Origin of the sequence: Micromonospora halophytica, from assembly GCF_900090245.1 — a bacterium.
GTDB classification, from domain to species: domain Bacteria; phylum Actinomycetota; class Actinomycetes; order Mycobacteriales; family Micromonosporaceae; genus Micromonospora; species Micromonospora halophytica.
In genome coordinates, this window is record NZ_FMDN01000004.1 from 304659 (window position 1) to 361828 (window position 57170).

The following is a 57170-nucleotide window of genomic DNA, read 5'->3' on the forward strand; positions in this document are numbered from 1 at the left end:
AGACGTACGGGATGGTGGTCACCGAGGCCCTCGCCCGCGGCCTGCCGGTGCTCGCCACGGCGGTGGGCGGGGTGCCGGAGGCGCTGGGCCGGGCCCCCGACGGCGACCTGCCCGGCCTGCTGGTGCCGCCCGACGACCCGGCCGCCCTGGCCGACGCGCTGCGCCGCTGGCTCGGTGAGCCGCGGCTGCGTGACCGGTTGCGCCGGGCCGCCCTGGCCCGGCGCGGCACGCTGGCCGGCTGGCCGGCCACCGCGACGCTGATCGCCCACGTCCTGGACGGAGTGACGACATGACCCTGCCCGCCACCGATCCCTTCGCCGACTGGCTCGCGCTGCGCGAGCCCGCCGACGCCGCCGCCCGCACCGAGGACCTGGTCGACCGGGTCCGTGCCCGGCTGGCCCCCGACCGGCCGCTGGTGGTGCACGACCTCGGCAGCGGCACCGGTTCGATGGCCCGCTGGCTGGCCCCGCGGCTGCCCGGCCCGCAGCACTGGACCCTGTACGACCGCGACCCCGGCCTGCTCGACCGGGCCCGCGCGCAGCCGCCGGTGGCGGCCGACGGCAGCCCGGTGACGGTGCGGACCCGGCAGACGGACATCACCCGGCTCACCGCCGCCGACCTGTCCGGGGCCGGACTGGTCACCGCGTCCGCGCTGCTGGACATGCTGACCGGCGAGGAGATCGACCGGATCGTCGCCGCCTGCGCCGGGGCCGGCTGCCCGTCGCTGTTCGTGTTGTCGGTCGTCGGGCGGGTGACGTTCGACCCGGCCGATCCGCTGGACGCCGAGGTGGCCGCCGCGTTCGACGACCACCAGCGCCGTACCGTCGACGGCCGGACGCTGCTCGGGCCGGACGCCGCCGCGGCGACCGTCGCCGCGTTCGCCCGGCACGGCGTGCCCACCGAGGTCCGGTCCACCCCGTGGCGGCTCGGCCCGGCGCAGGCCGCGCTGACCGCCGAGTGGTTCACCGGCTGGTTGGAGGCCGCCGTCGAGCAGCGCCCCGAGCTGGCCGACCGGACGGTGCAGTACGCCCGCCGCCGGCTGACCGCGGCCGCCGCGGGTGAGCTGACGGTTACCGTCGGGCACGACGACCTGCTCGCCGGGGCGGAATGAACCGGCCGGCGGACTGATACGTGCAAGCAGGTGACGATCTTCGCGCTAGGAGGCTCCGCGTGCCACAGGCTGCCGGCGACACATCCCCCGCGCCCGCCCGCGCGGTCTGGGCGTGGGTGAGCAACCTGGGCGGCGTGGCGCTGGTGGCGGTGCTGCTGTGGGGGTTGGGCACCGGGCCGGTGCTGGCGGCGCTGCGGCGCATCGACGCCCCGACGGTGGGGACGGCGCTGCTGCTCGGCGCGGTGGCCACGATCTGCTGCGCCTGGCGGTGGCGGCTGGTCGCCGAAGGGCTCGGCGTGCGGCTGCCGCTGGGCGCGGCCGTCGCGGACTGCTACCGGTCGGTCTTCCTCAACGCCACGCTGCCCGGCGGGGTGCTCGGCGACGTGCACCGGGCGGTCCGGCACGGGCGCGACGCCGGGGACGTCGGCCGGGCGGTGCGGGCCGTGGTCTGGGAGCGCAGCGCCGGGCAGGTGGTGCAGGTGGCCCTCGCGGCGGTGATCCTGCTGGCGCTGCCCTCACCGGTGCGACCGTACCTACCGGCCGCCGTCGGGCTGGCCGTGGCCGCCGCCCTCGGCCTGGTGCTGCTGGCCCGGGCGCTGCCCCGCTCCGGGCCGTCGCGCCGGGCCCGCGCGCTGCGCGCCGCGGCGGCCGACGTCCGCGCCGGCCTGCTCGGTCGCCGGAGAGCGCCGGGCGTGCTGCTGGCCTCGGTCGTGGTGGTGCTGTGCCACCTGGCCACGTTCGTGCTCGCGGCCCGGGTGGCCGGGGTCACCGCCCCGGTGGCCCACCTGGTGCCGCTGACCCTGCTCGCGCTGCTGGCGATGGGACTGCCGGCGAACATGGCCGGTTTCGGCCCGCGTGAGGGCACGGCCGCCTGGGCGTTCGGGGCCGCCGGCCTCGGCGCGGCCCAGGGGGTGTCCACCGCACTGGTGTACGGGGCGCTGGTGCTCCTCGCCGCCCTCCCCGGCGCCGCCGTGCTGCTGCTGTTCCGCCGCCCGTCCAGGCAGCGGGAACGATCCACGGCTCGTACGGTGAACCAGGGTGGTTCTGCCGCGGTACCCGCTGCCGGGCTGGCCGGCGGCGTCTGACGGAGGAGACACATGTACGAAGCACTGCCGGTCGCGACGGTCCGCACACAGGTCACGGTCCCCCTCCGCTTCCCCGACGGGTACGCCACGACGGCCCGGGTCTTCTCGTTCGACGGGTTGGTGGACGGGCGGGAGCACCTGGCGTTCGGGCTGGGCGACTGGGCGGGCTCACTACGGCGGTACGCGGCGGGCGGAGTCGCGCCCCTGGTCCGCCCGCACAGCGAATGCCTCACCGGGGACGTCTTCGGCAGCCAGCGCTGTGACTGCGGCCCCCAGTTGCGCGAGGCGGTGGAGCGCATCAGCGAGGCCGGCGGGTTCCTGCTCTACCTGCGGCAGGAGGGTCGCGGCATCGGCCTCTACCCGAAGCTCGACGCGTACGCGCTGCAGGACGCCGGCCTGGACACGTACGAGGCGAACGTGGCGCTCGGGCACGGCGAGGACGAGCGCGACTACCGGGCCGCCGCGCAGATGCTCGCGGTGCTGGGGGTGGAGCAGTTCGCCCTGCTCAGCAACAACCCGGAGAAGGCCGAGCAGCTCGGCCGCCTCGGGGTGACGGTGACCGAGGTGGTGCCGACGGGGGTGTTCCTCTCCCCCGCCAATGCCGACTACCTGGCGGCGAAGGCGAGCCGGGCCGCCGCCCGGACCGTCGACGCGCCGTCGCTGACCTGACATGGACACGGCACCGACCGCGGCGGCGGTCACCGCGGCCCCGGCGTCGACCGGACGGCCGTACGTGCTGCTCAGCTGCGCCACGTCGATCGACGGCTACATCGACGACACCACCGAGCAGCGGCTGCTGCTGTCGAACGACGAGGACCTGGCGCGGATCGACGCGGTCCGGGCCGGCTGCGACGCCATCCTGGTCGGTGCCGGCACCGTCCGCTGCGACGACCCGCGCCTGGTGATCCGCTCCGAAGGGCTGCGCCGGGCGCGGGTGGCGCGAGGCCTGCCGCCGTCGCCGATGAAGGTCACCCTGACCGCCCGTGGCGATCTCGACCCGCAGGCCCGGTTCTTCACCGTCGGCGACGCCGACAAGCTGGTCTACTGCGCGTCGCCGGCGGTGGACAAGACGACCGAACTGCTGGACGGTCTGGCCACCGTGATCGACGCGGGAGAGCCGCTGGCACACGACCGGGTGCTGGCCGACCTGGCCGCCCGGGGGGTGCGGCGGCTGATGGTGGAGGGCGGCGGCACGGTGCACGCCCAGTTCCTCGGCGCCGGGCTCGCCGACGAACTCCATCTGGTCGTCGCCCCGTTCTTCGTCGGGGACTGCCGGGCGCCGCGCTTCGTCGGCGACGGTCGGTTCCCCTGGCACCCGGGGCGGCGGGCCCGGGTGGCCGAGGTCCGCCAGATCGGCGACGTGGTGCTGGTGCGGTACGCCCTCTCGGAGCGCTGCACCGCCGAGTGACGCCGGTTACTGCGGGTGACCGCTCGTCGTGGTTGAACCACTCGGCGTGTCCACCCGTACCATCGGACGCGGCCGACCGACGATCTACTACTGTCCGTCGTACGGTCGAGGCGTCGGAGGACGGACTGCCGGTGGACGGAGGTCAGGGTGATCACGGAGGAGGACGACGGCCAGGTGACCGCCTGGGCGCTGGCCGCCGGTCAGGGTGACCGCCAGGCCCTGGCGGCGTTCGTCCGGGCGACGCAGGCGCAGACCTGGCGTTTCCTGCGGCACCTGCTCGCCTCGGCGGAGACCGACGACCTGGTGCAGGAGACCTATCTGCGGGCGATGCGCTCGCTGCCCCGCTTCGCCGGCCGCTCCTCCGCCCGGACCTGGCTGTTCAGCATCGCCCGGCGGGTCGCCGCCGACCACCTGCGCGCGGCCCGCGCCCGGCCGGAGGTCACCGCCCTCGACGGCCGGGAGCTGCCGGCGGACGGGCGGTTCGAGAACGGGGTCGTCCTCGACCAGTTGCTCCGGGAGCTGCCGGCGGAACGGCGGGAGGCGTTCGTCGCCACCCAGGTCCTCGGCCTGTCCTACGCCGAGGCGGCCGAGGTGTGCGGCTGCCCGGTGGGCACGATCCGGTCCCGGGTCGCCCGCGCCCGGGAGGACCTGGTCGCGGCGCTCGATGGCCGTACCGGCCGGCGCGCGGGACGCGTCGGCTGACGGCGGGACCGATGAACGACCTCCGGTACGTACGGTGCGCGAGCTGGCGGGAGATCCTGTCGGCCCGGCTGGACGGGGAGGAGAGCGCCGAGGAGGCCGCCGCCGCGCAGCGACACCTCGACGGCTGCGCGGACTGCCGCGACTGGCTGGACGGGGCCGCAGCGGTCAACCGGCGGGTGCGTACCCGGGCGGCGTCCCCGCTGCCCGACCTGACCGACGCCATCCTCGCCGCCGCGCCGCCCCGCCGGCTGGCCGGGTGGCGGGTCCGGCTGGTGGCCGCGCTGCGGGTGGCGCTCGGCGTGCTCGGCGCGGGGCAGCTGGTTCTCGGGCTGGCGCAGGCCGGCCGGGGCGCGCTCACCGACCACCTGCACCCGGCCGGGCAGCACCTGTGGCACGAGGCCGCCGCGTGGAACGTCGCCGTCGGGGCGGGTTTCGTCTTCGTGGCGCTGCGCCGGACCCCACCGGCGGGTCTGCTGCCGACGCTCAGCGCGTTCGTCGCCACCCTGGTGCTGCTGTCGGTCAACGACGTGCTCACCGCACGGGTGGATGTGTCCCGGCTGGTCAGCCACGCCCTGCTGCTCGGCGGCTGGCTGGTGACGGTGCTGCTGTCCCGCCCGGCGCTGCGCGCGGGCCGGCCGCCGCCGGTCGACGGGCGGGCGGGCCGGTCTCGGTGGCGGCTGCGGCTCGACGAGGCCGAGCAGCCGGCGGTGGGGCCCCGGCCCGCCCCGCCGTACGGTGCGCGGGCCGCCGTTCAGCCGGTCGCCGACCCGGTACAGCGGGCCGACGCCGACCGGTCCGCCGCCTGACGCCGCCACCCGACGGGCGTAAGGAGTTCGCAAGCATCGCGCGTCCCTCCCCACCGGCCGCACGCGGCTACGCTGACCCGGCGGGTGGGGAGGTGGGCGATGACGCAGCGGGTGCTGGTGGTCGACGACGACCGGACGGTCAGCGACGTGGTCTGCCGCTACCTGGAGCACGCGGGCTACCGGGTGGAGCACGTCGCCGACGGCCTCGCCGCGCTGGCCGCCGTGGCGGCCGCCCCGCCGCACCTGGTGGTCCTCGACGTGATGCTGCCCGGGCTGGACGGGCTGGAGGTCTGCCGGCGGCTGCGGGAGCGGCCGGACGGCGTACCCATCGTGATGTTGACCGCGCGCGGCGACGAGGCCGACCGGATCCTCGGCCTGCAACTGGGCGCGGACGACTACCTGAGCAAGCCCTTCTCCCCGCGTGAGCTGGTGCTGCGGGTCCGGTCGGTGCTGCGGCGGGCCGGTGGTGAGCCGGCCGGCGCGGTGCCGGAGGTGCTCTCCGACGGGGGGCTGACCGTGCGGACCGGCCCCCGGGTGGCCCGGCTGCACGGCCGTGAGCTGTCCCTGACGCTGCGGGAGTTCGACCTGCTGGCCCACCTGATGCGGCACCCGGCACGGGCGTTCCGCCGCGCCGAGCTGCTGGAGCGGGTGTGGGGCTGGCAGTTCGGCGACCAGTCCACGGTGACCGTGCACGTACGCCGGCTGCGGGAGAAGGTCGAGGTGGACCCGGCCGATCCCCGCCGGATCGCCACGGTCTGGGGTGTCGGCTACCGGTACGAGCCGGTCGATGGCTGACCTCGCCCTGATCTTCGGCGCGGCGCTCGCGGCGGCCTGCGCCGTCGGGCTGCTCGGGGCGGGCGCGCTGCGGCTGCTGCGCGGCCGGTCGATCACCGTGCACATCACCGTGCTGCTGGCGATGACGGTGAGCGCGGTGGTGGCCGGCGTCGCGGTGATCGCCGAGGCGATGTTCCTCTCCCCACACGACCTGGAGGTCGTGCTGATCACCGTCTCCGCGGCGGCGGTGGTGAGCCTCGGCGTCGGGTGGCTCTTCGGGAGGCGGCTCGCCGCCGCGGCGGTCTGGGCCGACCAGGCGCGGGAGCGGGAGCGGCGGATCGAGAAGGGCCGCCGTGACCTGGTCGCCTGGGTGTCGCACGACCTGCGCACGCCGCTGGCCGGGCTGCGCGCGATGGCCGAGGCGCTGGAGGACCGGGTGGTCGCCGACCGGCGCACGGTCGACGAGTACCACCGCCGGATCCGGGTCGAGACCGACCGGATGACCCGCCTCGTCGACGACCTGTTCGAGCTGTCCCGGATCAACGCGGGGGCGCTGCGGCTGTCGCTGTCCGCCGTGCCGCTGGGAGACGTGGTCTCCGACGCGCTCGCCAGCACCGCGCCGCTGGCCGCGGCCTGCCGGATCCACCTGGTCGCCGCCGACTCCGGCTGGCCCACGGTGACCGCCAGCGAGCCGGAACTGGCCCGGGTGGTCGGCAACCTGCTGCTCAACGCGGTCCGCTACACCCCGGAGGACGGCACCGTGCGGGTCGACGCCGGCCGCGACGGCGACGACGCCTGGTTGGCCGTCGCCGACACCTGCGGCGGCATCCCGGAGGCCGACCTGCCCCGGGTGTTCGACGTGGCGTTCCGGGGCGAGCCGGCGCGCACCCCGCGGCCGGGCAACGGCGGCGTCGAGGGCTCCGGCGGGCTGGGCCTGGCGATCGTGCGCGGGCTGGTCGAGGCGCACGGCGGCCGGGTGGACGTGCAGAACGTCTCCGGCGGCTGCCGCTTCGTGGTCCGGCTGCCGTTGGCGCACGCCTGACCGGCCCAGCTCGTGACCGGCATCTCCAACGGCGGGCTGACCGCGTGGGCCGCGCCGAGGGCTTGGCCCGGCACCACACGCCGGGCCAGGCCCGCTCGCACCGGGCGGTCAGGAACCGACCGGCACCCGGGCGGTGACCGGCCGACCGGTCACCCGGCGCAACGCCAGGTACGTCTCGCAGCCGAGGCAGAGGTCGAAGGCGACGTTGAGGAACGCCGCGGCGAGCGCCGCGCCCGTCGCCGCCAGGGCGGGCACCGACGCGCCGGTCAGCTGTCCCACGATCGCGAGCAGCGTGAAGACCAGCCCGACGAGCTGCGCGAAGCGCACCGGAGCGGCGGGTTCGAGTTCGCTCGGCGGGTCGAGCCGCGGCGCGACGAGGACCCGCCAGACCAGCGAGTACGGGCCGAGACTCGGGTTGACGGCGGCGAGCGCGAAGACGGCCGCCTGGGCGAGCAGCACCGGCACCGCGCCGGTGATCAGCGCGGCGGCGAGGACGACGGTGGTGACGGCCGCGGCGAACCGGGGCGCGCGAGGATCGAGCAGCATACGGGGATTCCGTTCGGCGACGAGGGCGCGGCCCGGACCGGTGGGACCGGCGGGCGCGCGGGGGCGGAGACGTCAGGCGGAGCGGAAGCCCGGACAGAGGCTGGCCGAGAGCCAGCCGTGGTCCACCGTGCGCCGGCGGGTCAACCGCACGCCGGTCATCGCCCGGCCCGCGCCAGCAGCGGCCGCAGGGCGGCGGTCAACTCGTCCCGGGTCGGCACCCCGGCGGCGCGGCGCACCACGCGACCCGCGCCGTCGACCAGCAGCACGGTGGGGGTACGCCAGACGTCCAGCGCCCGCACCGCGTCGAGGTGCCGCTCGGCGTCGACCTCCAGCAGGCGTACGCCGGGGACGTCACCGGTGACCTGTTCGAGCACCCGGCGGGTGGCCCGGCAGGGCGCACAGACCGGGGCGGAGAACTGCACGAGAGTGACCTCGCCGGGGCGTACGCCGAGGGTGTCGAGCGCGGGACGGCCGGTCGCGGCGGCGGGCGCCGCGCGGAGCCGGCCGTCGCGACGCCGACGCCACACGCCGACAGCGGTGGCGGCCATCAGGACGGCCACCACCACGACGACGCCGGTCATCGACACGCGCACCGCCCCAGCGTGCCACATTCGTCGTCGCCCCGCCCCGACCGTCCCGCCGGCCGGGAGCCCCGTCCCGGGGCGGGCCGGCCCGGGGGGCGGGGCGGGCGGCAGAGGTGCGGGCCCGGTCAGCTCATGGTGACGAGCAGGTCCCGGCAGGCCTGCTCGCAGGCGCGGCAGGCGTCGGCGCAGATCCGGCAGTGCTCGTGCATGCCCGCGTGGGCGGCGCACTCGTCGCCGCAGGAGCGGCAGGCCGTGGCACACGCCTCCAACAGGGCGCGGCTCAGATTGGCGTCGTAGCCGGTGTGCCGGGACAGCACCCGGGCGGTGGCGGCGCAGACGTCCGCGCAGTCGAGGTTGGTCCGGACGCACTTCGTCAGCTCGGCGACCATCTCCTCGCTCAGGCAGGCGTCGGCACAGGCGGTGCAGGCCTGCGCGCAGGCGTTGATCGCGTCGATGGTCGCCGCCAGCTTCGCCCGGTCCAGGTTGATGGTCTGCGGGTAGGTCGCCAACATCGGCATGGTCGTGGTCATGGTCGTCCTCCTGCTCGTCTGGTGGTCACTCCTTCCACTGCCGTACCCGGCCGTTCGGGCACCATGCCGGATTGTGGTCGTACGGGTGCCGCGACCGGCCACCCGTCCGGCGGACCGGAGCCGGACGACCGGAGCCCCGGGCCCCGGCCGCCGTAGCGTGGACGGACGCGGGGACGGGGCGAAAGGAGACCGATGCACGGCACGGGAATGGCGGGCTGGATGTGGGTCTGGCCGCTGCTGGTGGTGGCCGCCCTGGTGGTCCTCGCGGTGCTGGTGGTCCGGGCCGTCGGAGGAGGAGGTCCGCAGTCGGGAGTCCGCTCCGCCCGGCAGGTCCTCGACGAACGCTACGCGCGCGGCGAGATCGACGAGGAGGAGTACCGGCGTCGCCGCGACGCCCTCCAGTGAGCGGCCGACATGACCGGGCGCGGGCGTCATCACGGCTGCGAGCTGAGCACTGGCTACCCTCGGACAACGGTGGCAGGTTCTCCAGGGCGAGGAGTCGAGGCGTGACCCGAGGGTGCAGGACGAAATGGCTCGGCGCGGTGCTCGCGGCGGCCCTGGCGCTCACCGGCTGCACCGGCCCGGCGAGCCCGAGCAGCGGCCCGACGCCCCCGAGCAGCGGGGCGTCGCCCTCCAGCAGCGGCCCGACGCCCACCGGGGACGGCGAGGAGTTCGGCCACGTGCACGGCCTGGGTGTCAACCCGCGCGACGGGCAGCTCTACGCGGCCACCCACCACGGCGTGTTCCGGATTACCGGGAGCGGCCCCACCCGCGTCGGCGAGGGCCGGCAGGACACCATGGGGTTCACGGTCACCGGCCCGGACGAGTTCCTCGCCTCCGGCCACCCCGCGCACGGTGAGGCCGGGCCCGCCCACCTCGGGCTCATCGGCTCCACCGACGCCGGTCGTACCTGGCGGACCCTGTCCCTGGCCGGCGAGGCCGACTTCCACCTGCTGCGACAGGCCGGCGACACCGTCTACGGCCTCGACTCCACCAGCGGCGCCCTGATGGCCAGTGCCGACCGCGCCACCTGGGAGAGACGCGCCCGCGTCGAGGCGGACGACCTCGCGGTCGACCCCGCCCGCCCGGACACCCTGCTGGTCACCGGCGAGCAGGGTGTGCGCCGCTCGACCGACGGCGGTCGTACCTGGTCGCCGGTGGGCGGGCCGGCTGTCCTGCTGCTGCACTGGTCGACCCGGGAACTGGTCGGTGTGGCCGCGGACGGGCAGATCCTGCGCTCCACCGACGCCGCGGCGAGCTGGACGCCCACCGGCGGGCGGGCCACCGACGCCCCGGTCGCGTTGACCGCCCACGAGGGGCGGCTCTACCTGGCCACCCGGGACGCGCGGGTGCTACGCAGCGACGACGCGGGCAAGACCTGGCACCCGGTGGCGTCCTGACCGTCCGGTTCCGGCCCTCCGGCGGGGCGGCGACCGGCCGGCGTGACCCGGTGTCGGCCGGGCCGGCACCGGCCGACCTCAGCGCCGCCCGGGGGTGAGCCGGACCCGGCGCAGCAGCTGCGCGTTGAGCGCCACCACGATCGTGGAGGCGGACATCAGCACCGCCCCGACGGCGGGGCTGAGCGCGACGCCGGCCCAGGCGAGCGCCCCGGCCGCGAGCGGGATCGCCACCACGTTGTACCCGGCGGCCCAGGCCAGGTTCTGGACCATTTTCCGGTACGACGCCCGGGACAGCCGGATCACACCGGTGACGCCGCGCGGGTCGGAGGAGGCGAGCACCACCCCGGCGGACTCGATCGCCACGTCGGTGCCGGCGCCGATGGCCACCCCGACGTCGGCGCGGGCCAGGGCGGGCGCGTCGTTGACGCCGTCGCCGACCATCGCCACGGTCAGCCCTCGGGCCTGCAGGTCGGCCACCGCCCGGTCCTTGTCGGCGGGCAGCACCTCGGCGAAGACCTCGTCCACCCCGGGGCGGAAGTCCAGGTCGGCGGCGACCGCCTCGGCGACCGGCCGGGCGTCACCGGTGATCATGACGATCTTCCGTACCCCTTGTCCGCGCAGCTCGGCGATCGCCGCGCGGGCCTCGGGGCGTACCTGGTCCGCCAGGGCGAACGCGCCGACCGCCGTCGGCCGGCCGGCCGGTGGCAGCCGGAGCAGGTGCAGCACCGCCGCGCCCCGACGGGACCATCCCTCGGTCGCCGCGACCAGGGACTGCGGCACGCTCACGTCGAGTTCACGCAGCAGCGCCGGGCCGCCGACGGCGTACGCCTCGCCCCGCACCACGGCGCGGACGCCGCGCCCGGTCATCGAGCGGAAGTCGCGGGCGGCCGGGACGGGGCCACGCGCCTCGGCGGCGGTGACGATCGCCCGGGCCAGCGGATGTTCGCTGTCGGCCTCCACCGCGGCGGCGATCCGCAGCGCGTCGTCCTCGTCGAGGCCGCCGGCCCCGAGGACTGCGGTGACGGTGTGCGCGCCCATGGTCAGGGTGCCGGTCTTGTCGAACAGGACGGCGTCGACGGTGCGCATCCGCTCCAGGGCCAGCCGGTCCTTGACCAGGATGCCGGCCCGGGCCGACACCGCGGTGGAGAGCGCGATCACCAGCGGGATGGCCAGCCCGAGGGCGTGCGGGCAGGCGATCACCAGCACCGTCACGGTACGAATCACCGCCTGGTCGACGTCGCCGAACGCCCACCAGCCGACGAAGGTGACCAGCGCCGCGACGGTCGCGACGTAGAAGAGCATCGCGGCGAACCGGTCGGCGAGCACCTGGGCCCGGCCGCTGGACGCCTGCGCCTGCGCGACGAGCCGGCCGATCCCGGCCAGCGCGGTGTCCTCGCCGACGGCGTCGACCTCGATCCGCAGCCCCGAGTCGGTGGCGACGGTGCCGGCGACCACCCGGTCCCCCACGCCCCGCGGCACCGGGCGGGACTCGCCCGTGATCATCGACTCGTCCAGTTCGGCGGTGCCCGCCACGATCCGGCCGTCGGCGGGGACCCGGCCGCCGGAGCGGACCAGGACCACGTCGCCGATCCCCAGCTCGGCCACCGGCACCGGGCGCACCGCGCCGTCCGGCTCGACCCGCTCGGCGTCGTCGGGGAGCAGGGCGGCCAGCGCGGCCAGCGCCCCCTGGGCCTGGCCGATCGCCTTCATCTCCTGCCAGTGGCCCAACAGCATGATGGTGACCAGGGCGGCCAGCTCCCACCAGAAGTCCAGGTCGAACGCGCCGAGGCTGGTCGCCAGCGAGGCGACGTAGGCGACCGTGATCGCCATCGAGATCAGCAGCATCATGCCCGGGGCCCGGTCACGGACCTCGCGGACGCCGCCGGCCAGGAAGGGCCAGCCGCCGTAGCCGAAGACCACCGTGCCGAGGACCGGGCCGACCCAGGAGATGCCGGGGAAGTCGAGGGTGTAGCCGAACCACCGCATGACCATGTGGCTGGTCGCCACGATCGGCAGGGTCAGGGCCAGGCTCAGCCAGAACTTGCGGCGGAACTGCTCGGGGTCGTGCCCGGCATGCTTGTCGTGCCCGTGGCCGCCGGCGTGGCCGTGGTGTCCGACGTGGCCGTGGTCGCCGGGGCGGCCGTGCCCGTCCGCGTGGCCGTGGCCGCCGGTTCCGGCGTGGGACGCCGCGCCGGGTCCGTGGTGCCCGTCGGACGGGTGGGATCCGGGGGCGTGCGCGTCGTGCGGCGGCGCGGCCACGGCCGGGCCGGGCCTCTCGTGGGCTCCGTGCGGGTGAGTCGTGCGCTCGTCTGTCATGCCGTCCACCTCCGGACCCGACGCTATACCCCCTAGGGGTATGCCGCAAGTACCCCCTGGGGGTACCCGCCTCCGACCCGGGGCCCGCAGCCCGCGACCTGCGCGCCGTCAGGGCCGACCCACCGGCAGGGCGCTCCCCGGTGAGCCGGCTCACGGACCTCCGGCCCTGTCCGACGGGACCTCCCCGGCGAGATGCTCCCGTCGGAACACGAGGAACGACGGGCGGAGTGTCATGCGCGTGGTGTCGGAAGCAGAGTTGGCGGCGGCGTTCGGGCGGCTGCCCGACCGGCCACGGGTGGTGGCCGGCGGCAACCACGCCGCGCCGACGTGGATCCTGAAGGTGCTGGACGCCACCGTCGAGCGGTACCGGCTGTACATGCTCAACGCCCCGCACGGCATCCCCGACCGGGACGGCGTCGACTACGAGACCTCCTTCGTCGGCGCCGGCATGCGCGGGCACCCCCGCCTGTCGTACCTGCCGAGCCGGCTGTCGCTGGTGCCGGCGCTGCTGCGCGACCGGCTGGCGCCCGACGTGGTGCTGCTGCACACCACGGTGCCGCGCGGCGGCACCCTCAGCCTCGGCGTCGAGGTCAACATCCTGCCGGCGGCGATCGAGGCGGCGCGCGCCCGCGGCGCCCTGGTGGTCGCGCAGGCCAACCGGCAGATGCCGGTGACGTACGGCGACGCGGTGCTGCCCCTGGACGCGGTCGACCTGGTGGTGGAGGTCGACGAGCCGCTGCCGGTGCCCGCCGCCGCCGACCACGACCCGGTCAGCGCCGCCATCGGCGCCCGGGTGGCCGCCCTCGTGCCCGAGCGGGCCACGCTCCAACTCGGCATCGGCGGCATCCCCGACGCGACCCTGCTGGCGCTGACCGACCGGCGAGGGCTGCGGATCTGGTCGGAGATGTTCAGCGACGGGGTGCTGGCCCTGGAGAAGGCCGGCGCGCTGGACCCGGACGCCCCGGTCACCGCCTCCTTCTGCTTCGGCTCCGACGAACTGTACGACTGGGTCGACGGCAACCCACGGGTACGGATGCTGCGCACCGAGCAGACCAACGACCCGGGCCGGATCGCCCGCAACCCGCGCCTGGTGTCGGTGAACAGCGCGCTGGAGGTGGACCTGTTCGCCCAGGCCAACGCCAGCCGGATCGGCACCCGGGTCTACTCCGGCTTCGGCGGGCAGACCGACTTCATCGTCGGCGCGCTGCACTCCGAGGGCGGGCAGGCCATCGTCGCGCTGCGGTCCTGGCACCCCAAGGCCGACGTGTCCACCGTGGTCCCGCTGCTCTCCGGGCCGGTGACGTCGTTCCAGCACAGCGCGATCGTCACCGAGCAGGGGTGCGCGGCGGTGTGGGGTCTGGACTCCGTCGCGCAGGCGCAGCAGCTGGTCGACCACGCCGCCCACCCGGACGCGCGGGACGGGTTGCGCGAGGCCGGCCGGCGGATGGGGCTGCCGTTGCGCTGACCGGCCACCTCGGCCCGTCGTCGGACGGCCAGCCACGCCGGGGTGAACGGCCCACCATCATCGCCCCCGCCGGGGCCGCACCGGGTCGTGCCGGCTCAGTCTCGACCGGCACGACCCACGTCCGTCACACACCGTCCCTGGTGTAACGCAGAACACCTAGCGGACGAAGTCGCTGATCGACTCAGCGAGGCTCGCGACGTCCAGGCCGTGCAGCCGGTCGTGGTCGGCAGCCGTGCCGTAGGCACGCACCTCCTCATCCCGCCGTACCCCGTGCGACCGCAGCCGGTGCGGCACGTCGCCGAGCGCCTCGGCCACCTCGTGCGCCGAGGTCCCCCGCAGGTACGGCTCGACCACCACCACGTTCGGCCGGGCCTCGGCCACCGCGGCGCGCAGACCGGCGTGGTCGAACGGCCGGATCGTGGCGGCGTACAGCACCGTCACATCCGCCGTGGACGTCGCGGCGAGCACGTCGTCCAGGACCGGACCGACCGCGACGACCACGCCGGCGCTGCCTCGGCGCAGCACGCTGAAGCCGTCGAGGACCGGCGCCGCCTCGCGGTTCGCCTTGTCGGAGAGCCGCAGGTAGACCCGTTCGGTGCTGGAGAGCGCGTCCCGCATCAGCTTCTCGGCCTCGTCCTCGTGCCCTGGTACGTGCACGGTCCAGCCGGGCACCGTGTCGAACAGCGCGACGTCGCCGGGTGCCTGATGGGTCCGCCCCCGTGCCAGGTCGTCGTACGAGCCGCCGATGCTGACCAGCACGGCGCCGACGTCCTGGTGTCCGAGGTCGAGCTTGATCTGTTCGAAGGGCCGTTCGACCAGGAACGGCGTGTAGGTGTGCACCACCGGCCGGAAGCCGTTCAGCGCCAGGCCACCCGCGATCCCGATCATCGCCTGCTCACGGATCCCGACGTTGATCACCCGGTCCGGGTACGTGGCCCGCGCCTCGTCGAACGACCACGACGAGATGTCGGCGGTCAGCAGGACCAGCTTGGGATGGGTGGCCAGCGACTCGATCACCGTGTCGACGAAGACGGACCGCATCATCTTCCTGTCCACCTGGGTGCTCATGCCGCGCTCCCTTCCCGGGCCTGGCGAATCTCCGCGACCACGGCGTGCGGCCGTCCGTCGGGTTCCTGAGTCAACGCTCGGTACAGCTCGTCGTTGTCGCGTCCGTCCACCGTGGTGGCACGCCAGCCCTCCACCTCGAAGCGCCTGGCGATGCCGTCCGGCCAGCCAAGGCTCGCCGAACGGTTGTCGATCACGATCACGGTGACGCGGTCGAGCGCGAACCGACCGGCGATCGCGATGGCCTCGTGGTTGCTGCCCTCGTCGAGCTCGCCGTCGCCGATCAGCACCACGACGCGAGCGCGCCGGCCCTCGGCACGCAGCCCGAGTGCCGCTCCCACACCGAGCGGCAGCCCGTGGCCGAGCGAGCCGCTGCTGATCTCCACGCCGGGTATCAGCTTTCGGTCGGGGTGGAGACCGAGCGGCGAGCCGAGCTGCGTCCAGGTGTCGAGGGTCTCCGGGGCGATGAACCCCTTCGCGGCGAGCATCGCGTAGTAGGCCATCGGTCCGTGGCCCTTGGACAGGAAGAACCTGTCCCGGTCAGGGTCGTCGATGTTCGCCGGCGAGATGTCCAGCACACGGTCGTAGAGGGTCCAGATGGCGTTCAGCGTCGACGCTGCGGCCCACCCGTGCTTCTCGTCTCCGACCATCCTGCCGAAAAGGCTTCGTAATGTCTCTTCTGTCGTCTGCATGACTCCACCTGCAACGTGTCGATGATGGGGAAGAGCGCCGCGCCCTGGGCGATCAGGCGGGCTTGTGGGCAGTCAGGAGGGCATATCCCAACGCCGGTTCCTCGCTGAATGCGCGGAACCTCGAGAGAGTGAGATCGAACTGCTCCGCCCCGATGTGCGGCAGCGCCTGTTCGCGCAGGGCCGCGAAGCGCTCCGCCGCCCTGCGCCATGACGGCCGGGTGTGCTTGCTGACGTCCTCGGCCGCCCCGGGGACGAGCCCGGCCGCGCGGAGCATGGACTGGTACTCGTCAAGTCCGACGACCGACAGGACACCCTTGCTGGCCTGGTTGACACGGGCGGCACCCGCTTCGTACCCGCCGGCGTCCGGGAGAAGCATGAAGTCAGCTACCGCCAGCCGCCCCCCGGGTCGCAGCACCCTGGCCGCCTGGCGGAGAACGTGAGCGCGATCCGGCATGTGATGCAGGGACTCCAGCGCCCAGACGATGTCGAACGACTCGTCGGGGAACGGCAGGTCCATCGCATCGGCCAACTGGAATGACAAGCGGTCGGCCAACCCGGCGGACGCGACGCGCTCGATCGCCCGCTCCACCTGTCGCCCACTGATCGAGACGCCGACGGCCTCGATCTGATACGTCGTGGCGAGCCTGATGGCCGGCGCGCCGATGCCACAACCGAGATCGAGCAGACGATCGCCGGGTTCGATGGTCAGCAGCCCGGCCAGCTTGTCGGTCAGCCGATTGGCCGCGTCTTCCACCGACACTTCGTCGGATGGGTCGTCCCAATAGCCGTGGTGCAGGTTTTCGCCCCAGAGCTGGTCGAGCAGATCCGCGAAGGCGTCGTAGCCGTGGCCGATCTCCTTCGGCGTCGGTTTATTCACCACAGTCCTTTCATCGTCATTTGTCGTGCCCCTCACTCGTGCCGCCATTCCGCCGAGTTCCAACTGGCCGCCAATTCGACCCGCGAGGCGAGGCTCATCTTCTGGTACACCTTCTTGAGGTGGAAGGCCACCGTGTGTCGAGAGATGAACAGCTGCCTGCCGACCTCATTGTTGGTATGACCCTGACTCACCAGCTCCGCGACCGCGAATTCCGTGTTGGTGAGCCCGTGTGGCAACTCACCTTCACGTTCCGCGGCCCGGATCACGCCGCGGCGCACGCCGAATTCGCGGAGTTTGTTCGCGACGCGGGAGGCATCACGCGCGGCGCCGACCGCGGTGTAGGCGCACAGGGCCGATTCGTAGATGCGAATTGCGTTCTTCCGTTCGGACCTTCGCTTGGCCAACAATCCAGCCAGATCCTCACGCGCAGACGCCCCACACCATCGATCGGGGTAAATGTTAGCCGCCTCTGTCAACTTGCCGGGATCATCTTCCAGGAGTCCGGCGGCATGCAGCGCCGCCCCGCGCATGACGCTGAACCCCGGCTGCTCGGCCGACGCGGCGGAGGCCGCCGTCACCGTTGCGGCCGCGAGGTCGTGGGCGCCCAACTTGCGGGCGGCGCGCACCAGCCACGAAGCCGCCGCCGGCCCCGAGACCAGGAGCTGACGAAGAACGAGCTGGTTGGTGACGATTCCCGCAATGAGACCGGCCGCCCTGTCGACCCCACCACGGGCCTCCGCCGCCTGGGCGGTCACCCACGCCCCCGCAGCCTGCCCGAAGTAGCCCAGCAGGGCTTCACCCGTCAGCTTGTCCACGTACTGCAGGCAGGTTCTCATGTCCGCCCGACGCAGCGCGGCGAGCGCCATCACGACATAGCCGGTGGGCAGCAACGACCGGGCGTCACAACACTCCGCGATCCGCAGCCCCGCGCTCACCTCGGCGAGACCCTCGTCGACCCGACCCATGGTGAACAGCAACTCGCCCCGGATGATGAGCGCCGTCGCCGCACGGGACCGTGACTCGGATTCGCCACTGCCCGTATCGAGCGAGTTGATCGCCCGCCAGGCGGCCTCGAGATCCCTGGCCTTGGTCAGCAGGGCGACGTGCCAAAAAGGCGTCAGTTCGCAGAAATCATGGCGCTCCTTGCACCTGATCCCGACCGCCGCGGTTGCGTACTGCAATCCGGCGTCGAGCCGTCCGCTGTACCACGACAAAGCGGAGCGGCGGAAAAGTTGGCCAGTGTCGCATGAGGTCGAAACAAAATCATCCGCGCATTCGACGAACGGGTGTTGCGGAAATGGCACCCGGGTCAACAAAGACGTCAAGAATCCCCCAGAAATTCCCAGACAATTGCCGTGCCAGCAATTACCTATAGTAGTCAACCCGTCACCGACGATACTACCGGCGCGACTCCGCGTCCAGTGAACTTTGCAAATTTCTTCACGATGGACGTTTTTGCTGGTAGCAGCTTTGTACACTTGCGGATCTGTGAGAACTGCAACATGCCAGTTGACATCACATAGGGGGATTTCTATGATCGCCCGCTTGCTCAGCACGGTTGCCAACGCTCGGGAACAGGTGTGGGCAAGGGGGAAGCGCCCGCGACAATACGGTCATCGACCAAGATCGAAGAGCGCCTGCCAGGAATTTCGCTGCCCGCCACGTCGCAGCGGAACACGCGGCGCAGCGTGGGTGACAGCCACGCCGGGCGGCCGGCGGCGTCCGCGGCGACCTGGGCGTCGTCGCCGCGACATTGGTCTTTACCCGCGCATTTCTGACGGCGGCCGACGTGCTGTCGCACAGCGCCCTATCAGGTCGAGGGATGCCCGCAGCGCCACCTCCGTCCTACTCTCCGAAGCACCGGGCCGGTCACGGCTCCCCAGGACCGCGCACGTCCGTCTCCGGCAAGCCGAACGCGGGCTTGCCGCAACGGAAGGAATTGGCACATGACCGTCGTCGGCGAGGAGCGGTCGACCTGTTCGCACCCGACGCGGTCGCCGACCCGACCGGCTGGTACGCGCAGACGCGCCAGGCGCCGGAAGTGCCCTACCCGGGCCCGGTTCCCGACCCCGGAAAGGAATTCTGGCTGTGCCTGAATCAGCGGAGCACATCGAGAAGTGGGTGCGCCGATTCCATCCGGCACCGGATTGCGCGGCCCGTCTGGTGTGCCTGGCCCACGCCGGGGGCTCGGCGAGCTTCTTCCACCCGGTGTCCAAGGCGCTCGCTCCGGAGGTGGAGGTACTGGCGGTGCAGTACCCGGGCCGCCAGGACCGGCGCCACGAACCCGCGGTCGACAACATCGCGGACCTGGCGGACCACATCTTCGACGCGCTGCGCGACCTTGACGACCGTCCCCTGGCACTGTTCGGGCACAGCATGGGCGCGGTCCTCGGTTACGAGGTGGCGCTGCGGAGGCAGCACGCCGGACTGCCGTCACCGGCGCACCTCTTCGTCTCCGGTCGGCGAGCCCCGTCCCGCTACCGGGACGAACGGGTGCACCACCTGTCGGACGACCGGATCGTGTCCGAGCTGCGGGCCCTGAGCGGCACCCAACCGGCCATGCTGGCCGACCCGGAGGTGCTGGAGATGATCCTGCCGGCCATCCGCAGCGACTACCACGCCATCGAGACGTACCGCCACGACCCCGACCGGCGACTCGACTGCCCCGTCACCGTCTTCACCGGCGCCAGCGACCCCCGGGTGTCCATCGACGAGGCCCGCGCCTGGGAGGAGCACACCACCGGGCCGACGGACCTCAAGGTTCTCCCGGGGGGCCACTTCTTCCTCGTCGACCGGAGCGCCGAGGTGATCGCGACGGTACGGCAGCACCTGATGGACGCGACACCGACCGGCGAGCCACGGACCCGACGAGCGACGGTGACCCCCCAACCGACCGGCACCACGCGGTGAGTCTCTCCTTCAGCCCTACCCAGCGTCGACCTGTGAGGTTTCCGTGACGGACGCGGACGTCGTCATCGTCGGCAACGGGCCGATCGGTGCCACCCTGTCGGTCCTGCTGGCCCAACGGGGCTGGCGGGTGACTGTGCTCGAACGCCGTCCCCGGCCGTACCGGCTTCCCCGGGCGACCAGCTTCGACGGTGAGACCGCCCGCCTGCTGGCCGCCACCGGGATCGGTCCGGACCTCGGCCGGATCACGGCTCCGGCCAACGGGTACCAGTGGCGCACCGCCGCCGGTGAGACGCTGCTGGACATCGCGTTCACCACGGACGGCCCGTACGGCTGGCCGGACGCGAACACGATGCACCAGCCGGCCCTCGAGGAACTCATCGCCGCCAGGGCGACCTCGCTCCCCGGCATCACGGTGCTGCGCGGACACGAGGTCGTGGGCATCACCGAGAGCAACCAACTGGTGGAAGTGCTCGCCGCCGACGGCGAAGGCGGGACGCGGGCGCTATCCGCACGGTGGGTCGTGGGATGCGACGGCGCCAACAGCTTCGTCCGCAACCACCTCGACGTCTCCGTCACCGACCTCGGGTTCTCCTACGAGTGGCTGCTCTGCGACGTCGAACTCCGCGAGCCGCGCGAGTTCGTCCCCACGAACGTGCAGATCTGCGACCCGGCCCGGCCCACGACACAGGTGGGCAGCGGTCCCGGGCGACGACGCTGGGAGTTCATGCGCCTGCCCGGCGAGAGCACGGCCGAGCTGAACAAGGACGAGACGGCGTGGCGCCTGCTGGCGCCGTTCGGCGTCAACCCCGACACCGCCACCCTGCTTCGCAGCACGACGTACATCTTCCAGGCCAGGTGGGCCGAGCAGTGGCGGGTGGGCCACGTCCTGCTGGCCGGCGACGCCGCCCACCTCATGCCCCCCTTCGCCGGGCAGGGCATGTGCTCCGGCATCCGCGACGTCGCCAACCTGGCCTGGAAGCTCGACCTCACCCTCCGCAGCCTGGGCGGGGAGTCCCTCCTGAACTCCTACACCGAGGAGCGCCGCGCGCAGGCCAAGGCGGCGATCCTGGCGTCGGTCCAGCTGGGTCGGGTGATCTGCGTGACCGATCCGGCCGCCGCCGCCGAACGGGACGCGACGGTACTGGCCAATCGCCGCGGGCAGCCGGCCACCCGCCCGGAACCGGCGAAGCCGCTCTCGGTGGGGCTGCTGCACCGGCGGCCCGGAGCGGACGCGGCCGAGGCACCGGCGGGTGCGGTCGTACCGCAGGCACGCGTGACGTCGGGCGGCGTCACCGGGCTCTTCGACGACGTCGTCGGCCGGGGTTTCGTCCTGCTGACCACCGAGGATCCCCACGCCGCACTCGACGAGGACCGGATCTCCTTCCTTGCCGACCTCGGCACACACGTCGTCCGGCTGCTACCACCCGGAGAGTCCTCAGGGCACGGCGTGGTGGACGTCGACGGCGTCTACGGCCGGTACCTCGGGCAGTTTCGGGCGAGCTGTCTGCTCGTCCGTCCCGACTACCACGTCTTCGGTGCGGCGAGCGGCCCGGAGGCCACCAGGGACCTGGTCGACGACCTGCGGAACCAGCTACGAGCCCCGGTGCCGGCCGGTACGCTGCGGCCGACCGGTTGACGCGGCACCGACCGGGGAGATGAGGGCACGAGCGGCACCCGGTGACCGTTCGATCCGGCGGTGGGTGAAGAGGAGGACCGGTTCCGGGCCCCGGGTCTCTCACAAACGCTGGGTCAGGCTTCGCATGCTGGCCATGAGGCTGCGTAGTTCCACCGTCAGGTAGTTGCTGTGCGGCAGCAGCGACGTGAGCTGGTGCAGCGTGGTCCACAGGAACCGGTCGTCAGGATCGGCGATGTCGTCCTCGACCTCGATCACCAGATACCGGTTCTGCGCGTGGTGGAACCGACCGCCCTCCTCGGAGTGCAGGACGTCCAGCCGGACGCGGTACGCCGGCGCCGCCAGCGCGTAGTCGAGGTAGGGGGGGCGGTGCTCCGCCGGCACGTCGGCGTAGTTGTCCGGCTGGCAGTGCACGGTGGCGGTCAACTCGGCGATGTTCAGCATGCCGGCGTCACTGCGGGCCTGGACCAGCGCGTGCAACGTGCCGTCGATCCGCTTGACCAGCAACGCGAGCAGACCGGGCTGCTTGGGCGCCACCAGCGGCTGGGTCCACGCGGTGACCTCGCGGTTGCTGGCCTGTACGGCCACCGCGATGACGTCGAAGTACTTGCCGTCCCGGTGGTCGATCACGTCGGGGCCGAGGCGCCAACCGTCCTCGGTGAGGTGCTTGAGCGGCACCCGGCGCTGCACCAGCTCCCGCCGGGCCCGCACCTCGGTGAGCCAGCTGAGGATCCTCCCGGAGTCGTGCACGGCCCTGCCGTCACCGGACAACGAACACCGGACCGCGTGGGTGAACGAGTCGTCGCCGGTGTCCTGCTCGCGGGAATCGGTCAGCGCCGACGGGATGCACGACAGGACCGTCCGGGAGTCCATGTTCACCATGTGGTCGAGCAGCAGCAGGCGATGGATCTGACCGAGGGTGAGCCAGCAGAAGTCCTCGTCGAGCGGTACGTCGTCCTCGGTCTCGACGACGATGTTGCGGTTGCGCTTGTGCAGGAACCACGACCCCTGCTCGGACTGCAGCCCATCGAACAGCACCCTGCCGCGGGTGTCCGCCCGGAAGTACTCCAGGTACTTGGTGCCCGCACCGCCGTGGACCTGCATGTAGTTGCTGCGGGTGGCCTGCACGGTCGGTGAGATCTGCAGGCCGTTGATGTTGCCCGGCTCCATCTTGGCCTGCATCAGGCAGTGCAGGACACCGTCGAACCGCTTGACGAGGATGCCCAGCACGCCGATCTCCGGCTGCACGATGATCGGCTGGCCCCACTCGCTCACCCACGGCCGGCCGGTCCGGACCCGCAGGCCCTCTATCGAGAAGAACCGTCCGCTCCCGTGGACGAGGTTGCCCGTGTCGGGATCGAAGTTCCACCCGGACAGTTCGGCAAACGGAATCCGATCCACCTGGAAGCTGTTCGCACGGGTCCGTGCGTTGAACCAGGAGTGGAAGTCCGCCATGGACATCACCGCGTTGTCGGCCGGCGCGCCGGCCGGCCCGTACCGCCCGTTCGGCGTGTCCAACTGGGTCGCGCTCAAGCTGTCGATCACGTGATCCCCCTCGATGTCGGGCGTACTCGCCGTGGTCCGCCGACCGGGAACCGGTGGATGGTGGTGGGGTGCCGCTCCCACAGGGTCAGGGTCCCGGACGCTGAGGCTTCTCCGCGGTCCTGCGGCGGAGCAGTCGACGCAGGAGCCGAGCTCCGCGTGCGCCTGACCACCTCGATGAACACGACCTGCGTGGTTCCTCCGACCATAGAGAGGCGCAAGCGGCCCGGCATCCCTCGTTCTGATGGCGCGTCAGCGGTGCATGCACGGCGCCCTATCAGGTCAGGGGATGTTCGCCACGCCGCCCCTGTCCTACTCTCCGAAAGCACCAGGCCGGTGACGGGACACGCTTACCCGACGGCCGGCCCGGTCCCGGTTCCCACCTCGCGGGTCAAGCACGGCCGCTGTCCACGTCCCCACCCGGACCGCTGCTGGTCCGCCGCGACACCAGGGAAGGAGATCGTGGTGACTCCCGTGCGAATCGGGATCATGGGATGCGCGAGCATCGCCCGTCGGAAGATGCTCCCCGCCATGGCGGCCCTTCCCACGGTCGAGATCGCGGCGATCGCCAGCCGTGACCTCGGCAGGGCCGTGGAGGCCGCCCGGCCCTACGGCTGCCAGGCGGTCGAGGGCTACGAGGCTCTGCTGCAACTCGACGAGGTCGAGGCGGTCTACATCCCGCTGCCGAACGCCCTGCACGCCACCTGGATCGAAGACGCCCTGTCCGCCCGCAAGCACGTGCTCGCCGAGAAGCCGCTGACCACCAGGGTGTCCCGGACGCGCGAGCTGACCGCCACGGCCCGGTCCCAGGGCCTGGTGCTCATGGAGAACGTGATGTTCCTCCACCACCGCCAGCACGCGGTGGTGAGGAGTCAGCTCGAAGACGGCGCGATCGGCCACCTGCGCGCCTTCTACGCCTCGTTCGGCGTACCGAGACGCCCGTTCGGCGATTTCCGTCACAGCGCCGAACTCGGCGGCGGCGCGCTCATGGACGCCGGGGTCTATCCGGTACGCGCGGCGATCTCCTTTCTCGGCGGCGACCTGAACGTCCTCTCGGCCATGCTGACCTTCCGTCACGGCCAGCAGGTCGACTCCTCCGGGCACGCCCTGCTGTGCACCGACAGCGGCGTGGCCGCGCAGGTCAGCTTCGGCCTCGACCATTTCTACCGGTCCGGTTACGAGCTCTGGGGCAGCACGGGACGCATCGTCGTCGAGCACGCCTACACGCCACCCTCCGACCACGTCCCGGTGGTGCGCCTGGAGCGCAGGTCGGGTGTCCAGGAGATCCGACTGGCGCCCGACGACCAGGTGGCGAACTCGGTGGACGCCTTCGCGACGGCTGTCCGGTCGGGGCGTCCGCCCGACGACGGCGGCGTCCTGCGGCAGGCGGCCCTCATCGACGACATCCGTGCCAGGGCGAGGCTCTGCGTCGATCACCCCACCGGGCGGGCGGACCTCATCCGGACCAGGGAGTTCTCATGAAGGCGCCGGCGCCTACCGGTGACACGGGAAGACGACCGCGCCGCCCAGCTGTTCCCGGGCCCGGAAAGCCCATTCCCGGGCCCGGACCGGTCCGCACCCGAACACCCAGGAGTGTCGTATGCAGCCATTGAACGTCCGTGACCGTCGTGTCGATACGCCAGTGGGATCCCAGTCGTGACCATGACCGTGAAGAACGCCGCGGGGGCGTCGCAGTTGCTGGCCGCACGGCTGCAGATTCCGCCGATCTCCTACACCCACGCCTCGGGGTCCTGGATCTTCGGCTCCGACGGGCAGCGCTACCTCGACGCGTCCAGTGGAATCGTCAACGTCAACATCGGCCACACCCATCCCACCGTGGTCGAGGCGCTGCGGGACCAGGCGGGCATCTGCACGTACGCCAGTCCTGGATCGCTGGTGGCCAGCCACATGGAGCAGCTGGCCTCGGCCACGGCGAGGGCCGTGCACAGGGTGGACGACCGGGTCATGTTCACCCCCACCGGCACGCACGCCGTCGAGGCCGCCATCGCGTTGGCCAGACTGGCGCAGCGGTCACGGGGTGAGGTGAGCCGTCACAAGGTGCTGACGGCGTCGCTCGGCTACCACGGCAACAGTGCGTTCGTGCTCGCGTTGTCCGGCCACCGCTCCCGACGACCGCACGAGGACGACAGCTTCGGCATCGGGCCCGCCTTCGACCCGCCCTACCCCGGTCAGCACCTCGGTTGCCCGTTCCCCGCCTGCCGGGTCGAGTGCGCGCAGGTCGTGCGCCAGGCCATCCTCGACGCCGGCCCGGAGACCGTCGCCGCGGTGCTGATGGAACCCGTCAACGGCACGACCGGAGGGGGATACGTCCCGCCGGCCGGATACCTGCGGGCGGTCCGGGCGATCTGCGACGAGTACGGTGTCCTGGTCATCCATGACGAGGTGCTCACCGGCCTGGGCCGCACCGGACTCCCGCTGGCCTCGCATCACACGACGGACGCGCAAGCGCACATCGTGACGCTGGCGAAGGGGCTCGGAGCCGGAGTCGTCCCACTGGCCGCGACGATGATCGCACCGGAGCTGGCCGAGGCGATCCTGTCCAGCGGCAGGTGGCTGCCGCTCATGGGGACGATGTCGGCGACTCCGCTGCAGGCACGGGTCGGGCTCGCGGTGTTGTCCGTGCTGGACGAGCTCGGCGCCCTGGACCGCGACCAGGTACGCGGCGCGCCGGTAGGTCAGCTCGTGGCCGAGGCGACACGGGATCTGCCGGTGGTGAAGGATGTGCGTGGCCTCGGCTACTTCCACGGCATCGAGCTGGCCGCGGGCACTGTCGGCGACGCCCTGAAGATCACCAGGAGCAACGGCCTGCTGCTGTACCCGTTCGTCGGTTTCCGCCGAGACGGCAGTGGGGAGGGCCTGCTGGTGGCGCCCCCGCTGAACGCCACCGACGCCGACCTGGACTTTCTCGGCCAGGAACTGCGCGCGTCGCTGGTCCTGCTCAACGAGCGTGTGAGCTGACTCCCGGGTGACAGCGGCGGCGCCGCGGCCGGACCAGCGGCCCGCGCAGCACCGGTAGGTGCCGCTTCGGCGACCGGGTCACGGCGAGACGATCCGCACGGTTCGCGGAGGGTCTCGCCGTGACCCGGTCGCCGTCTGCCCGGTCGGGTACGCGACACAGGCGCGCCGTCCGCTGTCGCGGACGGCGCGCCGGGTAGGTTCGCCCACTCAGTGCGAGGCGACGAACTCCTTGAGGGTGCCGATGACGTACTCGATCATTTCCGTGGTGATGCCCGGATAGACGCCGATCCAGAACGTCCGCTCGGTCACCAGGTCGCTGTTGGCCAGCGAGCCGACGATGCGCTGCGGCCGGCCGATGTAGGCGGGGTGACGGGTGAGGTTGCCCGCGAACAGCCGCCGGGTGCGGATCTTGCGGTCCTCCAGATAGCCGACGATGTCCGGGACGTCGAAGCCGGCGTCCGGCAGAACCGTGATGATGAAGCCGAACCAGCTCGGATCGCTGCCCGGCGTCGCTTCCGGCAGCAGCAGGCCGGGCAGTCCGTCCAGGCCCTCCCGCAGCTGACGCCAGTTGCGCTTGCGCGCCTCGATGAAGTCCGGCAGCTTGGCCAGCTGACTCAGCCCGAGTGCGGCCTGGATGTCGGTGCTCTTGAGGTTGTAGCCGACCTCGGAGAAGACGTACTTGTGGTCGTAGCCCTCCGGGAGCGTGCCGAGCTGGAGCTCGAACCGCTTCAGGCAGCGGTCGTCCTCGCCGGGCTCACACCAGCAGTCGCGGCCCCAGTCGCGGAACGACTTCGCCAGCTTGGCCAGCTTGATGTCCGAGGAGAGCAGCATGCCGCCCTCCCCCATGGTCAGGTGGTGCGCCGGGTAGAAGGAGATGGTGGAGAACCGACCGAAGGTGCCGGTGAGCCTGCCGTTGTAGGTCGAGCCCACCGCGTCGCAGTTGTCCTCGATGAGGAAGAGGCCGTGCCGCTCGGCCAGCTCGGCGATCTCCGCGACCGGGAACGGGTTGCCCAGCGTGTGCGCGATCATGATCGCGCGGGTACGCGGGGAGATCGCCTCCTCGACCCGATCGGCCGTGGTGTTGTACGTGCCGAGTTCGATGTCGACGAACACCGGCACCAGGCCGTTCTGCAGGATCGGGTTCACCGTGGTCGGAAACCCGGCGGCGACCGTGACGACCTCGTCGCCCGGCTTGAGCCGCTCGTCGCCCAGTTCATGCGAGGTCAGCGTGCTCAGCGCCAGCAGGTTGGCCGACGATCCGGAGTTCGTCAGCACCGCCTTGCGCCGCTTGAGCGTCCTGGCGAGGGACGACTCGAACTTCGCGGTGATACTGCCGGAGGCGATCCGCATGTCGAGCGCGGCGGCCACCAGGGCCTCCCGGTCGTCGGCGTCGAGCACCGCCCCGGACGACAGGATCGGAGTCTGCCCCGGGACGAACGGCGTCGGCCCGGGAACCTGGGCGTCGTGGTAGCCGCGGACCTGCTCCAGCAGGCGCGATCGGGCTGAGTCGACCATGTCGTATCCCCTACGGTCGCTTGCGGGCTCTGGCTGGGCCTTGCGCTGAAGCCGGAATGGCAGTCGTTCGCCCGCTCGATCCCGGCTCCGGGCATCCCCGCCGTACCTTCCTGAGGCTCTCCCGAAAGAGACTAGGAGTGCCAGCACGAGCGGGTATCCCTCAACGTGGTAGGGCCGTCCCACGCCGTGGACCGGGACTACCCACATTGGTGATGGCCCCGGCCTATGGTGTCGGCAAGCTGGATCCGCTACGAGCCTGCAGATGCGCGGGCGACGAATGTGGCTCTGAAGAGAACGTCATGACCGCTGGGAGGACGATTTGCGGGTTCTAATTCTCGCCGGGATTGCACCGTCGACGGTTTTCAGTCACGTCCCGCTCGGGACGGCCCTGCGCAACGCCGGACATGAGGTGATGATGACCGCCTCGCTCGACGAGCTGGTCGAGACCATCGTGGGGGTCGGGCTTCCCGCCGTGCGGGTCACCGACCCGGCGCTGTCACCGCGGGAGATCATCGCGCGCGACAGCCGGCTGCTGCAGATACCGGAGGACCCGATCGCGCGCGAGCAGCAGTCGGGCCACTGGTACGCGCGACTGGAGGCCGTGACCCTCGACGCCCTGCGGGCCTTCACCGAGGACTGGCGCCCGGACGTCATCATCGGCGGCGTGGCCTCCTACGCCGCCCCGCTGCTGGCGAAGCGCCTCGGCGTGCCCTACGTGAACCACGCGTGGGACATCCACGATCCGCGGCTGCTGCACCTCGGCGCGGCGGAGGAACTCCAGCCGGAGTTGGCGGAGCTGGGCCTGGACACCCTCCCCGAGCCGGACATGCTGATCGACATCACGCCGCCGAGCCTGCGTCCGCCGGACGCCCCGTCCGCGCAGATGATGCGGTGGATCCCGGGCAACAGCCAGTGCTGCCTGCAGCCGTGGATGTACAAGCGCGGCAAGGACACCCGGATCGGCGTGACGATCGGGACGGGCGTGGCGACCTACAACCAGTACGACTTCCTTCAGGCCATCGTCGAGAACGTCAGCACCCTGGACGCCGAGGTGGTCGTGCCGGTGACGGAGGACGTCGTCCCCGTCCTGCGTGAGCGGCTGGGGGACGACGTCCTGACGGGCTGGGTCCCGCTGGATGTCCTCGCGCCCACCTGCGACGTGCTCGTGCACCAGTCGGGCGGCAGCACCATGATGACGGCCCTGAGCGCCGGTGTGCCCCAGGTGCTGATTCCGGACCCCAATCTGTACCGGGCGAACGAGATGGCCCGCAGCATCGTCGAGGCCGGCGCGGGAATCGTGCTCTCGCCGGAGGAGGCCACCAGCGACACCATCGCGAAGAGCTGCCAGGAGATCGTCTCCAACCCGGCGTACGCTGCGGCCGCACGCACGCTGGCGGCGGAGATCGCCGCCCTGCCACTGCCGTCCGAGGTGGCCCGTCGCGTCGAGTGGCTCGTCCACGAGTCGCCCCGGGGACGCCACGACTGAGTGCCGGCGCGGCGGCGCTGGCGTCGACCGTCGATCCCGCGGTGACCGTCATTTCCCGGCACTGCGGGATCGACGTGTGCGCGCTGCTTCTCGTCGGCGCTCATGCCGCCGGCGGGACGGGCCTGGCCGTGACCGGTGGCCACACGCCGGGCGGAACCGGACGGTGCCGTGATCACCAACCGACCGGGACTACCGATGTTGGTGATGGCCCGGGAAAGCGGCGTGGGTCAACCTGATCAGGCTTGACATCACCGTTCACCTGGGCCGGTCCGCGACCTTGCCGGACCCCGCACGCCGACTGGAGGCCGATTCGTGACACGAGCTGGGACCTGGCGTGCCCTGGCACCCACCGAGAAGATCCATGTCGCCAGAGAGGCCTACATAGGGTACGTGGTGCGTGCCACCGGTCGGCTGGACCTGGATGCCCTGGCAGCCGCCTATGCGGCCGTGTGCCGCGCCTATCCCCAGCTCTCGGCCCGGCTCGACGCCGGCGATGACGGACCGTTCTTCGCCGAATCCGACGCCCGGCCGGAGGTCCGTACCTGCGACGGGGATCCCGAACGTCCGTTGACCGGCGTGGAACTGGATCAGTACCGGGCGTTGAGCGCGCTCAACGTCGTACGTGACGGCGACGACGCGAGCGTGTGCCTGCTGACCCATCACAGCATCGCCGACGCCGACCATTCCATCGCGGTGCTCGCCGACCTGTGGTCCTGCTACACCGATGCGGTCCAGGGCACACCCTTCGACCTGCCCCGCCATCCGTATCCGCGATCGTTGGAAGACCTGCTCGCCGAGCGGGGCGTGCGGAGCGCCCCGCCCGGGTCCGGCCGCACCCCGCCGCCGCCGGCGTCGACGGGTCAACCGGCGGCGCCCGCACCGCGCGGGCCTGCCCGGCACGTCGTGCAGCACCGCATGACCGCAGCACAGAGTACGGCCCTGGCGGAACTCGGTCACCGTGAGCGCGTCACGATCAACGGTCTGCTGGCGGGCGTCCTGCTCCTCGTCGAAGCCGAGCTTCGTGACCTGCCGGTGACCGAACTCGTGTACCGGTTCACGGTGAACCTGCGCAGCCACCTGACGCCTCCGGTCGCCCCCACCGAGGGTACGAACGTGCTCGGAGGTGTGGGCTTCACGGCCACCGACGACCTCCGACCCGACGCCGTCACGATCGGCCGGGCGATCGGCGAGCGGCTGCGGGCCGGCCTGGCCGACGGTTCGATCCAGCGCAGCCTGCTGGACCTGGTCAGCCAGCCGCCGCCGGGGGCGAAGCCGTGGGACCCGCGCACCGCCCCCGCCGTGGTCAGCATGATGAACTGGGGACGGGTGCCACCGATGCGCACGCCCGACGATCTGCGGCTGACGAGCTTCCGGTCCGCGTCCAGCATGAGAGAGACCTCGGCCATGGGCGGCTACGTGGTGAACACCTTCGAGGACAGGATCGGTATCGATCTGGCCTGGCCCGAAGGGGATGCGGAGCTGCCGAGACGCCTCGACCGCCTGCGCGAACGGTTGAGCGAGCTGACGCTGCGGTGAGGACTGCCGAGGTGGTGTCCCGCCGATGTGTCGCCGGGCGACCACCACCGGCCTTCCGCGGCACGCCCTGCCTGAACCATCCAGGACCCGCGGGTCGACCGGCCCGCGGCACTCCCCCATCGAACCTCGGACGGGAGACGTCTCTGACATGAGCAGCACCGGCCTCAGCATCCGCAGCATGACCGTACGTCCGCTCGACATCAGTGGCGCCTTCCTCATCTCCTCACGGTCGTTCACCGACGAACGTGGCGCGTTCTTCGAGGTCTACCGCGAGGACGTGCTGACCGACGTGCTCGGGTACCAGCCGCCGAAGATCGTCCAGACCAACTACTCGGTCTCCCGCTCCAACGTCCTGCGTGGCATTCACGGGGCGGCCGTCCCGCCGGGCCTGGCCAAACTCGTGACGTGTGTCCGGGGTTCGATGCTCGACTTCGTCGTCGACCTCAGGACGGGCTCGCCGACCTTCGGGAAGTGGGACATGATCGTCCTCAACGGACGCGACGCCGCCTCACTCTACGTGGAGGAGGGGCTCGGGCACGCCTTCGTCGCGCTGGATGACGACACGTGTGTCCAGTACCAACTCTCCGAACTCTACCGGCCGCAGGACGTCATCACCGTGCACCCGCTGGACCCCGAGATCGGGCTGCCGCTCCGGCTGCCCGCCGCACCCGTCCTGTCCGACCGGGACGCCGCCGCACCGACCCTCCGCGAGGCCGCCGAGCGGGGCCTGCTGCCGAGCTACGACTCGTGCATGGCGCTTCGAGGCGTCCACGGACCGATCGCCGCCGCCGTAGGTCGGTGACGATCCCGCGACGACGCGGAGGCACTGTCCTCGGCTTCGTCGCGGGTGCGCCACAGCCGCGGCGCCCAGTTCGGTCCAGCCGGCGGGCGACGCGCTCCCCGGCTCCGTCGTGGGCCACCCCGCCGACCGTGCACAGGGCCGCGCCCGACAGCTCGTGTCCGGTGGGCCGGCCGCGGCGGTGCGGAACCTCAGCGATCCAACTGCAGCGCCCCGGACGGGCATGCCTCGACGACGTCGAGCACGGCGGCCTCCTGGTCGGGGTCGGGATCGCGCCGCAGGAGCACCACCGTGCCGTCGTCATCACTCTGGTCGAACATCTCGGGCAGGCGCAGCGCGCACAGGCCCGAACCGATGCAGACATCGCGGTCGGCGCGCACCCTCATGACGCGTCCCAGGTGATCGGCAGCGCGTGGACGCCGTAGGTGATCATGTCGTTGCGCAGGGGAACGTCCTCGGGCGGCACGGCGAGGCGGACGTTGGGCAGGCGACGCAGCAGCTCGGTGTAGCCGACCGTCATCTCGATCCGAGCCAACTGTTGACCGAGGCACTGGTGCACGCCGTGGCCGAACGCCAGGTGCGAGCTGCGTACCCGGGTCACGTCCAGCGCCTCCGGCTCCGGCCAGTGCCGCTCGTCCCGGTTCGCGGCCAGCAGGGAGATCACCACGGTCGAGCCGGCCGGGATGTGCTCCCCACCGAACTCCAGGTCCTCCTTGGCGAAACGGAAGAGCCCGGTACTGACGACGGTCAGGTAGCGCAGCAACTCCTCGACGGCGTCACCGACCCGCGCCGGCTCCTCACGCAGCACGGCGAGCTGCTCGGGGCGCTGCAGCAGCACGAACATGCCCAGCCCCAGCGAGCTCGCGGTGGTCTCCAGACCGGCGAAGAGCAGGAGGTTGGCGATGCCGACCAACTCGTCGTCGGTCAGGGCGGGATCGGCGCCCGCCTGGTGGACCAGACCGGAGATGATGTCGTCGGTGGGATTCTTCCGCTTGTCCGTCACGAGCCGCTGCATGAACGCGCGCTGGGCTTCGACGTTCTTCACCGCTTCGTCGACCGACACGTTCGTCTGCAACAGGGCCGCGGCACGCTGCTGGAACTCCTCGCGGTCCGCGTAGCGCACGCCGAGCAGCTCGCAGATCATCAAGGAGGGCACCGGAACCGCGAACTCGGAGACCAGGTCAGCACTGTTTCCCCCGGCCAGCATCGCGTCCAACCGGCCGGTGACGATCTGTTCGATCCGGGTGGCGAGCTCACGAATTCTCCGCACCGTGAACTGCCCGGTGAGCAGTTTGCGGTAGCGGGTGTGCTCCGGCGGATCCATGTTGATGAACGACCCGGCCCGGGCCTTGTCGCCCCGCAGCTGCTCGCCGAGTTCCTTCGGGAGGTTCCGGAACCTCGGGTGGTAGCGGAACCGGTCGGCCGAGAAACGCGGATCCGACAGGGCGGCCCGAGCCTCTTCGTACCCGGTGACCAACCAGAACGGCTCACCGTCCGGCAGCTTCGCCCTGCCGATCGGGGACCGATCGGCCAGCTCGGCCAGGGCGGGCGGCAGCGTGAACGGATCGTCGCGCTGCATGAGCTCTCGGGGAAGCGGCGCCGGAAGTGACTCGCCGGCGGGCGGGGTCTTCGTCGTCTCGGTCGTCACCACAGAGACCTTTCTTCACTCTCCGGCAGACAGCGCGTCATGTCCGCCGATCTGCCAAGGGTCGATGGTGGCACCGGACCACCCCACGGGGCACCGCCTTGCGGTCGACGTCGATCTGCACGCGTCTCCGGGAGACTAGGACGGCGTCACCGGCCGCACATCCCTCGTCCTGATAGCGCTACGACAGCGGGCACACCGCGGCCGGGTTCGGCAGGCCACCGACATGCAGATCGCGTGATCGGCGCCGGGGCCCGGCACCCACACCTATCAGGTTGGGGGATGCTCAGCCTGCCGACCCTTCCTATCGTTTGCCGAAACGGCGCCGCAGAGCGCCCGCCCCCATGCCTACCGAGCGCAGGCTTTTCAAGACGAAAGGGAGGGGCTCATGACCACCACTGCCGAGACATCGGCCAAACCGGTCGACCTGTTCTCACCAGAAGTGGTCGCCGACCCGTTCGGCTGGTACGCGCGGTTGCGCGAGGAAACCGGGCCAGACACCGGGACGCTGAACATCGGCACCATGATGGGCGGGCCCGAGATGTGGCTCGTCACCCGCTACGAGGACGTGCGCCAGGTCCTCACCGACCCGCGGTTTCTCACCAACCCGCCGCCCGACTCGACCATCGCGGACATCCGCGACGGCGTGTTCAAGCGGTTGGACTTCCCGCCGGACCTGATCCCGTGGATGGCCAACCTCCTCAACGTCTCCGACGGCGAGGACCACACCCGGCTGCGCAAGCTGGTCTCGTACGCGCTGACCGCCCACCGGATCGGCAAGCTGCGCCCCCGGGTCGAGAAGATCACCGCGGATCTGCTCGACAAGCTGGCCGAGGACGGCAAGGACGGCTCACCGGTCGACCTCGTCGAGGAGTACTGCTACCCGCTGCCGGTCACCGTGATCTGTGAGCTGGTCGGAATCGACGAGCCCGACCGGCCGCACTGGCGTGCCTGGGGCGACTCGATGGCCACGATGAACGGCGAGCGCATCCCCACCACGCTGCTCAAGTGCATCGAGCTCGCGCGGGAGTTGATCGAGAAGAGGCGCGCCGAACCCCAGGACGACCTTGTCACCGCGCTCGTTCAGGCGCAGACCGAGGACCCGAGCCGGGTCTCCGACGACGAGATCATCGGCATTCTGTTCAGTCTGGTGACCGCCGGCCACCAGACCACGACGTACCTCATCGGCAACTCGGTCATCATTCTCCTCGAGAACCCCGAACAGCTCGCGCGGCTGAAGGAGAACCCGTCGATGTGGCCGCAGGCGGTGCGCGAGCTGCAACGCCTGGGCCCGATCCAGTTCGCGCAGCCGAGGTTCCCCTCGGAGGACATCGAGCTGGGCGGCGTGACGATCCCGAGGGGCGCGCCGGTGGCGCCGCTGCTGCTGGCCGCGAACACCGACCCGCGCAAGTTCCCCGACCCCGACAAACTGATCATCGACCGGCTGGCCGTCGGCAGTGAGAGTCATCTGGGGTTCGGCAAGGGCATCCACCGCTGCCTCGGTCAGCACCTCGCCTACCAGGAGGCAGAGGTGGCGCTGCAGGGGCTGTTCACCCGGTTCCCCGACCTCTCCCTCGCCGTGCCGCGCGAGGAGATTCCGTGGATCCTGCGGCCCGGGTTCACCCGGACCAGGACCCTCCCGCTGAAGCTCGTCTGAGCACCCCGGCGCACAGGCCACATCCGGCCGGCGGCCTGGAAGCAACGTCCTGGCCGTCGTTCGTCGGGAAGTGGGTGCGTCGGTTCCATTCGCCACGACCTGCCTCGTCCGCGTACCGCCGCCGGCGAGTCGGCAGGCTCGGCTGATTCGCCTCGCCTCGGGGTGCAGGTCCTGGCGGTTCGACGACCGAACCGCCAGGACCTGCACGCCGTCCGACGGTTGATCAGCCGAGCCTGTCTGGCAGGCCAGCACGTTCTCAACAGAGAGGGGTTCGTTCGCATGCGCAGGCCGAAGGAGGTCCGGGTGTGTGCGCTGTCCGACCTGGACGACAAGGCGCCTCTTGCCGTCGAGGTCGGTGACCTCCCCGTCGTGCTGGTGCGCGTCGGGGACGAGGTGCACGCTCTGCGGGACCAGTGCTCGCACGCACTGGCGACGTTGTCGACGGGCGCGGTCACCGGCAAGGGGATCGAGTGCTGGCTGCACGGAGCGTGTTTCGACCTGCGCACCGGCGCGCCGACCTCCCCGCCTGCCGTCGTTCCGGTGGACGTCTACCCGGTCCGCATCGACGGGGAGGACGTGTTCGTCGACCTCGGCACCACCGTGAACTGACTGCCCCGTCGACAAGAGGTGCGGGACCCGTGCGTCCAGGGGCGCTACCCCGCGTCGACCGGGCCGTACGTCGTCACCGGTCGCCGCCGGCTGATCGGAAACCAGCGGTGTGACGACCCGGGGTGAGTGGCCCGCAGTTGTACTGCGGGCCACTCCGGAAGCCGCGGCGCTGCACCGTCCGGGCGGACGACCCGAGCGGCCGGCCCGGCCCCGTGCTCAGCCGGGCTTGCGAGCGGTGAGCAGGACGTACCCCACCGCCGGTTCGTCAGCGAACTGGCGGAACCGCGACAGCGTGACACCGAACTGCTCCGCCCCGATGTGCTGCTCGGCGAGATCGCGTGCCGCCTCGAACCGTTCCGCGGCCTTGGCCCACGACGGTCGGGTGTGGTCGCTGACGTCCTCGATCGCCTCGGGCAGCAGCCCGACGGCGCGCAGGTTGGCCTGGTACTCGTCGATGTCGACGAACTTGAGCACACCCGTTCGGACCAGGTCGACGCTGGAGGCGTCGGCCGCAGTCCCGTCGACGCTGCGGAGCAGGAAATCGCCGATCGCCAGCCGTCCCCCGGGCCGCAGCACCCTGGCCGCTTCCCGGACCACCTGCCACCGATCCGGCATGTGGTGCAGGGATTCCAGTGCCCAGACGACGTCGAACGACTCGTCCGGGAACGGCAGCTCCATGGCGTCGGCGAACTGGAAGGACAGCCGGTCGGCCAGTCCGGCGGCGGCAGCGCGGTCGTTGGCCCGTTCCACCTGGCCCTTCGCGATCGAGATTCCGACACCCACGATGTCGTGCGCGGTGGCCAGCCTGATGGCCGGCTCGCCAATGCCGCAACCGATGTCGAGCAGGCGATCGCCCGGCTCGATGGTCAGCAGTCCGGCGAGCTTGTCGGTCAGACGACTGGTGGCGACTTCGAACGACGCGTCGTCGGACGAGTCGTTCCAATAGCCGTGGTGCAGATTCTCGCCCCAGAGCTGGTCGAGCAGATCTGCAAAGTTGTCGTAGGCCTGCCCGATGTTGGACGGTGTCGGCTTTGTCACCACTACCCCTCAAGTGTCATTCTGTTCCGGCGGGACGATCCACGACGGGCGCAGGCAGACCACCGCACTGTTTCGCAGCGGAGTGATGACGGGAAGCTGCCGGCGCGGTCGCGGAATGACCGAGGGCAGCGGCTCCAGCGCGGTGACACATTGCTGACAGTCAATGCGACGGCCCGCACCGCCGTGCCTGTGACTGCCCTTCGACCATCGGTGATTCGTACGAGCATTCGTAGGCTAGGGCAGGCGCGCCCGGCCGGGCATACCTCGCCTTGATAGCGGTGACGGACCGGGACACGGCCCCTGACCTCCCACCCGCCGGGGCGGGTTTGACGCCGGCTGTCGGGCAGCGCCGGATCGGCCCTGGTCATTCACGACTGACGGCAGCGGTGGCGGTCGGCGGGGCGGAACGGGACGCCGGGCGGAGGTGGCGCCGATGGACGCTGCTACGCGGGCCGCGCCGGCGGTGGCGCGATCAGGCGGGCGAGCGCCACCGCGCCGTGCAGCGACTCGAAGGTGACGTCCGCTCCCCGCAGTCGACCCGCGCGGTGCAGGGTGGCCGGTCCGGACGCGACCGCCTGAGGCACAGGCAGTGACGCGTCCAGGTCCAGGCCGGTCCACTCCGGCCGGCTGGGCCACGAGGTGATCCGGCCTGCCGGGTCGACCGTCGCGGGCATCGCGACCCCCACCGCCCGCGAGGTGGTGCGCCGTCTCCACGCGTCAGCCGGCAGGGACGGCCGGGCAGAGGGCCAGCAGGTCAGCCGGGCGGTGCAGCACCACGTCGGGGCCGCCGGCGAGCAGCTCGCCGACGTCCTCCAGCGGCGCCCACAGCGCCGCCGCCGAGGCGACGCCGGCGCCCCGGGCGCTGGCCAGGTCGGTCGGCGCGTCACCGACCATGATGGCCCGCTCGGGCGGCACGTCCAGCAGGTTCAGGGCGTGCCGCACGATGTCGGGGGCCGGCTTGGGGCGGGCAACCTCGTCGGAGCCGATCACGTGGGCGAAGAACGGGAGCAGGCCGAGCCGGTCGAGCAGGGAGCGTGCGCGAGGCCCGCTCTTGCCGGTGGCGACGGCCAGCCGCAGACCCCGGACCCGCAGGGTCAACAGCAGTTCGAGGATGCCGTCGAAGACCTGCACCTGGTCGGCGAGTCGGTAGCTCTCGCGGACGAACGGCTCCTCCATCGCCAGCGGCAGGTTCATGATCCGCATGATGTCCGGAAAGTAGCGACCCAGGTGGCGGCGATACTCTTCGAAGGGCGCCGGGCCGTCGCCGACGACTTCGGCGTACGCGATGGCGAAGGCTTCGCTCATCACCGCGAAGCTGTCGACGACGACCCCGTCGAGATCGAAGATGACCGCGTGCCTGACCGGCGTCGAGGTGTCGGTCGCCGCAGCTGGCCGGTCGACGATCGGGAATGCCATGGAACACCTCTCTACCGGTACGCGGGCACCGCCCGCCGGGCGCGCGCCGATCCCGCCGACGCGTAGAAGCTCTCGATCATCCGCACGATGGGCCGGGCCTCGGCGATGGCGCGGCCACGGGTGCCGGGATCGGCCAGCATCGTGGCGAGCCCGTCCAGTTGCCGGGTGTACTCGACGCCGATCGGCTCGGTCGGCACCACGAGCCGCGTCGTGGTGCCCTCCCGGGTCACCGTCAGCTCGGATTCCGGCTGACGGTTGGAGCTGAAGCCGAAGGTGCACCTGAGGTCCGCGGCCCCGGCGCTGCCCTCGACATGGATCGACGACACGTCCCGCGCCTGGTGCGACGCCCAGCAGGCCCGCAGGGAGACCGAGACACCGTCGTCACGCACCAGGAAGCCGCGTGCCGTGTCCTCCACGTCGGCGACGTGCGCGCGGGGCTGGTCGTCCCGCCACGCCGCGTGCCAGGCGTCGGCATTGACGAAGTCGTCCGAGGTCACGCCGATCACCTGGGTGAAGCTGGCCGGGCCGAGCAGGAAGGCCAGCGTGTCGAGCAGGTGCCAGCCGAGGTCGAACAGGGCTCCCCCGCCGGCCTTGTCGCGTCGGGTGAACCAGCCGCCCGCCGGCACGCCCCGGGCCCGCACCCACCCCAGGTCGACGTGCCGGATGTCGCCGAGATCCGGCAGGACCCGCCGCAGGGCCCCGACATCGCCCCGGTACCGGGCGGCGCTGCCGGCCAGCAGCATCCCGCCCCTGCGCTCGGCCATGGCGAGGATGTCCGCCTCGGCCGAGGTCAGGCAGACCGGCTTCTCGATGAAGACGGAGATGCCGGTGGCGAGCAGGGCGCCCGCCACCTCGACGTGCAGATGGTTGGGGACCGCGACGACGGCCAGGTCGACGTCGCGCGCGGTGAGCGCGTCCACGGCAGGGTGCGCGGCGACGCCGGTCGCCTCCCGGAACGCCGCGCGCGACGCCGGGTCGGCGTCGACGGCGGCGACCACCTCGAAGTCCGCATGCTTGCGCAGCAGCGGCAGCCACAGCTCCCGCCCCGCCCAGCCGAGCCCGACCACCGCGACCCGGACGCTCACAGGGTGGCCAGGACGTCGGCGACGATCTCGGCCGTCGCGTGCATCTCCTGCTCCCCGGCCAGCAGGACCCGGTGGTGCAGCCAGAGACAGTCCCGACTGATGGCGTCGGTGTGGGGGCAGCGCTCCGCGATCGCGTCGAGGCTCTCGTCGGGTGCGCCGAACTCCCAGAAGGCGTCGGTGCGGTAGATCGCGCGGAACGCCGCGAAGACGGGCAGGCCCCTCGCCACGAGCCGATCGACCAGGGCGTTGCGGTCCTCCTCGCTGATCCCGGGGACGCGGAACATCGCCATGTAGTGCGAATTACGGTTGGCGCGCAGGTCGCCGCCCTGAGGCACCACACCGTCGATCGCCCCCAGCAGCCGGGACAACAGCGTCCAGCGCTCGTCGCGCACCGCGGTCTGCGCGTCGAGGCGACGCAGCTGCGCCCGCAGCACGGATGCGGAGAACTCGTTGAGACGCATGTTGGACCCGGAGATCCGGTGCAGGTACCGACGGTCGTTGCGCGGTCGGCCACAGCTGTGCCGCAGGAACGCCGTCTCGTACTTCTCCGTCTCGCCCTCGGGGAAGGTCACGGCGCCGCCCTCGCCCGCGGTCATCAGCTTGCCGTTCTGGAAGCTGAACGTGGCGATGCTGCCGAGTTCGCCGACGCGTCTGCCCTGCCATTGCGCGCCGTGGGCGTGCGCCGCGTCCTGCAGCAGCGGCACGCCGCTCTCCGCGGAGATCTTCGCCAGCGCGTCCATGTCCGCCATGAGACCGGCCATGTGCACCGGCATGATCACCTTGGTGCGTGGGGTGACGGCGGCGGCGACCGCGGCGGGGTCGATGTTGTACGTGTGCGGGTCCACGTCGACCGGGACCGTGACCGCGCCCAGCCGTTGGGCCGCCTGGGAGGAGGAGATGAAGGTGAAGGCCGGCACGATGACCTCGGTGCCCGGCCCGACGCCCATGATCTGAAGGGCGAGTTCCAGCGCGTGCGTGCCGTTCGTGACCGCCAGCGCGTGCTCGGCGCCGTGGTGGTCGGCGAACTCGCGCTCGAACGAGTCCACCTCGTCTCCGCCCATGCGCCACCACTGGCCCTGCTCGAGCGCACGGATCAGGCCGTCACGCTCCGCATCGTCGTACTGAGGCCACGCGGGGAATTCTGGTGCCTGTCGCACGTCCATGTCTCTCCGAATTATCCGTAGGGGTCCGGCTGAGGAAAAGCGTGAACGGCAGTGTGTGCGGAATTGCGATTCCAGCCTCCGCGTCAGGCTATGTTCACGTTTGGCGGCTTACATCCCTCGGTCTGGTAGTCGTCGCCGCGTCATCCAGTCGGAAAAAGGCACGGTACGAGTCCAGTTGGCCATCGAGCATGTGGATTCCGTAATGGACGTGGTGCCCCAGTGCCGCCGCTTCACGGAGAAGACGGGTCTCCCGGGGATTCATGATGATGTCCGCCACCACACCGCCCGGCCGCAGAAGATCCGGCCGGAACGGCAGTGGATCACCGGGGTCGAGCCCGAGGGGCGTGGCGTTCACGACGATGTCGGCGACGTCCAGCTCCGGTCCGGCCGAGGTGACGGTCCGGCCCGGCCAGTGCGCGTCCAGGCGGGAGCGGAGCCCGGCCAGTCTGCCGGCGTCCGGGTCGCACACCGACAACCCGTCGACGCCGGCCGCCAGCAGCGCCGCGGCGATGGCACTGCCCGCGCCGCCCGCCCCGACGAGCACCACCCGCCTGCCCCTCGGGTCGTGGCCGGCGTTCACCAGACCGGCCACGAAACCCAGACCGTCGAAGGTCTCCGCGTACCAGCTGCCGTCGGCCTCCCGCCGCAACGCGTTGGCGCTCCCGGCGATCTGCACCATCGGGCTGCACCGGTCGGCGAACGCGACGACAGCCGCCTTGTGCGGCACCGTGACGAAGATGCCGTCGACGTTGCCCACGCACCGCAGCCCGTCGACGATCCGTTCGAGGTGCTCCGGCCTCGCGTGCACCGGGACCAGCACCGCGTCGACGCCCAGCCGGGCGAAGAGCGGGTTCATCAACGCGGGCGACCGGACCTGGGTGACCGGACAACCCAGCACGACGTACAGGCGGGTGGTGCCGCTGATGCGCGCGGTGCCGTTCATCGGGACCGCGCCTGGACGCCCGTGCGGCGGGCGGCCAGCAGCTCCGCGACGCAGGATGCGAGCTCGATCGACTGCTCGGCGTTCAGCCGTGGGTCGCAGGCGGTCCGATAGCGGGTGGGCAGCTCGTGCTCGGCGATCCCCGAGGTGCCACCGAGGCATTCCGTGACGTCCTCACCGGTCACCTCGACGTGGATCCCGCCAGGGTGGGTGCCGAGACCACGGTGTACGTCGAAGAAGCCGGCGATCTCGTCGACGACGTGGTCGAAGTGTCGGGTCTTGAAACCGTTCCGCGAGTTCCGGGTGTTGCCGTGCATCGGGTCGCACTGCCACACCACCTGGTGCCCGGAGGCGGTGACCTTCTCCACGATCGGTGGCAGGACGTCGCGGACGCGGTCGTGCCCCATCCGGCTCACCAGCGTCAGCCGACCCGGTGTGGCGTGCGGGTCGAGGCGCTCCACGTACTCGACGGCCAGCTCCGGGGTCACGCTCGGACCCAGCTTGAGGCCGATCGGGTTGGAGATCAGCTCGGCGAACGCGACATGGGCCCCGTCGAGTTGACGGGTGCGCTCACCGATCCACAGGAAGTGCGCGAGCCCGCTCGTCAGCCGCGCCCCGGGCCCGCAGGCGTCCGCCCAGAGCCCGGCCCGCTCGTACTCCAGCAGGAGCATCTCGTGGCTGATGTAGACCCCGCTCGCGCGGACACCCCGGATCACCCGCATCGCGCCGGCCGAATGCGCGTGGGCACGCAGCATGCGCTGCGGATCAGGGGTTCTGGCCTCCGCGGTGGGCTCCGCGGAATTGATGATGTCGCCCCGGTAGACCGGAAGGCCCGAGGCGTCCACGGCATTGGACCGGGGCTTGGCGTACTGCCCGGCCATCCGCGCGACGGTGACCACCGGCATGCCGGCGGCGTGGGTCAGCTCGGCCGACATCCGCGACAGGACCTGCAGATTGGCGTGCAGATGCGCTTCGGTGTTGTCGACGAACGTCTCGGCGCAGTCACCCCCCTGCAGCAGGAACGCCTCGCCGCGGGCGACCGAGGCGAGCTGGTCGGCCAGTTGCGCCGTCTCGGCCGGCACCACGATCGGGTCGGCGCGCTGAAGCTGCTCGATCACGGCGCCGGCCCGCTCCGGGGCCGGCCAGGACGGCTGCTGCGCGGCGGGGCGGGCCAGCGCCTCGTCCAACCGGCGGCCCAGGACTTGGTCGGCGAAGCAGCGCTCGTGGGCCGGGGCTCCGGTCTCGGCCGGCCGGCACGGAAACCGTCTCATGTCAGCACCGCATCGGGCGTGGCGGCCCCGACGAGCGAGTCCATCGGCGCACGCGGCATCCCGGCCAGGACCCGGAAGACCACCTCCTGCGGCACGTCGGTCACCAGCTGCGCGCCTTCCGGCCCGTCGAGGACGAAGCCGAGCCCGCTGACCGCCTTCTTGTCCCGGTGCATCTGGCGGACGAGGAGCTCGGGATCGACCTCCGCGGGCAGAGCGGTGGGCAGGCCGTAGTGGCGCACCACCGCCAGGTGCTCATCCGCTCTGGACCGGTCGACACGACCCAGCGCATGTGCCAACCGGCCCGCGAAGACCGTGCCGACGGCGACCGCCTCGCCATGACGTAGCGCGAACCCGGTCGCCAGCTCCAACGCGTGGCCCAGCGTGTGGCCGTAGTTGAGCAGATGCCGCTTCCCGGCGTCCCGCTCGTCCACCTCCACGATGCCCGCCTTGAGGGTCACGCTGGCGGCGATCTGCTCAGTGAGTGGCAGCCCGCGCAGGTCACCGGCGCCGATGAAGTGACAGCGGGCGATCTCGCCGAGACCGCTCAGCATCTCCCGAGCGGGGAGGGTCGACAGGTAGTCCGTGTCGCACAGCACCGCGCGGGGCTGCCAGAACGCGCCGACCAGGTTCTTGCCCTCCCGCAGGTTCACCGCCGTCTTCCCGCCGACGCTGGCGTCCACCTGAGCGAGCAGCGACGTGGGCAGGTGGATCACGTCCACGCCCCGGTGGTAGAGCGCGGCCGCCAGTCCGACGACGTCGGTGGTCGTCCCGCCACCGCAGGAGACGACGACATCGGACCTGGTGAGCCCGAACCGGACGAACTCACCGCACAGCGCCTCCACGGTGGCGAGGGTCTTGCCCTGCTCGCCGTCCCGGGCAGGCAGCAGCAGGGTCTCCACGCCCGTGTCCGGCACCCATTCATCGGGGCGGGCCGACACGACGACGGCCCGTTCGGCGCCCAGTCGGCGAACCACCTCGGCGAGCGAGTTACGCACTCCCGGACCGACGACCACCTCGTAGGAGCGATCTCCGAGTCGTACCGGGACTGTCCTTCTCACGGCGCCTTCTTCGGTGCGTCCTGCGCGCTCCGGCGGGTGGGGTCCACGGCCTGCGTCAGGGTCACGCCGCCGTAGAAGGCCCACACGAACCGGGCGTACTCCTCGAAGCAGATCCGCCAGAAGTTGACGAACCCTGCGAACGGACGGTCCTCGTTCTCCATCGTCTCCCTTTCTGGTGCCGACCGAACGCGAGCTCAGTCGAGATCGCCGGAGAGGATGCGGGACAGCAGCATCCGGTGCTCGGCGTCGTCGGTGATCGTGCGCACCTGTTCACGGCCGTTCCGGACGGTCAGGTGCCGGCGCTGTCGCAGGAACACCTGACCGTTCTCGACGGCCCGGCCGCACAGGACCTCCCGGGTGTCGTCCCGCCCCGGGTCCGACAGAATCTCCCGCAGGTTGTCCTCCAGCTCCTTCCAGTCGCCGAACTGGCGGGGCTTCGTCGTGAAGGTGTAGACGACCCCCCACCGGGTGGCCACTCCCCTTCGTTGCAGCGCGAACCCCGACGCCTGCTCGACCAGGCGGAACTGGCTGCCGTACTGCGCCTGCACCGTGTCGCAGAGCCGCAGCGGCTCGACGTAGGTCGGGCCCGGGTAGCCGACGTCCACCAGCCACTCGTCGCCGCCCAGGGTGACCCGGTTGAACATGTGCTCGATGTCGGTCCCGAGCCCGGCCCGGCCTTCGGCGGTGCTGCCCGCCAGCAGCGTGACGTCGTAGCCCAGTTCGCCGAGGAGCCGGTGGAACAGCCGGTTCAGGTGGTAGCAGGCGCCGCCGCGCCCGTCGACGACGCTGCGCTGGAACACCGCGTCCTCGTCGAGGTCGACCACGTCCGTTCCATCGCCGATGCCGTAGGCGAGACTGCTGTACGGAATCGCCATGAGATGCCTCTTGTGCAGCGTCCGCAACGCGTCGACGCTCACACCGGTCTGTCGCCCGCAGCCGATTCTGCGCAGATAGACGTCCACGTCGAACATGTCCTCACCCTCTTTCAGACGGAGATCGCCACCGGGGTGACGGCCTGGTCGCTGCAGATCAGCTCGTACAGGTGATTGGCGATCATTTCTGGCGTCGGATGGGCGAAGACGAGGTTGGCCGCGATCTTGCGGTCGGTGATGTCCCGCAGTCGGTTGCGCAGTTCGATGGCGGTGAGGGAGTCGAAGCCGATCTCGAACAGTCCCTGGTCCGCCTCGACGTGGTGGGTCGCGCTGTGGCCGAGGACCGAGGCCACCTGAGCCCGTACCAGGTCGAGCAGGATCCTGACCTGCTCGGTGGCCGGCAGTCCCGCCAACCGCTCGGAGAGCCGCCCGGGCTCGTGGCCGGCCGAGGTGTGCGCCTGCTGCCGGCCCACCCGGACCAGGCGACGCAGCATGTGCGGCACCGCGCCGCCCGCCGCCGCGTCGGCGCGGACCCCGCGCAGGTCCAGCTTCGCGGGCACCAGCAGCGTCCTGCCGGAGCCGACGGCGGCGTCGAAGAGTTCCATGCCTTCCGCAGGGGTCAGCGCCAGGAGTCCGCCACGCCGGTTCATCCGGGACCTGGCGAGGTCGTCGGTGCCGGCCGCCATGCCGCGGGTCTGCTCCCACAGGCCCCACGCCAGCGACAGCCCCGGCAGGCCCAGCGACCGGCGGTGAGCCATCAACCCGTCCAGGAACGCGTTCGCCGCCGCGTAACTGCCGCTGCCGGCGCCCATGAACACCGCCGACACCGACGAGTAGACGACGAACGCGTCGAGGGGCAGCTCACGGGTCAACTCGTCGAGGTGCCGCACCGCGTCCACCTTCGGCGCGAACACCTCCGCCAGCCGGTCCGGGGTCACCGTCCCGATCACCCCGGCGTCCGCGACGCCGGCCGTGTGCACGACGGCGGTCGGGCGGTGCCGCGCCAGCAGATCCGCCACCTGATCCCGGTCGGACATGTCGCAGGCCACCACCGACACGTCGGCACCCTGCCCGGTGAGTTCGGCGAGGAGAGCCGACGCGCCCTCGGCGTCCGGACCGCGCCTGCTGGCCAGCACCAGCCGCCGCACGCCGTGCCGGGCGACCAGGTGCCGGGCCGCGAGGCCGCCCAACGCCCCGGTGCCACCGGTGATCAGCACCGTCCCGTCGGGACCGAACACCTCCCCGGCGGCCGGGACTGAAGCGGCGACACGGGCCAGCCGCGGCACCGACAGCGCCCCGTCGCGGACCGCGACCTGCGGCTCACCGGAAGCCAGCACAGCGCCCAGCACGGACTCCGCTCCGTCGCCGGAACGCGGATCGAGGTCGACCAGAACGATCCGGTCGGGGTTCTCCGCCTGGGCGGCACGGACCAGGCCCCACACCGCCGCACCGGCGGGATCGGTCACCACGCCGTCACCGGCGGGCACCGCGCCCCGCGTCGCGATCATCAACCGCGACTCCTCGAACCCGCCCCCGTCCAGCCAGCACTGGACCACGTCCAGCACCCCGCTGGTGCGCTCCAGCACGTCACCGCCGCCGACGGCTTCCATGACCACCGCCGCCGGAGCGCCCGCCGTCCCCGACAGCACGTCGTCGGCGAGGGTCGCCACCTGTTCCGCATCCGCGACGAGCAGCCAGGACGGCGCGGGCTCCGCCCGAGCCGGGCGCGACCCGACCCACTCCACCTCGAACAACGAGTCGGTGAGCACGGTTGCTGCCGCCGCGGCGTCCAACTGCTCCCGGGACACCGGCCGACCCACCAGCGACTCCATCGTCACGACCGGGCCGCCGGCCTCATCCACGGCTTCGAGCGCCATCGCGTCGGGATCGGGGCTCGTGACCCGCACTCGCAGCACCGCGGCGCCCGCCGCGTGCAGTCGCAGCCCGTTCCACGCGAACGGCAGCGACAGCTCCCGCTTGCCAGACCCGTCGGCGGACGCGCCGAGCAGGGTCGAGTGCAGGGCCGCGTCCAGCAACGCGGGGTGGATGCCGAACCTGCCGGCCTCCTCCCGGTGCTCCTCACCGAGCGCGACTTCGGCGAAGAGTTCCTCGTCGCGCCGCCACACCGCCCGGACCGCCTGGAACGTGGGCCCGTACCCGTAACCCACCTGCGCGAGCCGCCGGTAGCCGTCACTGATGTCCAGCGGCTGCGCGCCGGGGGGCGGCCAGGCGGTGAAGTCGAAGCCGCCGCCGCTGCGCCCCAGTTCCACCGGGACCGCGAGCACACCGGTGGCGTGCCGGACCCACCTGTCCGCGCCGACGTCACCGGCGGCGTCCTCCCGTTGGGAGAAGACCTCGACGGTACGTGAGCCGTCGTCACCCGGCCCGCTGAGTGCGACCTGCACGCGTACCCCACCGTGCCGGGGCACCACCAGCGGCGCCTCGATCACGAGTTCGTCGACCACGGAGCATCCGGCTTCGTCCCCGGCGCGCACCGCCAACTCGGCCAACCCGGCGCCGGGAACGACGACGACGTCCCTGACCGCGTGGTCGGCCAGCCAGGGGTGGGACCTCAGGGACAGGCGCGAGGTGAACACGAGACCGTCGGACTGCGGCAGGTGCACGACCGCGCCGAGCATCGGGTGGTCGGCCCCGGCCAGGCCCAACGAGGCGGCGTCGGTGGCGGGCTCGGCCGCGTGGAGCCAGTAGTGCTGGTGGTCGAAGGCGTACGTCGGCAGATCCACCCGCCCGGTCGGGGTCGGCAGGACGGCGCTCCAGTCCACCGCGACGCCACGGACGAACAGCTCGGCCATGGAGGTGAGCAGCCGGGGCAGCCCGCCATCGTCACGCCGCAGCGACCCGACGACCACCGCATCGGTGTCGTCGGCACTCTCCGTGATCGGCTGGACCAGCACCGGGTGAGCGCTGACCTCGACGAACACCTTGTGCCCCTGGTCGATCAGATCCGCCAGGGCGGTGCCGAAACCCACCTGCTGGCGCAGGTTGCGGAACCAGTACCCACCGTCGACGACCCCGGCGCCCTGGATCCACTCACCGGTCACGGTCGAGAAGAACGGCACCAGTGGCGCCTGCGCACCGATCCCGACCAGCGCTGCCGCGAGGGTCTCCCGGACGCGTTCCACATGCCGGGTGTGCGAGGCGTAGTCCACCGCGATCCGCCGCACCCGGACGCCGTCAGCCGACAACGCCTCCACCGCCTCGTCCAACGCCTCGGCGTCGCCGGCGATCACCACCGAACCGGGCCCGTTGACCGCGGCCACCTCGACGCGTCCGGCCCACCGCGCCAGCCGTCCGGCGACCTCGTTCTCACCGAGTGAGACCGAGGCCATGCCACCGCGCCCGGACAGTTCCGTGGCGATGGCCCTGCTGCGCAACGCCACCACCCGGGCCGCGTCCTCCAGCGACAACGCACCCGCCACACACGCCGCGGCGATCTCCCCTTGGGAGTGACCGAGGACCGCGTCAGGAACCACACCGACCGAGGCCCACACCGCCGCCAGTCCCATCATGACCGCGAAGCTCGCGGGCTGGAGCACGTCGACCCGTTCCATCAGCTCGGGATCGCACTCACCCCGCAGCACGTCCACCAGAGACCAGCCGACCCACGGCTCCAACGCCGAGGCGCACTCGAAGATCCGCTCGGCGAAGACCGGAGACGACTCCAGCAGCTCCCGCCCCATGCCGACCCACTGCGCGCCCTGGCCCGGAAACACCCAGACCAGCTTCCCCGGCAGGCCCGAGGCGGCCGTCCTGCCCACCACCACGCCGGGCGCGTCCTCGCCCTGAGCCAGCGCCCGCAGGTTGGCCAGCGCCTCCACCCGGGACCCCGCCACCACGACGGCCCGCTCGGCGAACACGGCCCGCCCGGAGACCAGCGCCCGGGCCAGGTCCGCCGGCGACACCTCGTCGGAGCCCTCGACCAACTTCGCCAGCCGTCGGGCCTGCCCGGTCAGCGACGCAGCGCTGCGCGCCGACAGCACCATCGGCACCACGACGTCCGGCGACGGCGCGGAGACGAGCTGCGTCTTTTCGACCGGCGCCTCCTCGATGATCAGATGCGCGTTCGTCCCGCTGATCCCGAACGACGACACACCCGCTCGACGCGGACGGCCGTTCCGCGGCCACTCACGCGCCTCCGTCAGCAGCTCCACCGCGCCTGCGGACCAGTCGACCTGGGTCGTGGGCGCGTCCACGTGCAGGGTCGGGGGAAGGACGTCGTGCCGCAGCGCCTGCACCATCTTGATGACACCGGCGACGCCCGCCGCCGACTGCGCGTGACCGATGTTCGACTTGATCGAGCCGAGCCACAGCGGGTTGCCGGGCTCCCGCTCCTGCCCGTAGGTGGTCAGCAGAGCCTGCACCTCAATGGGGTCGCCCAGCGCCGTCCCGGTGCCGTGTCCCTCCACCACGTCCACGTCGGACGGGTGCAGCCCGGCGCTCGCCAGGGCACGGCGGATCACCCGCTGCTGCGACGGCCCGTTCGGCGCGGTCAGACCGTTGGAGGCGCCGTCCTGGTTCACCGCGCTGCCCCGCAGCACGGCCAACACCCGGTGACCCCGCTCCCGCGCCACCGACAACCGCTCCAGGACCACCACGCCGGCGCCCTCGGCCCAGCCGGTGCCGTCCGCGCCGTCCGCGTACGCCTTGCACCGCCCGTCCCCGGCCAGGCCACGCTGCCGGGAGAACGCCACGAAAGTGCCCGGCGTCGCCATCACGGTCGCGCCGCCGGCCAGCGCCATCGAGCACTCGCCCTGCCGCAGCGCCTGCGCGCCAAGGTGCATCGCCACCAGGGAGGACGAGCACGCCGTGTCGATGGTGATCGCCGGCCCCTCGAACCCGAACACGTACGACACCCGGCCGGACGCCACGCTCGATGCTCCGGCCGTGCTCGCGAAGCCCTCCAGTTCGGGCGTGGACACGCCCATCCCGTAGCCCTGCGCGGACACCCCGGTGAAGACGCCGACGTCGCTGCCCTTCAGCGAGGTCGGGTCGATGCCGGCGCCCTCCAGGGCCTCCCAGGACACCTCCAGCAGCAGTCGCTGCTGCGGGTCCATGGCCAACGCCTCACGCGGCGAGATCCCGAAGAACCCGGCGTCGAACAGCGCCGCGTCCTGCAGGAAGCCGCCCTGGCTCGTGGTCGACGTGCCCCGGTTGTCGGGGTCCGGGTCGAAGAGGTCCGCCAGGTCCCAGCCGCGGTCGTCCGGGAAGGGCGACACGCCCTCGCGGCCTTCGCACACCAGCCGCCACAGGTCGTCCGGGTTCGCCACGCCGCCGGGCAACCGACAGGCCATGCCCACGATGGCGATCGGCTCCTCCGGGTCCGCCACCGCGACGACCGCCGCCGGCGTGCCGGCCACCGTGTCGCCCAGGTCGTCACGTAGATAGCGCGCCAGGGCGATCGGACTGGGGTAGTCGAAGACCAGCGTCGCGGGCAACGTCAGGCCGGTCGCCTCGCGTATCCGGTTGCGCAGCTCGACCGAGGTCAACGAGTCGAATCCGGCGTCCTTGAACGCCGTGTCCGGACGCACGGCGTCCGCGCCGGCGTGCCCGAGCACGAGCGCGACCTGACCGCGTACCAGGTCCAGCAGGAGCGCCTCCTGCTCGGCCGGCGCGAGACCGGCCAGCCGGCGGGCCAGCCCACGATCCTCGGCGGACGCGGCGCGCGCCTGCTGTCGGGTCGGCCGGACCAGACCGCGCAGCAGGTACGGCACGTTCGAGCGGACCGCCCGGAGGTCCAGCTTGACCGGGACGAGGAGTGCCTGCCCCGAGCCGACGGCGGCGTCGAAGAGTTCCATGCCCTCGGCGGGCGTTATCGCCAGGACACCGCCGCGGCTCGCCCGGGCCTGGTCGGCGCCGCCCAGGTGAGCGGTCATGCCGTCGGCCTGCTCCCACAGGCCCCACGCCAGCGACACGGCCGGCAGACCGGCTGCCCGACGTCGGGCGACCGCCGCGTCCAGGAAGGCGTTCGCCGCCGCGTAGTTGCCCTGACCGGCCGATCCGAACACACCGGACGCGGACGAGAACACCACGAACGCTTCGAGGTCCATGTCCCGGGTGAGTTCGTCCAGGTGTCGCACCGCGTCGACCTTCGGCGCGAACACGGTGGCCAGCCGGTCGGGGGTCAACGCGCCGATCACACCGTCGTCCAGCACACCTGCCGTGTGCACCACGCCCGTCGGGCGGTGCTCGGCCAGCAGACCCGCCAGCTGGTCCCGGTCCGACACGTCGCACGCGACGACCGAGACGGTCGCGCCCTGCTCGGTCAGCTCGGCCACCAACGCTGCCGCACCGTCGGCGTCCCGGCCGCGCCGGCTGGCGAGGACCAGCCGGCGTACCCCGTGCCGGGACACCAGATGCCGCGCCACCAACGCGCCCAGCGACCCGGTGCCCCCGGTGACCAGGACCGGACCCTGCGGACCGAACAGGGTGGGAGGGTCGCCCGCCCGGTCGGTGACACGGGCGAGCCGGGGAACCAGGAACGTGGCGCCGCGAACGGCGACCTGCGGCTCCCCCGAAGCCAGCACGGACCCGAGCACCTGCTCGACCTCGCCGTCGGGGTCGAGGTCCAGCAGGATGATCCGGTCCGGGTTCTCGGCCTGCGCGGAACGCACCAGACCCCACACCGCCGCCGCGGCCGGATCAGCCACCGCGCCGGCACCGGCCGGCACCGCACCCCGAGTCACCACCGTCAGCCGGGACTCCTGCGGCCCCGCGTCGAGCCACGCCTGGACGACGCCCAGCGCCCGCGAGGTCACGGCCAGCGGATCGTCCTCGCCGACCACCTCGAACACCGCCGTCGACGGCGCATCGCCGGCCAGGGCCGCCACGTCGTCGACCGTGGCCACCGACACCCAGGAGGACGGGACGTGCGCGGAGATCGCGGGCAGTTCGGTCCACGCCAACCGGAACAGTGCGTCGCGGCCGCCCGCCGCCGCATCCAACTGCTCGGTGGACACCGGCCGGGACACCAGTGCGTCCACCGACACCACGAGCCCACCGGTCTCGTCGGCGGCTTCCACCGAGATGGCGCTGGGACCGGCGGACACGATCCGCACCCGCAGCGCCGACGCGCCGGCGGCGTGGAGCACCATCCCGTTCCACGCGAACGGCAGCACCGGCGGCCCGGACTCCTCCGCCGCGGCGGTGCCGAGCATGCCGGCGTGCAGGGCGGAGTCCAGCAGCCCGGGGTGGATGCCGAACCCACCGCCCGCCTGCGTACCTGCCTCCTCCGGCAACGCGACCTCGGCGAACACCTCTTCGCCCCGCCGCCACACCCTCCGCAGCCCCTGGAACGACGGACCGTACGCGTAGCCACGCTCGGCCAGGTCGGTGTAGAAGTCCTCCGTCCCGACCGGTCGTGCACCCGGCGGCGGCCAGGCGGCGAAGTCGAAGCCGGAGCCCCGACCCACCGGCCCGTCCGACAGGAACCCGGTGGCATGCCGGGTCCACGCGTCGGCGTCGTCGTCGCGCGCCGAGTACACGTCCACCGGGCGTGTCCCGGTCTCGCCCGGGGCACCGACGGCCACCAGGATCCGTACCCCGCCGCGCTCCGGGACGGCCAGCGGCGCCTCGATCACGAGTTCCTCGAGCACCCCGCAGCCGACCTCGTCGCCGGCGCGGACCGCCAGTTCGACCAGCCCGGTGCCGGCGAGGAGCACCACGCCGCCGATCGCGTGGTCGGCCAGCCACGGGTGCGACCGGAGCGACAACAGCGACGTGAACACCAACCCGTCCGACTGCGGCAGTCGCACCACGGCACCCAGCAGCGGGTGGTCGACCGCGGACTGCCCCAACGACGCGGCGTCCGTCGCGGCCTCGCCGGGCGGGAGCCAGTAGTTCTGCCGGTCGAAGGCGTACGTGGGCAGGTCGACGTGCCCGGCCGCCGGGGGCAGCAGGGTGGTCCAGTCGACGGGGACGCCGCGGACGAACAACTCGGCCACCGAGGTCAGCAGCGCCTGATCCTCCGGGCGGCCGTCGCGCAGGGCCGGAACGCAGGTGACCTCCGCGTCGATCGCCATGGCGGTCTCCGTCACCATCGCGGTCAACGCCGCACCCGGCCCGAGTTCCACGAACAGGGTTCCGCCGTACGCCACCGCGGCGGCGATCCCGTCGGCGAAGCGCACCGGCCGGCGTACGTGTTCGGCCCAGTACCGCGGGTCCGCCAACTCGCCGGTTTCCGCCAGACGGCCGGTCACGTTCGACACCACCGGGATCGCCGGCGGCTGCCACGCCACGTCGGCGAGCTCCGCGGCGAACTCGGCCAGCATCGGCTCCATCAGATGTGAGTGGAACGCGTGCGAGACCACGAGTTGCTTGGTCTTGTGACCACGTTCGCGCAGCCGGTCCGCGGCGGCGAGGACGGCGTCGTGGTCGCCGGAGAGCACGACGGAAGAGGGGCCGTTGACCGCCGCGAGTTCCACGCCCTCGCCCAGGAAGTCGCCGACCTCCGCTTCCCCGGCGGCCACCGCGGCCATCGCGCCGTTCGGCGGCAGCGCCTGCATGAGCCGGCCACGTGCCGCGACGACCCGCGCCGCGTCGGCCAGCGACAGCACGCCCGCCGCGTGGGCGGCGGTGATCTCGCCGATCGAATGTCCGATCACCGCGTCCGGCCGGATGCCCCACGACTCCACGAGCCGGTACAGGGCGCATTCGGTCGCGAAGAGGCCGGCCTGCGTGAACACCGTCTGGTTCAGCAGGTCACCGCTTCGCGGCAGCTTGTTCAGCACCACGTCGCGTACCGGGTGATCGATCCACCCGGCCAGACACGAGTCCAGGTGCCGGCAGGCCTCGTCGAACGCCTGCGCGAACACCGGATACCGGTCGTACAGCTCGGTGCCCATGCCGACCCGCTGCGAGCCCTGCCCCGGGAAGACCAGCACGACCTTGCCCGGCGCCGCCGAACCGGTCACCACGTCGGGCGCGGCCTGACCACCGGCGAGCGCGGCCAGCCCGGCCACCGCCTGCGAGGTCGACCCCGCGACCACCACGGCGCGCTCACTCAGCAGCGCCCGTTCGGACAGCAACGCCCCGGCCACCCGGGGCAGCGGCACGTCGGCACCGCCGAGGAACGATGCCAACCGCTCCGCCTGCCCCCGCAGGGAGGCCGCACCGCCCGCCGACACCACCAGCGGCACCAGCCCGGTGGATGGATCCGTCGACGCCACCTCCTCGTCGGCGGGCGCCTCTTCGAGGATCACGTGCGCGTTGGTCCCGCTGATCCCGAACGCGGACACGCCGGCCCGGCGCGGCCGACCGTCGCGCGGCCAGCCGCGGCTCTCGGTCAGCAGCTCGACCGCGCCGGCGGACCAGTCGACCTCCGGCGTGGGTTCGTCCACGTGCAGCGTGGGCGGCAGCACACCGTGCCGCAGCGCCTGCACCATCTTGATCACGCCGGCCACTCCCGCGGCCGCCTGGGTGTGACCGATGTTGGACTTGACCGAGCCCAGCCAGAGCGGGCGGTCCGGCTCACGGCCCTGGCCGTAGGTCGCGATGAGCGCCTGCGCCTCGATCGGGTCGCCCAGGGCGGTCCCCGTCCCGTGGGCCTCCACGGCGTCCACCTCCGCCGGCGTCAGCCCGGCGCCGGCCAGGGCCTTGCGGATCACCCGCTGCTGCGACGGTCCGTTCGGCGCCGTCAGGCCGTTCGACGCGCCGTCCTGGTTCACCGCGCTGCCCCGCAGCACGGCCAGGATCCGGTGCCCACGCTCGCGCGCCACCGACAGGCGCTCCAGCACCACGACACCGACACCCTCGGACCAGCCGGTGCCGTCAGCGGCCGCGGCGAACGCCTTGCTCCGCCCGTCGGCGGCCATCACCCGCTGCCGTGAGAACGCCACGAAGGTGCCGGGCGTCGGCATCACGGTCGCGCCACCGGCCAGCGCCATCGAGCACTCCCCCAACCGCAGCGCCTGTGCGGCCAGGTGGATCGCCACCAGCGACGACGAACAGGCCGTGTCGATGGTGACCGCCGGGCCCTCGAGCCCGAAGGAGTACGACACCCGGCCGGACGCGACGCTCGACGCCGACCCGGTGCCGGCGAAGCCTTCCAGCTCCGGGGTAATCGAACCGGCCCCGTAGCCCTGGGTGAACACGCCGGAGAACACCCCGACGTCCGTGCCCTTCAAGGACGTCGGGTCGACGCCGGCGTCCTCCAGGGCCTCCCACGACGTCTCCAGCAGCAGCCGATGCTGCGGGTCCATCGCCAACGCCTCCCGGGGCGAGATCCCGAAGAAGCCGGCGTCGAACTGCCCGGCGCCCTGCAGGAAGCCGCCCTGGCTGGTGTACGAGGTGCCGGGATGGTCCGGGTCGGGGTCGAAGAGGCCCTCCAGGTTCCAGCCCCGGTCCTCGGGGAAGTCGGAGAGGGCGTCCACCCCGTCGGCCACCAGCCGCCACAGGTCCTCCGGGGAGGACACGCCACCCGGGAACCGGCACGCCATCCCCACGACGGCCAGCGGCTCCTCGGCGTGCCGCGAGCCCTGCTGCTTGAGGGTGTGCAGCTCGGCCGTGACGCGCTTGAGGTACTGGAGAAGTCTTTCGTCCGTGGCCATTCTCGTCTGTCCTTACGCGAAGGTGTCGAAGGGTGGGAGCGTCGATCCGGTGTCAGGCGAGTCCGAGTTCCGCGTCGATGAAGTCGAGGACGTCGTCGGCGGACGCGGCTTCGAGCTGCTCCGCCACCGAGGCGACGTCCGCCTGTTCGCGGACCCCGTTGCACCTGGCCACCAGCCCTTGCAGGCGCAGCGTGACGGCGGATCTCGTGGACGCGTCGAGGGTCAGGCCGCCGATCAGCGACTCGACCTCCTCGATCCTGGCGTTGACCTGGGCGAGCGCGTCGCCGCCGGTGCCGAGCTGGTCGCGCAGGTGACGTGCGAGGACGTACGGAGTGGGATAGTCGAAGGCCATCGTCGCGGGCAACTTCAGGCCGGTCGCCTCCCGTAGCCGGTTGCGCAGCTCCAGCGACGTCAACGAGTCGAACCCGGCGTCCTTGAACGCCCCGTCGGCCCGCACGGCCGCGGCACCGGAGTATCCGAGTACCACCGCGACCTGAGCGCGTACCAGGTCCAACAGCAGCGTCTCCTGCTCCGCCGGGGCAAGTCCGACGAGCCGCCGAGCCAACCCGCCGTCCCCGCCGGTCGTGGTACGCGCCTGCTGCCGTCCCGACCGCACCAGAGCGCGCAGCAGGTGCGGCACCACGCGGCCGGCGCGCACCTCCCGAAGGTCGAGCTTGACCGGCACCAACAACGCCTGCTCGGAGGTGAGCGCGGCATCGAACAGGGCCATGCCTTCCGCCGCCGTCATCGGCCGCACCCCGCCGCGGCTCATCCGGGCCTGGTCGGCCCCGCCGAGATGCGCGGTCATGCCCGTGGCCTGCTCCCACAGGCCCCACGCCAACGACAGGCCGGGTAGGCCGCTCGCCCGTCGGTTCGCCATCGCGGCGTCCAGGAAGGCGTTCGCCGCCGCGTAGTTGCCCTGACCGGGAGAGCCGAACACGCCCGACCCGGACGAGAACACCACGAACGCGTCGAGTTCCATGTCGCGGGTCAGCTCGTCGAGATGCCGCACCGCATCCACCTTGGGCGCGAACACCCGCGCCAGCCGCTGCGGAGTCAACGCCTCCGTGACACCGTCGTCGAGCACACCCGCCGTGTGCACGACGGCGGTCGGACGGTGCTCGCTCAACAGGGCCGACACGTGGTCCCGGTGCGACAGGTCGCAGGCGACGACCGACACCTCGCCGCCATGCTCCGCCAGCTCCGCCACCAGGTCCGCCATGCCGTCCGCGTCCGGGCCGCGCCTGCTGGCCAGCACGACGCGCCGCACGCCGTGCCGGATCACCAGGTGTCGGGCCAACACCGTCCCGAGTACGCCCGCACCGGAGACCAGGACCGTCCCTTCCGGATCGAACCCGGCACCGGCCTCGCGTACCTGCTCGCCGGCCCGGGCCAGACGCGGGACGAACAGCGCCCCTGCGCGCACCGCGACCTGCGGTTCCCCACTCGCCAGCACCAACCCGAGCACCGGCTCGTCGACGCCGTCGCGATCGAGGTCCAGCAGGACGATCCGGTCCGGGTTCTCGGCCTGCGCGGAACGCACCAGACCCCACACCGCCGCCGCGGCCGGATCAGCCACCATCCCGTCGCCGGCCGGCACCGCCCCCCGGGTCACCACCACCAGCCGCGTCTCGTCCGACCCGGCCGACCAGGTCTGCAGAGCGGCCAGCGCCCGCGAGGTCGCGGCCAGCGTGTCCTGCCCGCCCGCCACCTCCAGAACCTCGACGTCGGGCCGACCGTCCACCGGCCCCACCGCCGCGGCGGAAAGCTCGGTCCACTCCACCCGGAACAACGAGTCGTGGATCTCCGTCGTCGCCACCAGCTTCTCGACGGGGACCGACCGGGACGCGACCGAGTCGACGGTCACCACCAGAGCGCCGGTGCCGTCGGCCGCCGCGAGCGAGACGGTGCCGGCCTCGCCGTGAAGCAGCCTCACCCGCAGCGCCGAGGCGCCGGCTGCGTGCAGCGCCAACCTCTGCCAGTCGAGCGGCACCTGCGGCTCGTCCGCGCCGCCTGCCGCGCTCAGCAGCGTCGGGTGCAGGGCCGCGTCGAGCAGCGCGGGGTGGATGCCGTACGCGGTGGCGTCGCCGCGATGCTCCTCGGGGAGGGCGACCTCGGCGAAGACCTCCTCGCCGCGCCGCCACACCGCGCGCAGACCCTGGAAGGCGGGGCCGTAGCCGTAGCCGCGCTCGGCCAGGTCGGCGTAGAGGTCGTCGATGTCGACCTGCTGGACGCCCGTCGGCGGCCACGCCGTGAAGTCGACATCGTCGACCGGCAGCTGTGCGGCGGACAGACTTCCGGTGGCGTGCCGCGTCCACCCGTTGCCGTCGTCCGGTTGGGCGTACACGTCCAACGTCCGTTCGCCGTTCTCGCCGGGCCCGCTCAGGACCACCTGAACCCGGACGCCGCCGTGCTCGGGCACCACCAGCGGTGACTCCGTCACGAGTTCGTCGAGCACGGGACAGCCGACCTCGTCGCCGGCCCGCACCGCCAACTCCACCAGCGCGCCGCCGGGTAGCAGCACGACCCCGTCGACCGCGTGGTCGGCCAGCCAGGGGTGCGTCCGCAGTGACAGGCGTGAGGTGAACACCCGGCCGTCGGACCCGGGCAGTGGCACCATCGCCCCCAGCAGGGGGTGATCCGTCGCCGACTGGCCGAACGACTCCGGGTCCGTCGCGGACTGCTCGGTCCGGAGCCAGTAGTGCTGGTGGTCGAAGGCGTAGGTGGGTAGTTCCACCCGCGCCGACGCCGCTGCGGCCGGCAGCACACCGGTCCAGTCCACCGGCACGCCCCGCACGAACAACTCGGCCATCGAGGTCAACAACCGGCGCAGACCACCGTCGTCACGCCGCAACGACCCGGTCACCACCACATCGGCGTCATCGACGATCTCGTTGATCGGCTGCACCAACACCGGATGCGCGCTCACCTCGAGGAACACCCCGAACCGCTGACCGAGCAGATCCGCCACCGCCGGCGCGAACCGCACCTGACCACGCAGATTCTCGTACCAGTACCCGCCGTCGAGCACCCCCGCCTCACGGGCCC

General features: G+C 72.1%; 45 protein-coding genes (1 of these 45 only partly in view). 21 read left to right on the forward strand and 24 right to left on the reverse strand.

Translation table 11 applies throughout. From position 1 onward, the window contains the following. The 9 genes from GA0070560_RS08920 to GA0070560_RS08960 all read left to right on the forward strand — a co-directional run. Positions 1-293, forward strand: the 3' portion of a protein-coding gene (locus GA0070560_RS08920) for a glycosyltransferase family 4 protein (RefSeq protein ID WP_091293585.1). It extends 739 nt beyond the left edge of the window; 293 of the gene's 1032 nt are visible here — the last part of the coding sequence; its start codon lies beyond the left edge, outside the window; the stop codon is at positions 291-293. Then, entirely contained in the window at positions 290-1111 is an 822-nt protein-coding gene (locus GA0070560_RS08925; protein ID WP_091293588.1) for a class I SAM-dependent methyltransferase, read from the forward strand. Before GA0070560_RS08920 ends, GA0070560_RS08925 begins: the two co-directional genes overlap by 4 nt. 59 nt (positions 1112-1170) lie before the next feature. Beyond that, positions 1171-2196, forward strand: a complete 1026-nt coding sequence (locus GA0070560_RS08930; protein WP_091293591.1) for a lysylphosphatidylglycerol synthase transmembrane domain-containing protein — start codon at positions 1171-1173, stop codon at positions 2194-2196. A 12-nt stretch (positions 2197-2208) separates the two neighbouring features. Next, positions 2209-2865: a GTP cyclohydrolase II gene (locus tag GA0070560_RS08935; RefSeq protein WP_091293593.1), complete on the forward strand. Its 657-nt coding sequence runs from the start codon at positions 2209-2211 to the stop codon at positions 2863-2865. Between the two features lies 1 nt (position 2866). After that, the gene (locus GA0070560_RS08940; RefSeq protein WP_091293596.1) at positions 2867-3604 is read left to right on the forward strand and encodes a RibD family protein; all 738 of its coding nucleotides are present in this window, start codon (positions 2867-2869) and stop codon (positions 3602-3604) included. Between the two features lie 147 nt (positions 3605-3751). Then, a complete protein-coding gene (locus tag GA0070560_RS08945; RefSeq protein WP_425412610.1) occupies positions 3752-4306 on the forward strand; it encodes a sigma-70 family RNA polymerase sigma factor in 555 nt (184 codons plus the stop codon). Between the two features lie 11 nt (positions 4307-4317). Then, the gene (locus GA0070560_RS08950; protein WP_091293598.1) at positions 4318-5112 is read left to right on the forward strand and encodes a zf-HC2 domain-containing protein; all 795 of its coding nucleotides are present in this window, start codon (positions 4318-4320) and stop codon (positions 5110-5112) included. 99 nt (positions 5113-5211) lie between these two features. Beyond that, the gene (locus GA0070560_RS08955) at positions 5212-5907 is read left to right on the forward strand and encodes a response regulator transcription factor (protein WP_091293601.1); all 696 of its coding nucleotides are present in this window, start codon (positions 5212-5214) and stop codon (positions 5905-5907) included. Further along, positions 5900-6928: a sensor histidine kinase gene (locus GA0070560_RS08960; RefSeq protein ID WP_091293603.1), complete on the forward strand. Its 1029-nt coding sequence runs from the start codon at positions 5900-5902 to the stop codon at positions 6926-6928. Before GA0070560_RS08955 ends, GA0070560_RS08960 begins: the two co-directional genes overlap by 8 nt. Positions 6929-7036: 108 nt before the next feature. Here GA0070560_RS08960 and GA0070560_RS08965 read toward each other — a convergent pair whose 3' ends face one another. From GA0070560_RS08965 to GA0070560_RS08975, 3 genes are all read right to left on the reverse strand, one after another. Continuing rightward, positions 7037-7474, reverse strand: coding sequence for a DUF4395 domain-containing protein (locus tag GA0070560_RS08965; protein ID WP_091293605.1), 438 nt, complete (start codon positions 7472-7474; stop codon positions 7037-7039). A 155-nt stretch (positions 7475-7629) separates the two neighbouring features. Then, the gene (locus GA0070560_RS08970) at positions 7630-8067 is read right to left on the reverse strand and encodes a TlpA family protein disulfide reductase (RefSeq protein ID WP_245675430.1); all 438 of its coding nucleotides are present in this window, start codon (positions 8065-8067) and stop codon (positions 7630-7632) included. A 116-nt stretch (positions 8068-8183) separates the two neighbouring features. Then, entirely contained in the window at positions 8184-8588 is a 405-nt protein-coding gene (locus tag GA0070560_RS08975) for a four-helix bundle copper-binding protein (protein WP_091293609.1), read from the reverse strand. 192 nt (positions 8589-8780) lie between these two features. Here GA0070560_RS08975 and GA0070560_RS08980 point away from each other — a divergent pair, with 192 nt between their 5' ends. Continuing rightward, positions 8781-8993, forward strand: a complete 213-nt coding sequence (locus tag GA0070560_RS08980; protein WP_091293611.1) for an SHOCT domain-containing protein — start codon at positions 8781-8783, stop codon at positions 8991-8993. 101 nt (positions 8994-9094) lie between these two features. Beyond that, positions 9095-9988 (forward strand): F510_1955 family glycosylhydrolase, encoded by an 894-nt coding sequence (locus GA0070560_RS08985; RefSeq protein WP_139131462.1) that lies wholly within the window; start codon positions 9095-9097, stop codon positions 9986-9988. A 78-nt stretch (positions 9989-10066) separates the two neighbouring features. Here the strand turns inward: GA0070560_RS08985 and GA0070560_RS08990 are convergent, their stop codons facing one another. Further along, on the reverse strand, positions 10067-12304 hold the full coding sequence (locus tag GA0070560_RS08990) for a heavy metal translocating P-type ATPase (protein WP_245675431.1): 2238 nt from the start codon (positions 12302-12304) through the stop codon (positions 10067-10069). Between the two features lie 238 nt (positions 12305-12542). Between GA0070560_RS08990 and GA0070560_RS08995 the strand changes: the two genes are divergently transcribed. Then, positions 12543-13769: an acetyl-CoA hydrolase/transferase family protein gene (locus tag GA0070560_RS08995; RefSeq protein ID WP_211565780.1), complete on the forward strand. Its 1227-nt coding sequence runs from the start codon at positions 12543-12545 to the stop codon at positions 13767-13769. A gap of 156 nt (positions 13770-13925) precedes the next feature. Here GA0070560_RS08995 and GA0070560_RS09000 read toward each other — a convergent pair whose 3' ends face one another. From GA0070560_RS09000 to GA0070560_RS09015, 4 genes are read right to left on the reverse strand one after another with little or no spacing between them, the layout of a single operon-like run. Next, on the reverse strand, positions 13926-14837 hold the full coding sequence (locus GA0070560_RS09000; RefSeq protein WP_091293617.1) for a transketolase family protein: 912 nt from the start codon (positions 14835-14837) through the stop codon (positions 13926-13928). Further along, a complete protein-coding gene (locus GA0070560_RS09005; protein WP_091293620.1) occupies positions 14834-15526 on the reverse strand; it encodes a thiamine pyrophosphate-dependent enzyme in 693 nt (230 codons plus the stop codon). The genes GA0070560_RS09000 and GA0070560_RS09005 overlap by 4 nt, the downstream gene beginning before the upstream one ends. Before the next feature lie 52 nt (positions 15527-15578). Next, complete coding sequence (locus GA0070560_RS09010; RefSeq protein WP_091293622.1) at positions 15579-16403, reverse strand: SAM-dependent methyltransferase; 825 nt, start codon at positions 16401-16403, stop codon at positions 15579-15581. A gap of 32 nt (positions 16404-16435) precedes the next feature. Then, positions 16436-17584 (reverse strand): LuxR C-terminal-related transcriptional regulator, encoded by a 1149-nt coding sequence (locus tag GA0070560_RS09015; protein ID WP_091293625.1) that lies wholly within the window; start codon positions 17582-17584, stop codon positions 16436-16438. A gap of 907 nt (positions 17585-18491) precedes the next feature. Here GA0070560_RS09015 and GA0070560_RS09020 point away from each other — a divergent pair. Continuing rightward, a complete protein-coding gene (locus tag GA0070560_RS09020) occupies positions 18492-19313 on the forward strand; it encodes a thioesterase II family protein (protein WP_091293627.1) in 822 nt (273 codons plus the stop codon). A 43-nt stretch (positions 19314-19356) separates the two neighbouring features. Beyond that, positions 19357-20949, forward strand: a complete 1593-nt coding sequence (gene mhpA / locus GA0070560_RS09025) for a bifunctional 3-(3-hydroxy-phenyl)propionate/3-hydroxycinnamic acid hydroxylase MhpA (protein ID WP_091293629.1) — start codon at positions 19357-19359, stop codon at positions 20947-20949. A gap of 99 nt (positions 20950-21048) precedes the next feature. Here mhpA and GA0070560_RS09030 read toward each other — a convergent pair whose 3' ends face one another. After that, entirely contained in the window at positions 21049-22491 is a 1443-nt protein-coding gene (locus tag GA0070560_RS09030; RefSeq protein ID WP_170839332.1) for an NDP-hexose 2,3-dehydratase family protein, read from the reverse strand. Positions 22492-22953: 462 nt separating this feature from the next. Between GA0070560_RS09030 and GA0070560_RS09035 the strand changes: the two genes are divergently transcribed. Continuing rightward, on the forward strand, positions 22954-23970 hold the full coding sequence (locus tag GA0070560_RS09035) for a Gfo/Idh/MocA family protein (protein WP_091293634.1): 1017 nt from the start codon (positions 22954-22956) through the stop codon (positions 23968-23970). A gap of 180 nt (positions 23971-24150) precedes the next feature. Continuing rightward, positions 24151-25467: an aminotransferase family protein gene (locus GA0070560_RS09040; protein WP_170839337.1), complete on the forward strand. Its 1317-nt coding sequence runs from the start codon at positions 24151-24153 to the stop codon at positions 25465-25467. Between the two features lie 207 nt (positions 25468-25674). Here GA0070560_RS09040 and rfbH read toward each other — a convergent pair whose 3' ends face one another. Further along, positions 25675-26982, reverse strand: a complete 1308-nt coding sequence (gene rfbH / locus GA0070560_RS09045) for a lipopolysaccharide biosynthesis protein RfbH (protein ID WP_091293639.1) — start codon at positions 26980-26982, stop codon at positions 25675-25677. Positions 26983-27301: 319 nt separating this feature from the next. Here rfbH and GA0070560_RS09050 point away from each other — a divergent pair, with 319 nt between their 5' ends. The 3 genes from GA0070560_RS09050 (at position 27302) to GA0070560_RS09060 (ending at position 30806) form a co-directional block, all read left to right on the forward strand. Further along, positions 27302-28468 carry a nucleotide disphospho-sugar-binding domain-containing protein gene (locus GA0070560_RS09050; RefSeq protein ID WP_170839333.1) on the forward strand — a complete coding sequence of 389 codons (1167 nt, stop codon included), beginning with the start codon at positions 27302-27304 and terminating at the stop codon, positions 28466-28468. Between the two features lie 312 nt (positions 28469-28780). Continuing rightward, positions 28781-30004 (forward strand): phthiocerol/phthiodiolone dimycocerosyl transferase family protein, encoded by a 1224-nt coding sequence (locus GA0070560_RS09055; protein ID WP_091293643.1) that lies wholly within the window; start codon positions 28781-28783, stop codon positions 30002-30004. A 178-nt stretch (positions 30005-30182) separates the two neighbouring features. Continuing rightward, a complete protein-coding gene (locus GA0070560_RS09060; protein ID WP_091293741.1) occupies positions 30183-30806 on the forward strand; it encodes a dTDP-4-dehydrorhamnose 3,5-epimerase family protein in 624 nt (207 codons plus the stop codon). A 188-nt stretch (positions 30807-30994) separates the two neighbouring features. On the opposite strand, the gene GA0070560_RS09065 is transcribed toward GA0070560_RS09060, so the two are convergent. Continuing rightward, entirely contained in the window at positions 30995-31189 is a 195-nt protein-coding gene (locus GA0070560_RS09065) for a ferredoxin (protein WP_091293646.1), read from the reverse strand. Beyond that, positions 31186-32382 (reverse strand): cytochrome P450, encoded by a 1197-nt coding sequence (locus GA0070560_RS09070; protein WP_091293743.1) that lies wholly within the window; start codon positions 32380-32382, stop codon positions 31186-31188. The genes GA0070560_RS09065 and GA0070560_RS09070 overlap by 4 nt, the downstream gene beginning before the upstream one ends. 454 nt (positions 32383-32836) lie before the next feature. Here GA0070560_RS09070 and GA0070560_RS09075 point away from each other — a divergent pair, with 454 nt between their 5' ends. Continuing rightward, positions 32837-34105, forward strand: coding sequence for a cytochrome P450 family protein (locus GA0070560_RS09075; RefSeq protein WP_091293649.1), 1269 nt, complete (start codon positions 32837-32839; stop codon positions 34103-34105). Positions 34106-34384: 279 nt separating this feature from the next. Beyond that, positions 34385-34714 carry a non-heme iron oxygenase ferredoxin subunit gene (locus GA0070560_RS09080; RefSeq protein WP_091293652.1) on the forward strand — a complete coding sequence of 110 codons (330 nt, stop codon included), beginning with the start codon at positions 34385-34387 and terminating at the stop codon, positions 34712-34714. A 216-nt stretch (positions 34715-34930) separates the two neighbouring features. Here GA0070560_RS09080 and GA0070560_RS09085 read toward each other — a convergent pair whose 3' ends face one another. From GA0070560_RS09085 to GA0070560_RS09130, 12 genes are all read right to left on the reverse strand, one after another. Next, positions 34931-35752 (reverse strand): methyltransferase domain-containing protein, encoded by an 822-nt coding sequence (locus GA0070560_RS09085; RefSeq protein ID WP_091293745.1) that lies wholly within the window; start codon positions 35750-35752, stop codon positions 34931-34933. A 443-nt stretch (positions 35753-36195) separates the two neighbouring features. Beyond that, the gene (locus GA0070560_RS29030; RefSeq protein ID WP_211565782.1) at positions 36196-36426 is read right to left on the reverse strand and encodes a hypothetical protein; all 231 of its coding nucleotides are present in this window, start codon (positions 36424-36426) and stop codon (positions 36196-36198) included. 43 nt (positions 36427-36469) lie between these two features. Continuing rightward, positions 36470-37168: an HAD-IA family hydrolase gene (locus GA0070560_RS09090; protein ID WP_091293655.1), complete on the reverse strand. Its 699-nt coding sequence runs from the start codon at positions 37166-37168 to the stop codon at positions 36470-36472. 11 nt (positions 37169-37179) lie between these two features. Continuing rightward, positions 37180-38253, reverse strand: coding sequence for a Gfo/Idh/MocA family protein (locus GA0070560_RS09095; RefSeq protein ID WP_091293657.1), 1074 nt, complete (start codon positions 38251-38253; stop codon positions 37180-37182). After that, positions 38250-39416, reverse strand: a complete 1167-nt coding sequence (rifK, locus tag GA0070560_RS09100) for a 3-amino-5-hydroxybenzoate synthase (RefSeq protein ID WP_091293659.1) — start codon at positions 39414-39416, stop codon at positions 38250-38252. Before rifK ends, GA0070560_RS09095 begins: the two co-directional genes overlap by 4 nt. 94 nt (positions 39417-39510) lie before the next feature. Further along, positions 39511-40359, reverse strand: a complete 849-nt coding sequence (locus GA0070560_RS09105) for a shikimate dehydrogenase family protein (RefSeq protein ID WP_091293662.1) — start codon at positions 40357-40359, stop codon at positions 39511-39513. Beyond that, positions 40356-41627, reverse strand: a complete 1272-nt coding sequence (locus tag GA0070560_RS09110) for a 3-deoxy-7-phosphoheptulonate synthase (protein ID WP_091293664.1) — start codon at positions 41625-41627, stop codon at positions 40356-40358. The genes GA0070560_RS09105 and GA0070560_RS09110 overlap by 4 nt, the downstream gene beginning before the upstream one ends. Then, positions 41624-42685 (reverse strand): 3-dehydroquinate synthase family protein, encoded by a 1062-nt coding sequence (locus GA0070560_RS09115; RefSeq protein WP_091293667.1) that lies wholly within the window; start codon positions 42683-42685, stop codon positions 41624-41626. Before GA0070560_RS09115 ends, GA0070560_RS09110 begins: the two co-directional genes overlap by 4 nt. After that, positions 42682-42846 (reverse strand): hypothetical protein, encoded by a 165-nt coding sequence (locus GA0070560_RS28635; protein ID WP_170839334.1) that lies wholly within the window; start codon positions 42844-42846, stop codon positions 42682-42684. The genes GA0070560_RS09115 and GA0070560_RS28635 overlap by 4 nt, the downstream gene beginning before the upstream one ends. Before the next feature lie 33 nt (positions 42847-42879). Continuing rightward, positions 42880-43656 carry an arylamine N-acetyltransferase gene (locus tag GA0070560_RS09120; RefSeq protein ID WP_091293669.1) on the reverse strand — a complete coding sequence of 259 codons (777 nt, stop codon included), beginning with the start codon at positions 43654-43656 and terminating at the stop codon, positions 42880-42882. Positions 43657-43670: 14 nt separating this feature from the next. Beyond that, positions 43671-54122 (reverse strand): type I polyketide synthase, encoded by a 10452-nt coding sequence (locus GA0070560_RS09125; protein WP_091293672.1) that lies wholly within the window; start codon positions 54120-54122, stop codon positions 43671-43673. Between the two features lie 52 nt (positions 54123-54174). Further along, a partial coding sequence (locus GA0070560_RS09130; protein ID WP_211565784.1) for a type I polyketide synthase occupies positions 54175-57170 on the reverse strand: 2996 nt, incomplete at its 5' end.

What these genes read in the sequence shown, in the direction of transcription:
- GA0070560_RS08925 (WP_091293588.1), top strand. Translation starts at nt 290, where the DNA reads ATGACCCTGCCCGCCACCGATCCCTTCGCCGACTGGCTCGCGCTGCGC.
- GA0070560_RS08935 (WP_091293593.1), top strand. Translation starts at nt 2,209, where the DNA reads ATGTACGAAGCACTGCCGGTCGCGACGGTCCGCACACAGGTCACGGTC.
- GA0070560_RS08940 (WP_091293596.1), top strand. Translation starts at nt 2,867, where the DNA reads ATGGACACGGCACCGACCGCGGCGGCGGTCACCGCGGCCCCGGCGTCG.
- GA0070560_RS08950 (WP_091293598.1), top strand. Translation starts at nt 4,318, where the DNA reads ATGAACGACCTCCGGTACGTACGGTGCGCGAGCTGGCGGGAGATCCTG.
- GA0070560_RS08955 (WP_091293601.1), top strand. Translation starts at nt 5,212, where the DNA reads ATGACGCAGCGGGTGCTGGTGGTCGACGACGACCGGACGGTCAGCGAC.
- GA0070560_RS08960 (WP_091293603.1), top strand. Translation starts at nt 5,900, where the DNA reads ATGGCTGACCTCGCCCTGATCTTCGGCGCGGCGCTCGCGGCGGCCTGC.
- GA0070560_RS08965 (WP_091293605.1), bottom strand. Translation starts at nt 7,474, where the DNA reads ATGCTGCTCGATCCTCGCGCGCCCCGGTTCGCCGCGGCCGTCACCACC.
- GA0070560_RS08975 (WP_091293609.1), bottom strand. Translation starts at nt 8,588, where the DNA reads ATGACCACGACCATGCCGATGTTGGCGACCTACCCGCAGACCATCAAC.
- GA0070560_RS08980 (WP_091293611.1), top strand. Translation starts at nt 8,781, where the DNA reads ATGCACGGCACGGGAATGGCGGGCTGGATGTGGGTCTGGCCGCTGCTG.
- GA0070560_RS08990 (WP_245675431.1), bottom strand. Translation starts at nt 12,304, where the DNA reads ATGACAGACGAGCGCACGACTCACCCGCACGGAGCCCACGAGAGGCCC.
- GA0070560_RS09000 (WP_091293617.1), bottom strand. Translation starts at nt 14,837, where the DNA reads ATGAGCACCCAGGTGGACAGGAAGATGATGCGGTCCGTCTTCGTCGAC.
- GA0070560_RS09005 (WP_091293620.1), bottom strand. Translation starts at nt 15,526, where the DNA reads ATGCAGACGACAGAAGAGACATTACGAAGCCTTTTCGGCAGGATGGTC.
- GA0070560_RS09040 (WP_170839337.1), top strand. Translation starts at nt 24,151, where the DNA reads ATGACCGTGAAGAACGCCGCGGGGGCGTCGCAGTTGCTGGCCGCACGG.
- rfbH (WP_091293639.1), bottom strand. Translation starts at nt 26,982, where the DNA reads ATGGTCGACTCAGCCCGATCGCGCCTGCTGGAGCAGGTCCGCGGCTAC.
- GA0070560_RS09060 (WP_091293741.1), top strand. Translation starts at nt 30,183, where the DNA reads ATGACCGTACGTCCGCTCGACATCAGTGGCGCCTTCCTCATCTCCTCA.
- GA0070560_RS09065 (WP_091293646.1), bottom strand. Translation starts at nt 31,189, where the DNA reads ATGAGGGTGCGCGCCGACCGCGATGTCTGCATCGGTTCGGGCCTGTGC.
- GA0070560_RS09070 (WP_091293743.1), bottom strand. Translation starts at nt 32,382, where the DNA reads ATGCAGCGCGACGATCCGTTCACGCTGCCGCCCGCCCTGGCCGAGCTG.
- GA0070560_RS09075 (WP_091293649.1), top strand. Translation starts at nt 32,837, where the DNA reads ATGACCACCACTGCCGAGACATCGGCCAAACCGGTCGACCTGTTCTCA.
- GA0070560_RS09080 (WP_091293652.1), top strand. Translation starts at nt 34,385, where the DNA reads ATGCGCAGGCCGAAGGAGGTCCGGGTGTGTGCGCTGTCCGACCTGGAC.
- GA0070560_RS29030 (WP_211565782.1), bottom strand. Translation starts at nt 36,426, where the DNA reads ATGCCCGCGACGGTCGACCCGGCAGGCCGGATCACCTCGTGGCCCAGC.
- GA0070560_RS09090 (WP_091293655.1), bottom strand. Translation starts at nt 37,168, where the DNA reads ATGGCATTCCCGATCGTCGACCGGCCAGCTGCGGCGACCGACACCTCG.
- rifK (WP_091293659.1), bottom strand. Translation starts at nt 39,416, where the DNA reads ATGGACGTGCGACAGGCACCAGAATTCCCCGCGTGGCCTCAGTACGAC.
- GA0070560_RS09105 (WP_091293662.1), bottom strand. Translation starts at nt 40,359, where the DNA reads ATGAACGGCACCGCGCGCATCAGCGGCACCACCCGCCTGTACGTCGTG.
- GA0070560_RS09110 (WP_091293664.1), bottom strand. Translation starts at nt 41,627, where the DNA reads ATGAGACGGTTTCCGTGCCGGCCGGCCGAGACCGGAGCCCCGGCCCAC.
- GA0070560_RS28635 (WP_170839334.1), bottom strand. Translation starts at nt 42,846, where the DNA reads ATGGAGAACGAGGACCGTCCGTTCGCAGGGTTCGTCAACTTCTGGCGG.
- GA0070560_RS09120 (WP_091293669.1), bottom strand. Translation starts at nt 43,656, where the DNA reads ATGTTCGACGTGGACGTCTATCTGCGCAGAATCGGCTGCGGGCGACAG.
- GA0070560_RS09125 (WP_091293672.1), bottom strand. Translation starts at nt 54,122, where the DNA reads ATGGCCACGGACGAAAGACTTCTCCAGTACCTCAAGCGCGTCACGGCC.